Annotated in this window: 48 protein-coding genes, 1 tRNA gene and 1 other RNA gene (2 of these 50 only partly in view); 23 read left to right on the plus strand and 27 right to left on the minus strand. The window is 68.4% G+C overall.

What is annotated here, in order from left to right:
- From ITJ66_RS15655 to ITJ66_RS15680, 6 genes are all read left to right on the plus strand, one after another.
- On the plus strand, positions 1-392 hold the 3' portion of the coding sequence (locus ITJ66_RS15655) for a TetR/AcrR family transcriptional regulator (RefSeq protein WP_121293817.1). It extends 202 nt beyond the left edge of the window; 392 of the gene's 594 nt are visible here — the last part of the coding sequence; the start codon falls outside the window, past its left edge; its stop codon occupies positions 390-392.
- Between the two features lie 305 nt (positions 393-697).
- Positions 698-2059 (plus strand): MFS transporter, encoded by a 1362-nt coding sequence (locus tag ITJ66_RS15660; RefSeq protein WP_194645192.1) that lies wholly within the window; start codon positions 698-700, stop codon positions 2057-2059.
- Positions 2060-2146: 87 nt separating this feature from the next.
- Positions 2147-2989, plus strand: a complete 843-nt coding sequence (locus ITJ66_RS15665) for a sugar phosphate isomerase/epimerase (RefSeq protein ID WP_194645193.1) — start codon at positions 2147-2149, stop codon at positions 2987-2989.
- Complete coding sequence (locus ITJ66_RS15670; RefSeq protein WP_194645194.1) at positions 2989-4173, plus strand: Gfo/Idh/MocA family protein; 1185 nt, start codon at positions 2989-2991, stop codon at positions 4171-4173. Before ITJ66_RS15665 ends, ITJ66_RS15670 begins: the two co-directional genes overlap by 1 nt.
- Before the next feature lie 102 nt (positions 4174-4275).
- Positions 4276-5787, plus strand: a complete 1512-nt coding sequence (locus tag ITJ66_RS15675) for a cryptochrome/photolyase family protein (RefSeq protein WP_194645195.1) — start codon at positions 4276-4278, stop codon at positions 5785-5787.
- Positions 5788-5854: 67 nt separating this feature from the next.
- Positions 5855-7906, plus strand: a complete 2052-nt coding sequence (locus ITJ66_RS15680; RefSeq protein ID WP_194645196.1) for a helicase HerA-like domain-containing protein — start codon at positions 5855-5857, stop codon at positions 7904-7906.
- Between the two features lie 175 nt (positions 7907-8081).
- Here the strand turns inward: ITJ66_RS15680 and ITJ66_RS15685 are convergent, their stop codons facing one another.
- Entirely contained in the window at positions 8082-8957 is an 876-nt protein-coding gene (locus ITJ66_RS15685) for an aminoglycoside phosphotransferase family protein (protein WP_194645197.1), read from the minus strand.
- A gap of 395 nt (positions 8958-9352) precedes the next feature.
- Between ITJ66_RS15685 and ITJ66_RS15690 the strand changes: the two genes are divergently transcribed.
- Positions 9353-9955 (plus strand): GNAT family N-acetyltransferase, encoded by a 603-nt coding sequence (locus ITJ66_RS15690; protein ID WP_194645198.1) that lies wholly within the window; start codon positions 9353-9355, stop codon positions 9953-9955.
- Between the two features lie 102 nt (positions 9956-10057).
- On the opposite strand, the gene ITJ66_RS15695 is transcribed toward ITJ66_RS15690, so the two are convergent.
- The gene (locus ITJ66_RS15695; RefSeq protein WP_194645199.1) at positions 10058-10567 is read right to left on the minus strand and encodes a hypothetical protein; all 510 of its coding nucleotides are present in this window, start codon (positions 10565-10567) and stop codon (positions 10058-10060) included.
- A gap of 203 nt (positions 10568-10770) precedes the next feature.
- On the opposite strand from ITJ66_RS15695, the gene ITJ66_RS15700 reads away from it, so the two are divergent.
- From ITJ66_RS15700 to ITJ66_RS15720, 5 genes are all read left to right on the plus strand, one after another.
- Positions 10771-11439 (plus strand): GntR family transcriptional regulator, encoded by a 669-nt coding sequence (locus tag ITJ66_RS15700; RefSeq protein ID WP_194645200.1) that lies wholly within the window; start codon positions 10771-10773, stop codon positions 11437-11439.
- A 79-nt stretch (positions 11440-11518) separates the two neighbouring features.
- Positions 11519-12529 (plus strand): 1-aminocyclopropane-1-carboxylate deaminase, encoded by a 1011-nt coding sequence (locus tag ITJ66_RS15705; RefSeq protein WP_137243770.1) that lies wholly within the window; start codon positions 11519-11521, stop codon positions 12527-12529.
- A 328-nt stretch (positions 12530-12857) separates the two neighbouring features.
- Entirely contained in the window at positions 12858-13880 is a 1023-nt protein-coding gene (locus ITJ66_RS15710; protein WP_194645201.1) for an acyl-CoA dehydrogenase family protein, read from the plus strand.
- Positions 13880-15316: a bifunctional PIG-L family deacetylase/class I SAM-dependent methyltransferase gene (locus ITJ66_RS15715; protein WP_194645202.1), complete on the plus strand. Its 1437-nt coding sequence runs from the start codon at positions 13880-13882 to the stop codon at positions 15314-15316. Before ITJ66_RS15710 ends, ITJ66_RS15715 begins: the two co-directional genes overlap by 1 nt.
- Before the next feature lie 23 nt (positions 15317-15339).
- Entirely contained in the window at positions 15340-16044 is a 705-nt protein-coding gene (locus ITJ66_RS15720; protein WP_370582681.1) for a glycosyltransferase family 2 protein, read from the plus strand.
- On the opposite strand, the gene ITJ66_RS15725 is transcribed toward ITJ66_RS15720, so the two are convergent.
- Positions 16029-16793, minus strand: a complete 765-nt coding sequence (locus ITJ66_RS15725) for a DeoR/GlpR family DNA-binding transcription regulator (protein ID WP_194645204.1) — start codon at positions 16791-16793, stop codon at positions 16029-16031. The genes ITJ66_RS15720 and ITJ66_RS15725 overlap by 16 nt on opposite strands.
- A gap of 56 nt (positions 16794-16849) precedes the next feature.
- Between ITJ66_RS15725 and ITJ66_RS15730 the strand changes: the two genes are divergently transcribed.
- Positions 16850-17209 carry a DUF4406 domain-containing protein gene (locus ITJ66_RS15730; RefSeq protein WP_194645205.1) on the plus strand — a complete coding sequence of 120 codons (360 nt, stop codon included), beginning with the start codon at positions 16850-16852 and terminating at the stop codon, positions 17207-17209.
- 46 nt (positions 17210-17255) lie between these two features.
- The gene (locus ITJ66_RS15735; protein ID WP_194645206.1) at positions 17256-17756 is read left to right on the plus strand and encodes a GNAT family N-acetyltransferase; all 501 of its coding nucleotides are present in this window, start codon (positions 17256-17258) and stop codon (positions 17754-17756) included.
- 209 nt (positions 17757-17965) lie between these two features.
- On the opposite strand, the gene ITJ66_RS15740 is transcribed toward ITJ66_RS15735, so the two are convergent.
- From ITJ66_RS15740 to ITJ66_RS15775, 8 genes are all read right to left on the minus strand, one after another.
- Positions 17966-19462, minus strand: coding sequence for an MATE family efflux transporter (locus ITJ66_RS15740; protein WP_194645207.1), 1497 nt, complete (start codon positions 19460-19462; stop codon positions 17966-17968).
- A 235-nt stretch (positions 19463-19697) separates the two neighbouring features.
- Positions 19698-20141, minus strand: coding sequence for a MarR family winged helix-turn-helix transcriptional regulator (locus ITJ66_RS15745; RefSeq protein WP_138945078.1), 444 nt, complete (start codon positions 20139-20141; stop codon positions 19698-19700).
- 300 nt (positions 20142-20441) lie between these two features.
- Positions 20442-20529, minus strand: a tRNA-Ser gene (locus ITJ66_RS15750).
- Positions 20530-20672: 143 nt separating this feature from the next.
- The gene (locus tag ITJ66_RS15755; protein WP_194645208.1) at positions 20673-23210 is read right to left on the minus strand and encodes a DUF3488 and transglutaminase-like domain-containing protein; all 2538 of its coding nucleotides are present in this window, start codon (positions 23208-23210) and stop codon (positions 20673-20675) included.
- A complete protein-coding gene (locus ITJ66_RS15760; RefSeq protein ID WP_194645209.1) occupies positions 23197-24591 on the minus strand; it encodes a DUF58 domain-containing protein in 1395 nt (464 codons plus the stop codon). Before ITJ66_RS15760 ends, ITJ66_RS15755 begins: the two co-directional genes overlap by 14 nt.
- Positions 24592-24653: 62 nt before the next feature.
- Positions 24654-25697 (minus strand): MoxR family ATPase, encoded by a 1044-nt coding sequence (locus ITJ66_RS15765; protein ID WP_086475010.1) that lies wholly within the window; start codon positions 25695-25697, stop codon positions 24654-24656.
- On the minus strand, positions 25694-26323 hold the full coding sequence (locus ITJ66_RS15770) for a hypothetical protein (protein ID WP_194645210.1): 630 nt from the start codon (positions 26321-26323) through the stop codon (positions 25694-25696). Before ITJ66_RS15770 ends, ITJ66_RS15765 begins: the two co-directional genes overlap by 4 nt.
- Positions 26324-26949: 626 nt before the next feature.
- Positions 26950-27600, minus strand: a complete 651-nt coding sequence (locus ITJ66_RS15775) for an SDR family oxidoreductase (protein ID WP_191941690.1) — start codon at positions 27598-27600, stop codon at positions 26950-26952.
- A gap of 154 nt (positions 27601-27754) precedes the next feature.
- Here ITJ66_RS15775 and ffs point away from each other — a divergent pair.
- Positions 27755-27851, plus strand: an RNA gene (gene ffs, locus ITJ66_RS15780) — signal recognition particle sRNA small type.
- A gap of 197 nt (positions 27852-28048) precedes the next feature.
- Here ffs and ITJ66_RS15785 read toward each other — a convergent pair.
- The gene (locus tag ITJ66_RS15785; RefSeq protein ID WP_194645211.1) at positions 28049-29401 is read right to left on the minus strand and encodes an LPXTG cell wall anchor domain-containing protein; all 1353 of its coding nucleotides are present in this window, start codon (positions 29399-29401) and stop codon (positions 28049-28051) included.
- 219 nt (positions 29402-29620) lie between these two features.
- On the opposite strand from ITJ66_RS15785, the gene pta reads away from it, so the two are divergent.
- The 3 genes from pta to ITJ66_RS15800 all read left to right on the plus strand — a co-directional run bounded on the left by pta (position 29621) and on the right by ITJ66_RS15800 (position 34620).
- Positions 29621-31789 carry a phosphate acetyltransferase gene (gene pta / locus ITJ66_RS15790; protein ID WP_064296374.1) on the plus strand — a complete coding sequence of 723 codons (2169 nt, stop codon included), beginning with the start codon at positions 29621-29623 and terminating at the stop codon, positions 31787-31789.
- 12 nt (positions 31790-31801) lie between these two features.
- Positions 31802-33025, plus strand: a complete 1224-nt coding sequence (locus ITJ66_RS15795; RefSeq protein ID WP_079706815.1) for an acetate/propionate family kinase — start codon at positions 31802-31804, stop codon at positions 33023-33025.
- 485 nt (positions 33026-33510) lie between these two features.
- Positions 33511-34620 carry a hypothetical protein gene (locus ITJ66_RS15800; RefSeq protein ID WP_194645212.1) on the plus strand — a complete coding sequence of 370 codons (1110 nt, stop codon included), beginning with the start codon at positions 33511-33513 and terminating at the stop codon, positions 34618-34620.
- 524 nt (positions 34621-35144) lie between these two features.
- Here the strand turns inward: ITJ66_RS15800 and ITJ66_RS15805 are convergent.
- Positions 35145-36743: an HNH endonuclease signature motif containing protein gene (locus tag ITJ66_RS15805; protein WP_194645213.1), complete on the minus strand. Its 1599-nt coding sequence runs from the start codon at positions 36741-36743 to the stop codon at positions 35145-35147.
- Between the two features lie 152 nt (positions 36744-36895).
- Here ITJ66_RS15805 and ITJ66_RS15810 point away from each other — a divergent pair, with 152 nt between their 5' ends.
- Positions 36896-37249, plus strand: coding sequence for a hypothetical protein (locus tag ITJ66_RS15810; RefSeq protein WP_194645214.1), 354 nt, complete (start codon positions 36896-36898; stop codon positions 37247-37249).
- Between the two features lie 211 nt (positions 37250-37460).
- On the opposite strand, the gene ITJ66_RS15815 is transcribed toward ITJ66_RS15810, so the two are convergent.
- Complete coding sequence (locus ITJ66_RS15815; RefSeq protein WP_194645215.1) at positions 37461-39227, minus strand: alkaline phosphatase family protein; 1767 nt, start codon at positions 39225-39227, stop codon at positions 37461-37463.
- Positions 39228-39456: 229 nt separating this feature from the next.
- Between ITJ66_RS15815 and ITJ66_RS15820 the strand changes: the two genes are divergently transcribed.
- Entirely contained in the window at positions 39457-40779 is a 1323-nt protein-coding gene (locus ITJ66_RS15820) for a hypothetical protein (RefSeq protein ID WP_194645216.1), read from the plus strand.
- A gap of 37 nt (positions 40780-40816) precedes the next feature.
- Here ITJ66_RS15820 and ITJ66_RS15825 read toward each other — a convergent pair whose 3' ends face one another.
- The 9 genes from ITJ66_RS15825 to ITJ66_RS15865 form a co-directional block, all read right to left on the minus strand.
- A complete protein-coding gene (locus ITJ66_RS15825; protein WP_194645217.1) occupies positions 40817-41893 on the minus strand; it encodes a glycosyltransferase in 1077 nt (358 codons plus the stop codon).
- Entirely contained in the window at positions 41890-43032 is a 1143-nt protein-coding gene (locus ITJ66_RS15830; RefSeq protein WP_194645218.1) for a glycosyltransferase, read from the minus strand. Before ITJ66_RS15830 ends, ITJ66_RS15825 begins: the two co-directional genes overlap by 4 nt.
- Positions 43029-43925, minus strand: a complete 897-nt coding sequence (locus ITJ66_RS15835; protein ID WP_194645219.1) for a glycosyltransferase family 2 protein — start codon at positions 43923-43925, stop codon at positions 43029-43031. Before ITJ66_RS15835 ends, ITJ66_RS15830 begins: the two co-directional genes overlap by 4 nt.
- A complete protein-coding gene (locus ITJ66_RS15840; RefSeq protein ID WP_194645220.1) occupies positions 43925-44875 on the minus strand; it encodes a glycosyltransferase family 1 protein in 951 nt (316 codons plus the stop codon). Before ITJ66_RS15840 ends, ITJ66_RS15835 begins: the two co-directional genes overlap by 1 nt.
- Positions 44872-46017 (minus strand): glycosyltransferase, encoded by a 1146-nt coding sequence (locus ITJ66_RS15845; RefSeq protein WP_194645221.1) that lies wholly within the window; start codon positions 46015-46017, stop codon positions 44872-44874. Before ITJ66_RS15845 ends, ITJ66_RS15840 begins: the two co-directional genes overlap by 4 nt.
- Complete coding sequence (locus ITJ66_RS15850) at positions 46017-47453, minus strand: sugar transferase (protein ID WP_285026170.1); 1437 nt, start codon at positions 47451-47453, stop codon at positions 46017-46019. The genes ITJ66_RS15845 and ITJ66_RS15850 overlap by 1 nt, the downstream gene beginning before the upstream one ends.
- A gap of 241 nt (positions 47454-47694) precedes the next feature.
- The gene (locus ITJ66_RS15855) at positions 47695-48681 is read right to left on the minus strand and encodes a hypothetical protein (protein WP_194645223.1); all 987 of its coding nucleotides are present in this window, start codon (positions 48679-48681) and stop codon (positions 47695-47697) included.
- Complete coding sequence (locus tag ITJ66_RS15860; protein WP_194645224.1) at positions 48678-49277, minus strand: low molecular weight phosphatase family protein; 600 nt, start codon at positions 49275-49277, stop codon at positions 48678-48680. The genes ITJ66_RS15855 and ITJ66_RS15860 overlap by 4 nt, the downstream gene beginning before the upstream one ends.
- On the minus strand, positions 49274-50656 hold the full coding sequence (locus ITJ66_RS15865) for a polysaccharide biosynthesis tyrosine autokinase (protein ID WP_194645225.1): 1383 nt from the start codon (positions 50654-50656) through the stop codon (positions 49274-49276). The genes ITJ66_RS15860 and ITJ66_RS15865 overlap by 4 nt, the downstream gene beginning before the upstream one ends.
- A 148-nt stretch (positions 50657-50804) precedes the next feature.
- Here ITJ66_RS15865 and ITJ66_RS20220 point away from each other — a divergent pair, with 148 nt between their 5' ends.
- The 3 genes from ITJ66_RS20220 (at position 50805) to ITJ66_RS15880 (ending at position 54149) form a co-directional block, all read left to right on the plus strand.
- Positions 50805-51554: a type II CAAX endopeptidase family protein gene (locus tag ITJ66_RS20220; RefSeq protein WP_194645226.1), complete on the plus strand. Its 750-nt coding sequence runs from the start codon at positions 50805-50807 to the stop codon at positions 51552-51554.
- A gap of 191 nt (positions 51555-51745) precedes the next feature.
- Positions 51746-53464 (plus strand): DUF4012 domain-containing protein, encoded by a 1719-nt coding sequence (locus ITJ66_RS15875; protein WP_194645227.1) that lies wholly within the window; start codon positions 51746-51748, stop codon positions 53462-53464.
- Between the two features lie 142 nt (positions 53465-53606).
- A complete protein-coding gene (locus ITJ66_RS15880; RefSeq protein WP_194645228.1) occupies positions 53607-54149 on the plus strand; it encodes a hypothetical protein in 543 nt (180 codons plus the stop codon).
- A 205-nt stretch (positions 54150-54354) separates the two neighbouring features.
- Here the strand turns inward: ITJ66_RS15880 and ITJ66_RS15885 are convergent, their stop codons facing one another.
- From ITJ66_RS15885 to ITJ66_RS15900, 4 genes are all read right to left on the minus strand, one after another.
- Positions 54355-55170 (minus strand): polysaccharide pyruvyl transferase family protein, encoded by an 816-nt coding sequence (locus ITJ66_RS15885; RefSeq protein ID WP_194645229.1) that lies wholly within the window; start codon positions 55168-55170, stop codon positions 54355-54357.
- Between the two features lie 97 nt (positions 55171-55267).
- On the minus strand, positions 55268-56764 hold the full coding sequence (locus ITJ66_RS15890; protein WP_194645230.1) for a lipopolysaccharide biosynthesis protein: 1497 nt from the start codon (positions 56762-56764) through the stop codon (positions 55268-55270).
- Positions 56761-57630, minus strand: coding sequence for a glycosyltransferase family 2 protein (locus tag ITJ66_RS15895; protein WP_194645231.1), 870 nt, complete (start codon positions 57628-57630; stop codon positions 56761-56763). Before ITJ66_RS15895 ends, ITJ66_RS15890 begins: the two co-directional genes overlap by 4 nt.
- On the minus strand, positions 57630-57671 hold the 3' portion of the coding sequence (locus tag ITJ66_RS15900; protein WP_194645232.1) for a polysaccharide pyruvyl transferase family protein. Its footprint extends 1011 nt past the window's final position; the window shows 42 of its 1053 coding nt (coding positions 1012-1053); the start codon falls outside the window, past its right edge; its stop codon occupies positions 57630-57632. Before ITJ66_RS15900 ends, ITJ66_RS15895 begins: the two co-directional genes overlap by 1 nt.

Consider the following 57671-nt stretch of genomic DNA (forward strand, 5'->3'; position numbering starts at 1 on the left):
ACGCCGTCGACTACGAGGAGTTCGCCGCGGCCGGGTCGCAGGACGCGATCGAGGGTCTGGTCGCGGTCATGCGCCACAACAGCGACGTCCCGGGGCTCGTCGAGCTGTACCTGACGATGGCGGCCGCCGCCGGTGATGCGGAGCACCCGGTGCGCGGGTTCTTCGTCGATCACGTCACAGCGGTGCGCCGGAGCATCGCCGACGTCGTCCGGGATCGTCAGGCCTCCGGGCGGGTCGCCGCGGGCCTCGACCCCGATCACGTGGCGCGTGTCATGGTCGCCCTCGCCGACGGTCTGCAGGTGCAGTGGACGCTCGACCCCTCCGTCGACATGGCCGGTGACCTCGAGCGCGCCTGGGCTCTCCTCGTCGGCGACGCCGGCGCGGTGCGCTGACCCGAGCGCGGGTCTGTGGGGCCCGGCGCGGTGCGGTGACGCGAGCGCCGCGGAATCGGCGTGGGCGCGCCCCGGGCGCGTGAGCGCGACCCTCTGGAGACCCGCGCTCACGCGGCTGGGCCGCGCTCGCGTCAGCGCACCGCGCTGGCAGCAGCCCACACCGACGGGTTTCGTGAAAACCTATTGACCACTCGGGTTTCGCGCATATACTCAAAGCCGTGCAGTGATCGGTTTCCCGATCCTGTCAGGACAGCACCACCCGCGGGCCAGAGCCGGTCCGCAGCTCAGCGTTGAGAGGAACTCGGATGTCCAACCCGCCCCGCCGCCCCAAACCCACCGGCCAGCGTGCCTCGAGCGGCCCCTACGTCAGCCTCGTCACCGGTCCGTCGGGGCCCACGGAACGGGCGTCGAAATGGGTCGTCACCACCATGGCGCTCGCCCAGTTCGGTCTGTTCGTGGCCCTGCTCGCCCCGGTCACCGTGAGCCTGGCCCTCAAGACGCAGCAGCTCGTCCCGGGTGACCAGGCGGCGGTCGTCAACGGCAACGTCCTCTCCATCGCCGCCCTGTTCGCCCTCGTCGCGAACCCGGTGATCGGCCGTTTGTCCGACCTCACCCTCTCGCGGTTCGGTCGCCGTCGGCCGTGGATGTTCCTCGGCGCCATCGGCTTCGTCGCCTCGCTCACGATCGTCGCCCTCGCTCCGAACGTCCCGGTCCTCATCGCCGGGTGGTGCCTCGCGCAGCTGACCGGCAACGCCATCCTCGGCCCGCTGCTCGCGACGATCGCCGACCAGGTCCCGCCGGAACAGCGCGGGAGTGTCTCCGCGAACGTCGGGGTCATGCAGAACGTCGGCATCCTCGCGGCGGCCTTCGTGGCCAGTTGGTTCGTCACCGACATGCTGCTCCTCTTCGTCGCTCCGGCCGTCTTCGCGCTGATCACCGTGTGGCTGTACTGCTTCGTCCTGCCGGACCGCGCGATCACGACCCGACCGGACGTCGGCGGCTGGAAGGGCCTGCTCTTCACCTTCTGGGTGAACCCGCTCAAGCACCCGGACTTCGGCTGGGTCTGGCTGTCGCGGTTCCTCCTGACGCTCGCGTCGTTCCTCTTCGTCGCGTTCCGCCTGTTCTTCCTGCAGGAGGAGGTCGGGCTGTCGCAGCAGGGCGCGGTCGACACCCTGACCATGGGTGTGCTGATCTACACGATCGCGCTCGTCGTCACCGCGAAGCTCGGCGGTTGGCTGTCGGACCGGATGCTCAACCGCAAGGTGTTCGTCATCGGGTCGACGGCGGTCTTCGCGCTCGGGCTCGTGCTGCTCGCCCACACCACGACGGTGCCCATGTTCTACGTCGTCGAGGCGATCATGGGAGCGGCGTACGGCGTGTACGTCGCGGTCGACACCGCCCTCGTCGTGGACGTCCTCCCGAACCCCGACGACGCAGCGAAGGACCTCGGTGTCCTCAACATCGCGAACGCCCTGCCGCAGTCGCTCGCCGGCGCGGTGGGCGCGTTCCTCCTCGGACTCGGCGCGGTCGGCAACAACTACACGGCCCTGTTCTGGGGCGCCGGGGTGATCGCCGTGCTCGGCGCGCTGACGATTCTGCCGGTCCGACACCGCATGACCCGGAACGCCGACGGGACGATCACCGGATCGATCGCGACCCGTGGGTGACCCCGGTCGCGCCTCCCGCACTCCGATCACCAGCTCCATTCCATCACCAGCGACGCCAACGACGGCGTCAGAACGGACGGCAACACCATGACCGCACCAGCGCTCTCCGTGCAGCTCTACAGCATCAAGGAGCACCTCGACCAGGGACTCGACGACGCCCTCGCCCGGCTCGCCGGCATGGGCCTGCGCGAGGTCGAGGCCTTCGACTTCGTCTCCCGTGCGCCCGAGCTCCGTGAAGCCTTCGACCGCCACGGTCTCGCCGCCCGCACTGGGCACGCGACCCTCCTCTCCGACGAGATCCGCTTCGGCGACCAGGTCATGCCGGTCGCCCCACAGGATGAGGTCTTCGCGGCAGCGAAGACACTCGGCCTCGAGATCGTCATCGACTCCTTCGTCAGCCCCGACCGCTGGCTCGACGAAGCGGCCGTCGCCGACACCGCGTCCCGCCTGAACGCCGCAGCGGAGCGCGCCGCCGACCACGGCCTCCGCGTCGGGTACCACAACCACTCCCAGGAGTTCGTCGCATCGTTCGGCGGACGCAGCGCGTTCGAGGTCTTCGCCGACCAGCTGCGTGACGACGTCGCCCTCGAGGTCGACCTGTTCTGGGCGGCGACCGCCGGCCAGGACGTCCCCGCGCTGCTCGGCCGCCTCGGCGACCGCGTCCAGGCACTCCACGTCAAGGACGGCCTGCTGCCCGCCGACCCGTTCGCACCGGGAGCCGCGCCCTTCGTGCCGACGAGTCTCGACCAGCGACCGTTCGGGCAGGGCGAGGTCCCGCTGCGCGAGTCCATCGCGGCGGCCCCCTCGGCCCGGTTCGCGATCATCGAGTTCGACCACTACGGCGCCGGCGACATCTTCGACGGCATCCGGGCGAGCGTCGACGCGCTCGTCGCCGAACAGCTCGTCTCGACCGAAGCGGTGGTCCGCTGATGCCCGCGGCAGCAAACGACACGGCGGCCGCGGCAGCGCAGGGCACGGCACGCGCACCGCAGGGCAGCGGCCCGGTCGGCGTCGGGTTCATCGGCACCGGCATGATCAGTGACACCTACCTCGAGCACCTCACCTCGTTCCCCGACGTCCGCGTCGTGATCCTCGGCGACCTCGACGTCGACCGCGCGAAGGCCCAGGCCGAGAAGTGGAGCGTCGGCGAGTGGGGGACCGCCGACGACGTCCTCGCGCACCCGGACGTCGAGCTCGTCGTGAACCTCACGATCCCCGCCGTCCACGCGCAGGTCGCGTCGCAGGTGCTCGCCGCCGGGAAGCACGTGTGGACGGAGAAGCCGATCAGCGTCGACCGTGCGAGCGGGCTCGCGCTCCTCGAGCAGGCCGACGCCGCAGGACTCCTCGTCGGCATCGCGCCGGACACCGTGCTCGGCCCGGGCGTCCAGTCCGCGCGTCGCGCCATCGCCCGCGGTGACATCGGTCAGCCGCTCACCGCCCAGACCGTCATGCAGTACGCGGGGCCGGACATCTTCCACCCGAACCCGGAGTTCCTGTTCGCGAAGGGTGGCGGGCCGCTGTTCGACATGGGGCCGTACTACCTGACGACGCTCGTGCAGGTGTTCGGTTCGGTCGCCTCGGTGTCGGCGGCCGGCTCGCGTGGACGTGCGACCCGGACGATCCAGCAGGGCGACCGCGTCGGCACCGAGTTCACCGTCGAGGTGCCGACGCACGTCAGCGCGATCGCCCGCTTCGTGGACGGCGGCGTGAGCCAGAGCGTCTTCAGCTTCGAGTCGCCGCTCGCCAAGATGGGCGTCGTCGAGATCACCGGCACCGAGGGGACGCTCGTGATCCCCGACCCGAACATGTTCACGGGCGAGGTGCGGATCACCCGCGCGGCGCCCATCGAACGGATGCAGCAGGACCCGGAGTGGGAGGTCGTGCCGACCGAGGGTGTCCTCGCCGGACGCGGGACCGGGGTCCTCGACCTCGCCCGGGCGATCCGTTCCGGTGGCACACCGCTCGCCTCGGGCGCTCTCGGCTACCACGTGCTCGACACGCTCGTCTCGATCGACGAGTCCGTGGTGTCCGGCCAGACCGTCGACGTGGCGAGCCGGGTCACGCCGGTGCCGCTCGTCGCGGAGGACTGGGACCCGTTCGCCGCGACACTCTGAGCGTTGTGAGCCGAGCGGGGCACCGCAGTACAGAACCGAGCAGCATCGGAGCAGGCTGAGCAAGCCCCCGGTGGTGTCCGTCGCCCCACGTACGCTGAGGCGATGGACACCACCGGTCGGCGCGCCGCCGAGCACCCCGATGACGCGGCCCCTCGCCGGCGATGGATCCTCACCGGCCAGCTCGGCCCGGCGTTCGACGACGGCGGACCGATCCTGCTCATCGAATCGAAGTCCACCTTCACGAAGCGACCGATGCACCGGGCGAAGGCGCACCTCTTCCTCTCGGCCATCCGACATCGTGCGGCGGAACTCGGCGACCGGGCGGAGTTCCACCAGGTCGACCGCTACGAGGAGGTCGTCGAGGTCGGCGCCGACCTCGAGGTGATCGACCCACCCTCGTGGACGGCTCGGCGCTTCGTCCGTGAGCGCGGCCTCCGGGTGCCCCCGAGCCGCGGCTTCGTGACCTCGGAGCCCGACTTCGCGGCCTGGGCGTCGACGCGGGACGGCAAGCGGCTCCTCCTGGAGGACTTCTACCGCACGGTGCGGGAGCGGACCGGGATCCTCATGCGCGGCGACCAGCCGGAGGGCGGCCGCTGGAACTACGACCACGACAACCGCAACCCGCCGCCGAAGGGAGCCGCCCGGCTCGGTCTGCCCGAGCCGCTCTGGCCCGAGGAGGACGACATCGACGCGGAGGTCCGGGAGGACCTCGACCGGTGGCAGCGCGACGGACTGGTCCAGCTGGTCGGCGACGACGGGCCCCGGCGCTTCGCGGCCACGGCGGCCGAGGCGGAGGCGGCGCTCGCGGACTTCATCGAGACCAGGCTCGGCGACTTCGGCCCGTTCGAGGACGCCATGCTCGGCGGCGACTGGACGATGGCGCACTCCCTGCTGAGCGCGCCGCTCAACCTCGGCCTGCTCGACCCGCGCGACGCCGTCGAGACCGTGGTCGCCGAATTCCACGCCGGTCGTGCACCGCTGTCGAGTGTCGAGGGCTTCACCCGTCAGATCATCGGCTGGCGCGACTACGTCTGGCATCTCTACTGGCACCTCGGCGACCCCTACCGGACGAGTCACAACGCCCTCGGAGCACACGAGCCGCTCCCACGTCAGTTCCGCGAACTCGACGCCGCCGCCATCCAGTCCAACTGTCTCCGTGAGACGATCGACGGGATGCGTCGCCACGGGTGGGCGCATCACATCCAGCGGCTCATGGTGCTCGGCAACTGGGCCCTGCAGCACGGATACGACCCCGTCGCGCTCAACGACTGGTTCATCGACATGTTCGTCGACGGCACCCCCTGGGTGATGCCCGCGAACGTCATCGGCATGTCGCAGCACGCGGACGGCGGCATCGTCGCGACGAAGCCCTACGCCTCGGGCGGTGCGTACATCGACAAGATGTCCGACTACTGCGGTGGGTGCGTCTTCAATCCCAAGGTGCGGCTGGGCGAGGACGCCTGCCCCTTCACCGCCGGATACTGGGCCTTCCTCGACCGCGTGGAACCGCGCATCCGGCACAACACCCGCATGGCGCAACCGCTGGCCGGGATGCGACGACTGTCCGACCTGCGCGCCGTCGTCGACCAGGAGCGCACCCGCGAACAGTGGTGATCGGAGCAGTCGTCCAGCCCTCGCGCGACCCCTCGACCGGTGGGGAACGCCTCGCTAGGCTCGGCACATGACGCCCAGTGATGCAGCATCCGACCCGCAGATCGCCGCACTCCAGGCTGCCGCCGCCCAAGCCCAGGCCGAGCTCGAAGCCGCCCAGGCGCAGGCGGCGCTCGCCGCAGCGAAAGTGAAGGCGGCCGAGGCGGCAGCGGCGCTCGCCGGGGCCGGGATCACCGCGTCGGGCGGGGCCACCGGAGCGGCGTCACCGGTCGAGTCTGGGGACCCCGGTTCCGCGAGTGATGCGCCGGCCGCCGAGGCCCCATCCGACGTCCTAGCCGGCGTCCCAACCGACGAAGCGGTCGGTACCGACACCAGCACCGCCGGCACTGGCACTGCCGACACCAGCAGCACCGCCCCCAGCAGCAGCGGCGACGGCGCCAGCAGCACTGATGACCTCAGCGCCGACACCATCGGGCCGGGCCCGCTCGGCCTCGACGACGTGCTGAAGATCCGCGACGGCTACCTCGTGCACGGCCCGGCGCTCGAGATGGGGGCCCTGGTCAACGGGGAACCGGTGCCCGGGGTGCAGGTCCGCATCCCGCTCAGCGTCATGAACCGGCACGGGCTCGTCGCCGGCGCCACCGGAACCGGGAAGACCCGCACCCTCCAGGGCCTCGTCGAGCAGCTCTCGGCCGCCGGTGTCCCCGTGTTCGCCGCGGACATCAAGGGTGACCTCTCGGGCATCGCGACCCCGGGGGAGTCGAACGAGAAGCTCCTCGACCGCACCCGCGGCATCGGCCAGGACTGGACGCCGGCCGCCACCCCGACGGAGTACTTCGCGCTCGGCGGCGTCGGCAAGGGCGTCCCGATCCGCGCCACCATCGCCGCCTTCGGTCCGTTGCTGCTGAGCAAGGTCCTCGGCCTCAACGCAACGCAGGAGTCCAGCCTCGGTCTCGTCTTCCACTACGCCGACCAGGCGGGCCTGCCGCTCCTCGACCTGAGCGACCTGCGCGCGGTCCTCACCTACCTCGCGAGCGACGACGGCAAGGGCGAGCTGCAGGAGCTCGGCGGGCTGTCGGGCGCCACCGTCGGGGTGATCCTGCGGGAGCTCATCACCTTCGCCGACCAGGGCGCCGACGTCTTCTTCGGCGAACCCGAGATCGACACCGCCGACTTCATCCGCCTCGACCCGAGCGGCAAAGGCATCGTCAGCCTGCTCGAGGTGCCGGGCGTCCAGAACCAGCCGGCCCTCTACTCGACGTTCCTCATGTGGTTGCTCGCCGACCTCTTCAACACCCTCCCCGAGGTGGGCGACCCCGAGAAGCCGAAGCTCGTGTTCTTCTTCGACGAGGCGCACCTGCTGTTCCGCGACGCGTCGAAGGACTTCCTCGCGCAGATCACGCAGACGGTCCGGCTCATCCGGTCGAAGGGTGTCGGCATCTTCTTCGTCACGCAGACACCGAAGGACGTCCCGGGCGAGGTGCTCGCGCAGCTCGGGTCGCGCGTGCAGCACGCCCTCCGTGCCTTCACCCCGGACGACGCGAAGGCGCTCAAAGCGACCGTGTCGACCTACCCGACCTCCGGCTACGAGCTCGGCGAGGTCCTCACCTCGCTCGGCACCGGTGAGGCGGTCGTCACCGTGATGAACGAGAAGGGGGCGCCGTCGCCGGTCGCGTGGACGAGACTGCGGGCACCACAGGGACTCATGTCGCCGAGTCCCGACACGGCGATCGACGCGGCGATCGCGGCCTCACCGTTGCTCGCGCGGTACGGGACGCCCGTCGACCGTGAGTCGGCGAGGGAGATCCTGACGGCGAAGCTCGAGGAGGCGAACCAAGCAGCGCTCGCCGCCGAGGCCGAACTCGAGCGGCAGCGCATCGCGGCGGAACTCGCGAAGCAGCAGGCCGCCGCCGACAAGGCGCAGGCCGCGGCGCAGAAGAAGGCCGACGCCGAGTACGAACGGTTGCTCCGGAAGACCGCCGGCACGACCCGCCGAACGTCGACGCGGTCGTCGTCGACGTCGTCGAAGAGTCCGCTCGAAGAGATCCTCGGGTCGAAGGCGACGCGGTCGATCCTCACCGGCGTCGTCGAGGGCATCTTCGGGACGCGTCGCCGCCGCTGAGCTGCCGCGCCGGTCTTCAAGCGGTGTCCCGTCCCCTGAGCGGTTTCCCGTTCCCTGAGCGGTGTCCCGTTCCCCTGAGCGGTTCCCCGTTCCTCCGAGCGGTTTCCCGGTCCCTGAGCGGCTCCCGGTCCCTTGAGCGGTTTCCCGGTCCCTGAGCTTGTCGAAGGGCGCGAACCTACCGGAGGCCGTCTTCGGCGAGGCGACCGAGCTCGACGGTGGCCCGGGCGTCGTCGAGCACCCCGTCCTGCAGCGACCACACGGCGGACAGCGCGGAGCGCGCGACCACCCACTCGAGGAGGACGGTTCGCGACAGGCCGAGCGATCGACGCACCAGCTCGACGCGCTCGGCGAACAGCCGCGGGTTCCGCGCCGTCGCGGGATCGGGGTTGCTGAACATCGCGGTGGCGTCGAAGGCGCGGTGGCCGACGATGCCCTTGGGGTCGATCGCCCGCCAGTCGCCGGGTGCGAACTCGAGCACGTTCATGTGGTGGAGGTCGCCGTGGAGCACGACGACGTCGGCGGCGGTCGTGGTGTCGAGCAGTCGACCGGCGAGCTCCCGCCCACGTTGGAGGAACGCGGCGCTCGCCGGATCGCCGAGGAGGGTGCCGAGGGCTGAGGCGTCGTCGGCGAGCAGCTCGTGGAACCACCGGCGGAGCGTGGGGAGTTCGGCGATGACACCGTCGGCATCGGTCGGTGCCGGGGCGGGGATGGCCGTGTGCAGGGTGTCGAGCACGGAGCACAGGAGCGCGACGGCTCCGAGGTCGTCACCTGCTCGGGTCAGCGAGGAGAGATCACGGCCGCTCGTCGCGCGTTCCAGGACGATCGCGTGGTCATCGCCCGCGAACACCGCTGCACACCCGCCGCCGTCCCACGCCGCGAGCAGCTGACCGCCGAGCGCCTCCTCGTGGACGAGCGGCACCTTGAGCATCGCCGGTCGTCCGTGGTGCGTCACGGGAAGTAGCCGGCTCGACGGCGTCACGATGAGCTCGCCGTCGCGGACGAGCCGCCACTGCTCGACGGCCGCGTCGATGCTCCCTGGTCGCCATGTCACGGGACTCAGCCTAGGCAACCTGTTCGAACCGGTGCCTGGGTCGCGCCTCGGGCGGTCTCGTGATCGCGCCTCTGTCCTTGGGTCGCGCCTCGATCGCCGCCTCGATCGGACCCTTGGTCGCCCCCGGGCCGCACCTCGGTCGGTTCCTGAGCTTGTCGAAGGGCACACGGGCGAACATCGCCCTTCGACAAGCTCAGGGACCGGAGGGTGGTGGAAGGGCAGACGAAGGAACGCCGCCCTTCGACAGGCTCAGGGACCGGGAGGGTGGGGCTCAGGGACCGGGAGGGTGGGGCTCAGGGACCGGGGAGGGCGGGGCTCAGGGACCGGGAGGGTGGGCTTCAGGGACCGGCGAGGATGGGGCTCTGGGACCGGGGAACGCCGGTTAGGCTGGCGCGGTGACCGAGATCCGCGCGTACCGACCGACCGACCGCGCCGCCGTGGCGGCGATCTGCACCCGAACGGGCGACTCGGGCGCGGATGCGACCGGACAGTTCAGCACGGACGACCTCCTGCCCGACATCTATGCCTTGCCCTACGTCGAGCACGAGCCCGAGTTGGCGCTGCTCGTCGACGCCGGCTCGGGTCCGATCGGGTACATCCTGGGCACCGCGGACACGACCGCCTTCGACCGCTGGTTCGTCGAGCGCTGGTGGCCGACCGTCGAGGGCAAGTACGCGGCGGCCGCGGCCTCCGGAGCCGCCTCGGAGGGCGAACGCGGCATCGTCCGATCCGCGACCGATCGCGGCGGACTGGCCCCGGACCTCCTGGCGCAGTACCCGGCCCACCTGCACATCGACCTGCTGCCGGAGACGCAGGGGATGGGTGTCGGCAGACGGCTCATCGACGCGTTCTGCGAGCTCCTCGCGGAGCGCGGCGTCCCGGGCGTGCACCTCGGCGTCGGTGTCGCGAACACCGGGGCCCAGCAGTTCTACCAGCGGACGGGCTTCACGCGGGTCGACGGCGATCCCGGCGCCCACTGGTACGCGAAGGCGCTCTGACCCGGGCGGTATCCGCCTCGAGCCGGATCCCGCGGGGTGCGACGACGCCCTCGCGCTCCGTCGCGGTAGCCGGGGCAGGCCGACTCAGCGAGAGCAGTTCGGCTAGAGCAGTTCGGCGCGCGCCCAGCGCAGACGCTCGAGCGGGGTGAGCAGGTCGGGGTGGTCCTCGCGGAGGTCGTCGAGCGAGACCGGCTGGCGAGGTCGCTCCACCGGGCCGTCGTACGCCGCGACGACGGCCGCGATGCTGTCCGTGCTCCACCGGTTGCTGCGCATGCGGAGGAGCGGGCGGTTCTCGGCGTCGCAGACGAAGAACTGCGAGCTCGCATGCAGACCTCGACCCCGGAACTCGAAGAGCAGACTGCGGCCGATCGCCTCCCGTGGAACGAACCGCTGCCGCCCGACGATGGGCTGCTCGACGAACCCGTCATGCCGCACGACGATGCGTTGGCGACGGGAGAGGACGGCGACGCCGAGCAGGACGACCATGCCGATGACACCGAGCGTGATGACCCACGTGCGTTCGACACTCGGGGCCGGGCCGACGAGCCAGAGCGAGACGCCCCAGACGGGGAGGACGACGATGGCGGCGCTCAGGACGGCGCTCCAGAGCACGCGAGGATGCGGTCTGACCGTCACCGGTTCATCACCCCGTTGCACCACGCACTCACCCCCGCCGACCATCGTGGCCTGCTTTCAGTGGGTGGACAATCCGCCATCTGGGGGACAAGTAGGACGAATACCCCATTCTTCGAGCCGGTCCGCCCGGTTGCGCCGATGCGCTTGACTTCTCGGTCGTGCGATGTGCAATATATTGCATGCCCGCCCCCGCTCAAGCCAACCCGCATCGCCGCGCGCTCCTCCGCGACGACGTCTATCAGTCGCTCCGCAATGCGATCGTCGACGGCACCTTCACCCCGGGCGAGAAGCTCGTCGACACCGAACTCGAACGCTGGCTCGGCGTGAGTCGCACGCCCATCCGTGAGGCCGTCCTGCGCCTCGCCCGGAGCGGGCTCGTCATTGCGAAACCCGGACGGTCGACCGTCGTCGCCCCGCTCGACAGCCGGGCGACGTTGCAGGCACAGGCGGTCGCCGCCGCCATGCACGAACTCGCCATCCGTGAGGCGGTACCGCACCTGAGCGCGGCCGACCTCGACCGCATGCGCGCGGCGAACCGTGACTTCGCAGCCGCGCTCCAACGCGATGACGCCGACGCCGCGCTCGCAGCGGACGACGCCTTCCATGCCGTGGCCGTGGACGTCGCCGGGAACCCGTTCATCCGTGATGCGCTCGAGGCGGTCACCCCGTTGCTGCGCCGGATCGAACGGCTGCGGTTCTCCTCGGTCGCGGCACGCGGGTCGATCGCGCAGCACGATGCCGTCATCGAGCGCTGTGCGGAGGGGGACGTGGATGCGGCGGCCGCGCTCGTCCGGGGCAACTGGACGACCCTCGCCGACCTTGTCCTCGCCCACCTCGACGAGGACTGACCAGCTCGCGCCACCCGACCCGTTTCCCGGCACCGATCGCCACCACTCAGCCGCACCACCGAGACCCAGGAGCCACCACATGTCCCTCAGCGACTTCTCCCGTTACCCGCTCACCTTCGGACCGAGTCCCGTCCACGAACTCAACCGCCTCACCGCCCACCTCGGCGGCGCGACGATCTGGGCCAAGCGCGAGGACGTCAACAGCGGTCTCGCCTACGGCGGCAACAAGACCCGCAAGCTGGAGTACCTCATCCCCGACGCGATCGCGCAGGGTGCCGACACACTCGTGTCGATCGGTGGCTACCAGTCCAACCACACGCGGCAGGTCGCGGCGGTCGCGGCGAAGCTCGGGATGCAGGCGGTGCTCGTGCAGGAGAACTGGGTGGACTGGCCGGACGCGGTGAACGACCGGGTCGGCAACATCATGCTGTCGCGGATCATGGGTGCCGAGGTCCGTCTCGATCCCGCGGGCTTCGGCATCGGCTTCAAGTCGAGCTGGGAACGCGCCCTCGACGACGTGCGCGAACGCGGCGGCACCCCGTACGCGATCCCGGCCGGCGCGTCGGACCACCGGCTCGGTGGTCTGGGGTTCGCGAACTGGGCCGCGGAGGTCGAGCAGCAGGAGCGTGAACTCGGGGTGTTCTTCGACACGATCGTCGTCTGCAGCGTCACCGGGTCCACCCACGCCGGCATGATCGCCGGGTTCGCCGGGCAGGACCGACCGCGCCGGGTGATCGGCATCGACGCGTCGGCGAAGATCCAGGAGACCCGCGACCAGGTCGCACGCATCGCCCGCAACACGGCGGAGCTCATCGGCCTCGAACGCGAGCTCCGCGACGACGAGATCACGGTGTTGGAGGGGTGGGCCGGCGACCTCTACGGGATCCCGGTCGAGTCGACGATGGAGGCGATCCGCCTGACCGGTCGGCTCGAGGGTGTCATCATCGACCCGGTCTACGAGGGGAAGTCGATGGCAGGGCTCATCGACCTCGTGACGAGTGGTGACATCCCGGCGTCCAGCAACGTCCTCTACGCGCATCTCGGTGGGCAGCCGGCGATCAACGCCTACAGCGCCCTCTTCCGCGACTGAGCCCGTGCCCGGCACCTCGCCCGAGCGGGGTGCCGGCGCGGTGCGCTGAGCCGAGTCGCCGGAAACCGGTGCCAGCGCGGTGCGCTGACGCGAACCCGAGGGAACCGGCGTGAGCGCGGGTCAGGCGACCGAGCGCGCCCCTCTGAAGACCCGCGCCCACGTCCATGACCCGCGCTCGCGTCAGCGCACCGCGCTGACGCACTACCAGGGTCGATGGTCGCGGTCCAGGGGCGGGCGGCGGCGCGTGGCGGTGCGAGACTTGGACCTCCACGACGCGAGGAGGTCGCATGCGCGCACCGATGGAACCCCGACACCAGACGCGGATCGCATGATCCGTCTGCAGTCCACCGCCTGGCCCAACAGCGGCACCTCCCTCGACCTCGGTGCCCTGCACGACGCGGCGTCAGGTGCGTTGGCGAGTATCGAGTCGCATCTGGCGTTCACCTCCACAGCCGTGCGACTCGTCGGTCCGCTCGAGCAGCACACCGCCGGGCGGGTCTTCGCGGGACTCGGCGCGATCGCCGCGGTCGACGTCACACTCGCTCGGGTCGTCGAACCGCACCTCGACGCGCTCGCCATCCTGCATCAGGCCGACCTCGAACCGCCGGCCGTCTCCACCTGGGGGGTGTTCGCGGCCGAGGCACCCGGGCTGTGTCTCGACGCGACCCTGGTCGACGACGCCTGGCAGCTGACCGGCACCAAGCCGTGGTGCTCCCTCGCCTCCCGCCTGAGCGACGCCCTCGTCACCGCCCACACCGCGCCCGGGGAGCGGCGGCTGTTCGCCGTCGCGCTCACCGACCCAGGGGTCACGACCGACGACAGCGCGTGGCTCGCTCGAGGACTGCCGCTCGTCCCGAGTGGCCCGGTCGGCTTCGACGGGGTCCCCGCCTCCCCGGTCGGCGACGACGGGTGGTACCTGCGACGCCCCGGCTTCTCCTGGGGCGGGATCGGCGTCGCCGCCTGCTGGTGGGGCGGCGCGGTCACGCTCGTCGACCGTCTGCTCGCCGCCGCGCGCACGCGACCCGACGCCGACCTGCTCCTCCGCACGCTCGGTGCCGCGGCCATCGACCTCTCGATCGCCGAGCAGTCGATCGCCGACGCAGCCCAGGCCATCGAGCACGGCCACGCCGACGACACGGCCGGTCCGCGCCTCGCCCAGCGAGTGCGGTCGACGGTCCGCGGTCGGGTCGACGCCATCCGCGCCGGGGTGCTCGGAGCACTCGGCCCCGGCCCGCTCACTTCCGAGCCCGCCTACCTCGCGCGGATGTCCGACCTCGAGCTCTACATCCAGCAGGACCACGGCGACCGCGACCTCGCGCGCTACGGCCGCATGCTGGTGGAGGCCGACTGATGCCCGCCTTCGACCACCGCGACCCCGGCACGTCGGCAGCCGCCTGGGCGACCCGCTTGCATGAGCTCGACCTGCCCGTCTGGGACGGCTGGAGGCACGCCACGGGCGTCGTCGTCCTGTCACCGCACCCCGACGACGAGTCGCTCGGAGCCGGCGGGCTGATCGCGGCAGCTGCAGCCGCTGGGATCCCGGTCGAGGTCCTCCTCGTGACCCTCGGCGAGGGATCGCACCCCGACTCACCGACCACCACGCCCGAGGAACTCGCCCCGCGCCGGGAGGCCGAATTCATCGATGCTGTCGGTCGTCTCCACCCGACGGTCGGGTACGACGTCCTGCACATCCCGGACGGCGGTCTCGATGCCGAACGCGCGGGCATCGCGGAGCGACTGCGAGCAGCCGTCGCCACCGCCGGATCGCGACCGCTCATCGTCGCCCCCTGGCGCGGCGACGGACACCGTGACCACCGGATCGCGGCCGAACTCGCCACGGCCCTCGCGACCGAGCTCGACCTCGCGCTCGTGGAATTCCCCATCTGGCTCTGGCACTGGGCCGACACCGACGACGCGACCCTGCCGTGGGCCGAGGCGCGGATCGTCCCGCTCGACGCGGCGGCGCACGGGGCGAAGATCGCCGCGATGGACGCCTACCCCTCGCAGACGGAGCCGCTCTCGGACGCACCGGGCGACGAGGCGATCGTCGACCACCACCACCTGCAGCACTATGCGCGGCGGTTCGAGGTCCTGTTCCCGAACGGACGTGCGCTGGACCTCGCGCCGGGTACCGACGCGGATGCTCGTGCGGCGGACACCGACACCGCCAACGACACCGCGACGGCCGACGCTGCGTCACGGTCGAAGGAGTCCTTCGAGGACCACTATCGCGACCACCCCGGGGGCTGGGACTTCGGTTCCTGGTACGAGGAGCGCAAGCGCCGGGTCCTCCTCGCCGCCCTGCCGCGCCAGCGCTACGGCTCGGTACTCGAACTCGGTTGCGCGACGGGTGTCCTGACGGAGCGGCTCGCGGACCGCAGCGACGACGTGCTCGGTGTCGACATCGCCGAAGCACCCCTCGAGATCGCCCGTCGACGGGTGCCCGCCGCCCGGTTCGAACGCGGCACGCTCCCTCACGACTGGCCGAGTGGTGCCTTCGACCTCGTGGTGATGTCGGAGGTCGGCTACTACCTGTCGGCGACCGACCTCGACCGGGTGATCGACCACCTCCTCGGCTCACTCACGCCCGGCGGGAGCATCGTCGCATGTCACTGGCGGCACCCGGACGACCACGCCACGACCTCGGCCGAGTTCGTCCATCGCCGGTTGCTCGAACGCTGGCCCGGCCGTCGGTCGATCCAGCACGTCGAGGACGATTTCCTGCTCGACGTCCTCGTGCCTGCCGATGAGGCGAGCATCGCCGCGGTGGACGGTCTGACGGGCTGATGCTGCGACGGATCGATGCCGTCGTGCCCGCGCACGACGAGGAGGAGCTGATCGGGCCATGCCTCGACGCGCTGCTCGTCGCGCGTGCCGCCGCGCTGCGTCGTCGTCCCGAGCTGCAGGTGGGGATCGTCGTGGTGCTCGACGACTGTCGCGATGACACGGCGCGAATCGTCCGTGAGCGGTTGGCGGGATTCGGTCCTGAGGAGGCGGTCACCGTCGTCATCGACGAGCGCAGCGTCGGAGCGGCCCGTCGGGCCGGTGGCGCGGCCGCTGTGGGATCGGGTGCTGCGGGATCAGGCGCTGCCGACGTCTCCGAGCGGTGGATCGCCAACACCGACGCCGACTCGCGCGTTCCGGAGGACTGGTTCTCCGTGCATGCCGATGCCTTCGACGACGGTGTCGACGTCCTCCTGGGGACCGTCCGTCCCGACTTCACGGACTTCTCCGAGGACGATATCGAGCGCTGGATGGAGACCCATCCGCCCGGACATCTGCCGGGTAACGTGCACGGGGCCAATCTGGGTGTCCGGGCCGATCGGCTCGACGACCTCGGCGGCTTCCGTGAGCTGGCCGAGCATGAGGACGTCGATCTCGTCGAGCGCGCCCGGGCGGCGGGTCTCCGGGTCGTGCCGACGCTGGATGCGCCCGTCGAGACCTCGGGTCGGCGACGTGGTCGGACCCCGGGTGGCTACGCCGCGTTCCTCGCCGAGACCTACCCGCGATCCTGACGATCCCGCGCGTCTGAACCCCCGGCCCGCGTCGCCGGATCAGGTCCGTCCGACTGCGGGTCGACGATGACCTCGGTGACCTCGCCGAGGTCGAGCACCGGGTACCGGGAGACGGCTCCGACCTTCTCCTCGCTCGCCAGGATGTAGACGTCGGTGCTGCGCTCGGCGAGGGCGCGCTTCGTCGCGGCATCGTCGAGGTCGCCGGTGGTGAGGCCGTGTTCGGGATGGAAACCTGTGACGCCGAGGAAGCAGGCGTCGGCACTCAGGTGACGGATGGCTTCCGCGGCGAGGGCGCCGCCCGCGACCATGGAGTGACGTCCGAGTTCGCCGCCGATCATGATGACGCGTGCCGGCGAGTGCTCCGCCACGGCGAGTGCGACCGCCGGGCTCGGGGTGATGACGGTGAGGGTCGGGTCGTCCGGGAGGAGTCGCGCGAGCGCGAGCGCGGTGGTGCCGGCGTCGATGATGATGGTGCTGCCTGGTTGGATCCGCTCGGCGGCGATGCGGGCGACGCGCTCTTTGCTCTCCGCCCCGAGGGACAGTCGATCCCGGAACGGGCGATCGGCCGCGGCGACCGGGAGTGCGCCGCCGTAGACGCGGACGCAGAGACCGGCATCGGCCAGCTCGCGGAGGTCTCGTCGGATCGAGTCCTCCGAGAGCCCGAGCGCAGCGGCGGCGTCCTTCGCGACGATCCGCCCGTCGCGTTCGAGGAGATCGAGCAGGTGCGATCGGCGTTGGGCGCTCAACATGCGTGCTCCTTCATGGTGTTGCACGATCGTGCACGGTTAACGCTACAGTGCTGGACATGACAACGCCACTCCTCATCCTCATCGCCGGCCCCTACCGCTCCGGGACCGGCGGTGACCCGGACGCCATCGCCCGCAACCTGGAACGACTCGAAGCCGCTGCAGCGCCCATCTACGCGCTCGGTCACGTCCCGATGATCGGGGAGTGGGTCGCGCTGCCGATCCTGCGTGGGATCGACGCCGCGTCCGGCGACGGCGACGTGATGTACGAGACGGCGAGGCGGCTGCTCCAGCACTGCGACGCCGTGCTCCGGCTGCCGGGGGAGTCGTCCGGCGCCGACACCGACGTCGCCATCGCTCGTGAGCGCGGGATCCCCGTGTACACCGACCTCTCGGAGATCCCGGCCCTCGAGCGCTGAGGTCGCTTGCCCGCGGCGTCCCGGCACTCCGGCTAGGCTGACGCGCATGCTCGACGACCTCAGGATCCGCCGCTACCGCGACACCGATGCGCGGGCGACCAGGTCGATCTTCGAACGCGCGGTGCGGGTGACCGCTGCCGCCCACTACACGGCCGAGCAGCTCGCCGCATGGGTGCCGGACGAACCGGCAGGCGCCGTGTTGGACGACTGGGCCGACCGACGTGCCGCGGTGACGACGTGGGTGGCCGAGCTCGACGACTCGGTGGTCGGATTCACCGACCTGGACGTCAAGATCGGCTACCTCGACATGCTGTTCGTCGATCCGGACGCGGGACGACGCGGCGTCGGGTCCGCGCTCATCCGTCACGTGCTCGACGAAGCTCGGGCGGTGGGGCTCCGGGAGGTGACCGTGCAGGCGAGTCGGACGGCGCAGCCGGTGTTCGAGCGTCACGGCTTCGTCGTGGTCCGCGAGCAGCGGGTCGAGCGTCGCGGGGTGCTCATCGAGAACGCGGTGATGCGGATGCCCCTGGACGCCCCTGCGGGGTGATGCTCCCGGGATGTCCCGCGCGCCCGGCGGGGTGTCGCCAGCGCGGTGCGCTGACCCGAGCGCGGTGGTGTGGGTGCCGGCGCGGTGCGTCGACGTGAGATCGCTGCAATCGGCGTGAGCGCGGGTCGTGGCGGTGGGCGCGGCCCTCTGGAGACCCGCGCCCACGCGTGTGACCCGCGCTCACGCCAGCGCACCGCGCTGGCAGTCCGTCAGGCGTCGGCGAGTTGAGCGTCGGCACGCTCCGGGGAACCGGCTGCGAGCCCACGGCTGATGGCACGTCGCGAGCCGAGCCAGAGCAGGACACCGACGAGGAAGACGATGACCTCCGTCACGGTGAGCGACCAGACGATGCCACCGAGTCCGAACCACAGGTTGCCGAGGAGGACGATCGGGACGAACAGCACGCCCTGGGTGACGGCCATGACCGCTGCGGCGAGTGCTCGCCCGGTCGCTTGGAAGAGCGAGGTGATGAGCCCGGTGAACCCGTTGGCGATCATCGCGGTGAGCTGGGCGACGAGGATCGTGACGCCGAGACCGAGGACGGCGGGATCGGCGATGAACGCGGAGACGATCGGCTCACGCAGGACGAAGACGACGCCGGCGAAGAGGACCGAGATCCCACCGACCGTGAGTGCCGAGGCACGGAGAGCCGACCGGAGTCGCGCGCCGTCGCCCTTGCCGAACGCGTATGCGAGGAGGGGGAGCACGCCGAAGGTGACGCCCATGACCAGGAACTCGGGCACTTGGGCGATCCGGACCGCGACGCCCATGGCGGCGAGCGGGGCGTCTCCGTATGCTGCGGCCAGCGTGTTCAACACGAGTGCGGTGACGATGAGGAACCCCGACTGCAGGAGCGTGCTCACGCCGACACCGAGGACCGGCTTGAGGATCGTCGGCGACAGCGTGAACCAACGCGGAGCCAGACTGACGTGCTCGCTGTTGCGCTGCAACCACGCCACGAAGTAGACGAGGACACCGAGGTTCGCCAGGCCCATCGCGAGCGCTGCACCGGCGACGCCCCAGCCGAACCCGAGGATGAAGACGAGATCGAGGACGAGGTTCGCCACCGCCGACGCGATGAGGGCGATCATCACCTGACGGGCGGCACCCTCGGCCCGCACGAGCTGTTCCAGACAGAACGCGGTCGCCATGACGGGGACGAACGCGAGCATGACGCCGATGAACGCCGAAGTCGCCGGGGCGGTGACCGCGTCCGCCCCGAGCAGCGACACGAGTGGACCGAGGAACACGAGGCCGATCCCGCCCAGGACGGCGCCCGTCAGGAACGCGCCCCAGACCGAGAAGGAGGCGGCCCGTTTGATGTCCCCGGCCTGTGCCGGGTCGTGTTCGGAGGCGCCCAAGAGCCTGGAGATGAGCGCGCCGCCGCCGACGCCGAACAGGTCGCCGATGGCCATGATCAGTCCGAGGATCGGGGCTCCGAGCGTGATCGCGGCGAGCAGGGTGGTGTCGTGCAGTGAGCCGACGACGCCCGCGTTGATGAGGTTGTAGACGGCGCTGACGACCAGCGCCGCCGCCATCGGGACGCACAGATGGATCAGCGCCCGGATGATCGGGGCGGTCGACAGGTACCAGCGGTTGCTCCCGACCGTGTCGGCTGCGGTCGAGGGCGCGGTGGCCGTCGACGGTGCGGTGCTGCTGGGGACGGGTGTTCCGGCGGTGGGATCGGTGTGGTGTTCGGGGTGCATGGCAGGCTCCGTTTCGGGCAGGTTCCGGGCGCGACGATGAGCGCCGGCGCGGCGAGGGTTCGGTGATGGGGGTGGTCGTCCGGCGCGCGCTGGGCGGACGGGCTCAGCGCGCGTCCGGGCGCGACGGACAGCGCCGTCGTGGCGTTCGCGGTCGCCATCGTGTGCGGCGGTCGGTGGAGGACGCGGCGAGTGGTCTCGTCGCGTGGTCAGGGTGCTCGGGTTCCCCGAGCGGTGATCAGCGGGTCGGCTGCGGCAGGTGCGCCGTGAGCTTCGTGAGCAGAGCGTGCAGGGTGTCGCGTTCGCTCTGGTCCAACGGGGTCAGGATGATGTCGTCGGCCTCGGCCATCGCGGTCTCGAACCCGGCGATGAGGTCGGTGCCGAGCGGGGTGGCGTAGACGCGCTTGGTGCGTGCGTTTCCGTCTTCCGTGCGGCGTTCGACGAGGTCCCGACGTTCGAGTCCCTGCAGGAGGCTCGAGACGCTGGCGGCGCTCGTCCGGCTCACCTCGGCGATGTCGCGTTGGCTCGATCCTGGATGCCGGACGAGGTGGCCGAGGACGAAGGCCTGTTCGTGGCTGAGCTCGCGGGCTCGGATCCAGTCCTCGCCGGCTTTGCGCTGTGCCCACCCGATCCAGCGGACCAGTTCGAGTGTGCTGCTGAGGGTGGGTGTCTCGTCGTCCATGGTTAGAACGCTAACGCTTAGAGTTCTAACTGTCAACCCTCGAATGATCGATTCGCTCAGCGCGGTGCGCTGACGTGAGATGTGCGGACTCGGTGCCAGCGCGGTGCGCTGGCACGAAACCGACGAGTTCGGCGTGGGCGCGGGTCGTAGCCCTGAGCGCGCCCCTCCGGAGACCCGCGCTCACGCGTGTGACCCGCGCTCACGTCAGCGCACCGCGCTGGCAACCCGAGAGCACCGCCGCCGGGGTGCTCCGGAAACGCAGAACGCCCCTCGCGGTGGGCGAAGGGCGTTCTGTCAAGCTGGCGGAGAATGGGGGATTCGAACCCCCGAGGGCGTTAACCCAACACGCTTTCCAAGCGTGCGCCATAGGCCACTAGGCGAATTCTCCATGGCTGTTTGTGAAAAACGGCCAGATAGCAGCATACCTGGTTCCCGGACCGCCGCGCGCCACCCGGCCCCGCCGCCGCGCTCCGAGGCCGGCCGAGCAGGAAGGCCCGGAGTCGGAGACACCGGCACGGAGCGCCACTCGCGTCAGCTCGCAGCAGGCGGTCGCCAATCCACCCGTTGGTCGCGCCGCAGCACGAGCGACCGGGGGAGGACGGCCGCGAGCACGCGTTCGAGCGGCTGACTCGCCGACCGCAGGGCCGCCTTCGCCTCAGCCAACACCGCGTCGACCGAACCGGCGCTCGCCGTACCACCAGCCGAGGAACGGCTCCGGGGATCGCCCCCGATGTCGCGTCGCTCCACAGCGCTCGGCGCATAGCTCTCCCGCTCGACCGCCGACACGAGCCGGTCGACGGCCGGTGACTCGATCCGGAACTGCCCGCGCAGCCTCGACGCGAACCCGCGTGGTGACTCCGCCGACGTCACGGGGAAGCCGAGGTCGCGGGCGGTGTCGAGGAACTCCGCCCAAGCCCAGCCCGCCGAGGTCCCCTCGGTCAGCGCACGCCGACGCCCGGCCGCTCGCCGGAGACCCCGGGCGATCGACGGGGTGGCGAGCAGCACGAGCACGCCGAGCAGGATCGCGAGCGGGACGAGGGCGGCGGTGAACGCCCCGCCGGACTGGGTCGAGGTCGGTCCGCCGAGCGCGTCCGCGGTGGGGGTGGGCGTCGACGCCGCGGTCGGAGTCGGACGGCTGTCGGGACTCACCGATCCACTGCCGGGCGTCGCCGTGCTCGCGTCGCTGAACTGCGTCACGACCCCACGGCTGGCCGTCGGCTCGAACGGCACCCAGCCCACACCCTCGAAGTACAGCTCCGGCCAGGCGTGCAATTGGTCCGAGGTGACGATGTAGGTGTCGCGGTTCGCCGGGGTGTTGTCGATCGTCGTGCCCGGCAGGTACCCGATGGCGATGCGCGCGGGGATGCCGAGGACGCGTGACATCACGGCCATCGCGGACGAGAAGTGGATGCAGTAGCCGGCCTTGCGCTCCAGGAACGTCGCGATGACCTCAGCCCCGCTGCCATCGAAGCCCTCCTCGACCGGCGCCGACTCCGAGTACTCGAAGGTGCTGCGGAAGTAGCGCTGCAGGGCGATCGCGCGGTCGTAGTCGGTGGAGGCGGTCGCCGTGACGTCCGCAGCGGTGTCACGGATGATCTGCGGCAGGTCGTCGGGCAGCTCGAGATACGGGGCGGCTGACGCCGGGTCGGCGACCGGCGGGACATCGCGCATCTGCTGTGCGGTCGGCAGGATCGCCGTGCTCGTCGCCGTGTACGTCTGCCCGCGGGTGGATCCACGCTCCGCCATCGCCGTCAGCCCGGCGGCCTCGAACCGCCAGTCACCGCGGAGCCCGTCGACCTTCTGCGTCGGATACGGCAACGGCAGCCATGGGCTCGACAGCGAGTCCACCGTGACCGTCGTCTCGAAGGCCTCCACCGGGATCGCCTCGCTGAGCCCGGCCGGCGCGGGGAAGGCGTCGAGCGTGTTGCCGTCGTTGTAGCCCGAATTGTCCGGTCCCCAGACCGTACCCGTGAAGTCGCTGAGGTCGGTGACCTTGAGGTAGGGGGCGTCGTCGGCGGTGGTCGTGTACTCGAGCGCGGTCGTGTTCGCGGGGCGCCGCAGACTCTGGCCGAGCGAGATGAGCGGGTTGATGCCGTTCACGAACGGACCGCTGCCACGGGCGCCGGCGGTCACGTCCCGGACGGCGAGGTCGGGCAGCACCGCCGGCGTGAGGAGGGCGACCACCACCGCGACGGCACTGACGAGGACGGCCGGACCGAGACCTCCGAAGCGGCCGACACCGGTCATCGCCGACGGTCCGGCGCCGCGTCCATCGCCGGCAGCCCGGGCCGAGGCGAGCGCTCGCAGTAACTCGCGGCGTCGGACGTCCTCGCGGAGCAGCCAGAGGAAGGAGAGGGCGACGAACGCGAACACCCACGGATCGAGGGGGAACGACACGGCGACGGTCGGCCCGGCGTAGACGGCGAAGACGAGGACGGCCGCGAGCACCGGCGCGTGCCGGCCGAGCACGAGCCAGGCGACCGCCAGCGCGACGATGCCGCCGCCCGCGGCCATGACGAAGACCACGCCGGCGTCGGTGTCGAGTGGGGCCGAGCCGTCGTGGAAGGTCTGGAACCCGGCGTCACGCAACCGTTCGAAGGCACCGAGCGTCGTCGGGGTCGGGACGATGCCGATGATCGCCGTCTCACTGGCGAAGAACAGCGTGATCGTCAGCAGCCATGCGACGCCGGCGCCCAGCCACACGAACACCGCCGGCAGTCTCGTGCGCCGGAGGAGGATCGCCGTGGCGAGGACGATCGCGATGACGAGGTTCGTGACGAACCACCAGTCGAGCGCGTCGAGCACCCGTCCGAACCCGAGGCCACCCGTCGCGAGGAGCAGGAAGGCGGCGAGGCCGAGACGCAGGTCGCCGACGTTCGCGGTGTCGCGTGGGTCGTCCCGGCGTCCGCCGGCGCTTCCCGACCATGACCCGCCACTGGTTCCGCCACGGGACGGGTGTCGAGGGTTCGGCGAGCCGGCACCAGGACGGACACCCGATGGCGCGCCTCCGCGAGACGACACTCGGCCACGGGCGGCCGCCGCCGCACGGCGTTCCTCAGCGACGGACATACGCACCTCCGGCACCCCGGCGGCCGCCCTGGCCGCCCCGACCACCACGGCCGGCCGACTGCGGAGCCAGCGTGGTGGTCGCCGGACCGCTCGTGCCGGACCACAGCGCCTGGAACGATGCGCCGCGCTCGCCGACGTGGCAGCGCCACCCCGCGGACTCCAGGAGCTCGATGCTCCGACGCCGAGCGCCGGCCGGGAGGAGTGCGACGGGGAGCGGCGAGAGATGCGCGACCGCGGTCAGTTCACCGAGATCGCCCTCCTCGACGTCGCCGAGGATCGCGATGACCGGTTGCGACCGGCGCGCGGCGATGACGGGTGAGAGGTCGAGGAACCGATTGGGCTGCACCGATGGTCGCAGGAGGGCCAGGTCGAGCAAGGCGGCGTCGAGGTCGTCCTCCTCGAGATGCTGCCCGCCGCGGGCGAGCGCGTCGCCCATGTCGCCCACCGGACTGGAACGCAGTCCACCGGACGCGGATCTCGCACTGATCTCGCGGGAGAGCTCCTCGGTGCCGGCACCGACGAGGTTGACGCGGTAGTCGGCGTCGACGAGGTGGGCGGTGATCGAGGCAGCGAGCGACACGGCCTGCTCGAACGCCGGCAGGTACGACGGATCGTCGTCGGGCCAGGCCCAGTGGGCTGCGGCGGTGTCGAGGAGGACGGTCGCCTCGGGGTCGTTGCGCTGCTCCTCCTGCCGCACCATCAGCTCACCGTGGTGCGCGCTCGCCCGCCAGTGCAGTCGGCGGATCGCGTCACCCGGCAGGTAGGGGCGGGCGATGATGTCGTCCTCGCCCGCACCGACGTGCAGCGATGACGGGCGCGTGGAACCGTCGCGGCTGGCGGTGAGTGCGGGGATCTCCGGCAGGACGACGACTTCCGGCAGGACGACGACCGCATGCGTCCCTCCGACGTCACGACGACGGACGACGAGTCCGAACGGGTCGCTCACGGTCAGCCCGAGCGGGCCGAGGTCGTGTTCCCCGCGACGCAGCGCCGTCACGGTGTACTCAGCGGTCCGACGGCGCGAACCGATTCCGGCGACGCCGGTACTCGGAAGGGTCCCCTCGGCGCTGCCGGTGAGTCCGGCCGGCACGCGGTCCTTCCACTCCGTGTGGACGTGGGGGAGTGCGCTCGTCTCGGCGATCGTGACCTCGACGGAGATCCGACCGCCGACCGCGACGAGGTCTGGCCGGGTGGTGCGGTCGACCCGGAGCGACGGCCGCTCGAGGTAGACCGCGCCGAAGCTGGCGGCGACGAGCGCGACGAGCAGGCCGGCCGCTGCGAGCAACTCCGGCGAGCCGATCCCGCGCGCGAAGATCAGGCACACGCCGGCCGCGATGAGCACGCCGACCGCGCGTCTCGTCAACGGCACGCGACGCTTCATGGGCTCAGGACCTCCGGTGCCGGATCACGGCGATCCGGCGGTCGCGGTGCGGGGCCATCGGATCAGGACCTCAGCTCGGTACGCCCGGAGTGCGGCACGGGCGTCCGCTCCAACAACTCGACGAGCACTTCGGAGACCGCCTGGACGCCCGAGCGGTCGTGGGCGCTCACCGCTCGGCGGGTGGGGATGAGCCGGTGGGCGAGGACCGGTGCCAGCAGCTGATCGATGTCGTCGGGCAGGACGAACTCGCGACCGTCGAGCGCCGCGAGCACCTTGGCCGCGCGGACGAGCTGCAGGGTGGCGCGCGGGCTCGCGCCGAGCCGGAGTTCGGGGTGCACGCGGGTCGCCTGCACGAGCGAGACGCAGTACTGCTCGACGATCGGCGACACGAAGACACCGCGGGCCCAGGCGATGAGGCGCTCGACGTCGCCGCGTGAGGCGACCGGTCCGATGGTGTCGAGCGGGTTGACCGTGTCACGCTGGCGGAGCATCGCGAGCTCCGCGGAAGCGTCGGGGTATCCCATCGAGATACGCGCCATGAAGCGGTCGCGCTGGGCCTCCGGCAGAGCGTAGGTGCCCTCCATCTCGAGCGGGTTCTGCGTGGCGACGACCGTGAACGGCGACGGCAGGGCGTGCGTCTCACCGTCGACCGTGACCTGCCGCTCCTCCATCGACTCGAGCAACGCCGACTGGGTCTTCGGCGAGGAGCGGTTGATCTCGTCGGCGATGACGATGTTCGCGAACACCGCTCCGGGCTTGAACTCGAACTCGCGGTCGACCTGGTTGAAGATCGAGACGCCGGTGACGTCGGACGGGAGCAGGTCGGGCGTGAACTGGATGCGGCGGACGGTGCTGCCGACGGACGCGGCGAGGGCCTTCGCAAGGACGGTCTTGCCGACGCCGGGGACGTCCTCGATGAGCAGGTGACCCTCGGCGAGCATCACGATGAGCGCCATCCGCGCGGCGAACGGCTTGCCGTCGAGGACGCGCTCGACGTTGTCGAGGATGCGTTCGGCCAGCACCTGGAACTCCTCGGCGTTCAGTGCCGGCTTCAGTTCGGCGACGGTGTCCCGCGGGGCGCGGCTGGTGTTGCTCTGCTCGGTCATGGTCGGCTCCTGCGGTCGTGGTCGAGCATGCGCTTGAACAACAGCGCGACGATGGTGGCGAGGCCGATCGTGATGAGGGTCGGGGCGAGTGCTCCGAGGAACTGCATCCAGAGGTAGTTGTCGGTCGGGCCGCTGTCGCCGACGAACCCGCGGTAGAGCAGGGTGAACGACTGCCACAGCCCCACGCCGCCGCCGAGCGTGAAGACGACACCGACGATCCAGAGGACCCGTTCCCAGACGACGGCGCGGACGCGATGGGCGTCGACGGCGTCGAGGTACTCCTCGTACCGCTGCTGGTCGAGCTGGGTCTGCTGCGCGGCGGGACCTGCCGCCGCAGGCTGATCCGCGACCACGGCGGTGTAGCCGGTCCGGGCTTCGAACGGGTGGGCGCGACGGTCGGTCTGTGAGGGCATGCCGCGGGACGGCTGGGCGCGCGGGCCGTCGTCGAACCGGTCGTCGGTCGGCGGGCGGACGGGGCGACCGTCGGTGGGCGGCTGGATGAGCTGCGGGGCGATCTCCTCGAGCGAGGCGAGGTGGCTGCGGCGGCCGCTGTCACCGACGTTCGGGCGCGTGCGCTCGTCGGTGTGTCCGCGTTGGAACGCGGGGTCGTAGCGTTGGTCCATCATCGGCCTCCGTCGCGCTGCGTACATCGTCCGGGCCGGAACCCGTTGCCCGATCCTAGGACTGATAACGAACAGGTAACACCCCTGGACGTGTCGCCCACAGGAACTCCATATGTGCCCCAGGTTGCGCGCACACGGTGCCGGTGCGGGTCAGGGAACTCTTCGGAGCCCGCACCCGCATCGGTTGTGTGGGCCCGAGCACTGAGCACGTACCCGGTCGGTGAGACGTCTTCCGGTCCCGGAAACCCTTTCCGGTCCCTGAAACCCTGTCCGGTCCCTGAAACCCTCTCCGGTCCCTGAGCTTGTCGAAGGGCAGGGCGTCCCGTGTGCACTTCGACAGGCTCAGTGACCGGTGTCCGTTGCCCGTCCCCGTTCCGGTCCCTGAGGCCCTCCACGGTCCCTGAGCTCGTCGAAGGGCGGGGTGTGGCGTGTGCACTTCGACTGGCTCAGTGACCGGTGTTCGTTGCCCGGCTCCGTTCCGGTCCCTGAAACCCTTTCCGGTCCCTGAGCTTGTCGAAGGGCGGGGTGTCCCGTGTGCACTTCGACAGGCTCAGGGATCGGGTCTGACGGAGACGACGACAGGCCCGGGAACGGGGATCCGTTCACCGAGCCTGTCGAGGTGCAGGGACCTACAGCGACGCGAGCGCCTCGCGGATCGGGGTCTCGCCGCCGATGACCTCGAACTGCGTGCGGGACGCCGAGCCCGACTCGATGAGCGCGAACAGCACGGCGGCGACGTCGGCGCGCGGGATCGAGCCGCGGTCGGTGGTCGTCGCGGCGGTGATCGTGCCGGTCGGGGCGTCGTCGGTCAGACCGCCCGGACGGACGATCGTCCAGTCGAGGTCGCGCCCGCGGAGGTCGGCGTCGGCCTCGGACTTCGCCCGCAGGTAGACCTGGAACACGTCGTCCGACTCCGGGTCGAAGTCGTCGGTGCTCATCGCGGACACCATGATGTAGCGCGGGACCTTGGCGAGCTCGGCGGCCTCGGCGAGGAGGATGGCGCCGTCGCGGTCGAGGGTGAGCTTGCGGTCGGCGCCGCTGTTCGGGCCGGCTCCCGCCGCGAACACGACGACGTCGGCTCCGGCGAGTTCGTCGGCGAGTTCGGCTGCCGAGGAGTGCTCGAGGTCGAGGACGATGGCGCGGGAGCCGATGCCCTGGAGTTCGCCCACCTGCTCGGGGTTGCGGATGATGCCGGCGGGGGAGTGTCCTGCTTCGGCGAGCAGTCGCTGCAGGTGCAGGGCGATCTGTCCGTGTCCTCCGGCGATGACGACGTCGGTCATGTGAGTCCTCTCGTTCGATGCGGTCCCGGTCGGTGCGCCGCCCGTTCGTGGGGACGGCGGTCGATCGGTGGTCTGGGGCCAGTGGTCCCAGATCCGCCAGTCAACGCCTCAACCGGGGCGTACGCAACCCGGTCGCGGCTCGGGTACACTAGGTGACGGCTCCCCGCGTGGCGCCATCCAGGCCAACTCCCCCAGGGCGGAAACGCAGCAAGGGTAACCGGGCTCTGGCGGGTGCGCGGGGAGTCTTTTCGTGCCCGCGGTGCCCTGCTCCCGCACCCTGGCCGCTGGCGCCGCAGCAGGACATCCGCCCGGCACCAGGACATCCGGCGCTGCTTTCTCCTGCTCCCGCGCCGATCTCCTGCTCCAGCGCCGTTCTCCCGTCGCCCGCCGACGACGAAGCCCCGAAGTCCTGCGGTGGCAGGACTCCGGGGCTTGCGAGCACGTCAGGTCAGCTGAGCTGGGCGCGACGCTTCCGGACGGCGACCAGCGCGAGGCCGCCGAGGAGCAGCATCGCAGCGAGTCCGAGCGGCGCCGCGGTGTCGGCACCGGTCACCGCGAGGGTCGGGCCGTGACCGGACGCTGCGGGTGCCGCTGCGGCGGCGAGCGTGAACTGCACCGGAGCCGACGGTGCCGAGGTGGGCACCGGGACGGCTTCGCTCGGGTCGGCGATCAGCGTCGCGACAGCGGTGTAGTCACCGGGTGCCACGGCCACCGTGACCGACCAGTGGCCGTTGTCGTCGACGAGGATCGGGGCGCGTGGGTCGGCCGGAGCGGCGTCCTGGCCCTCGGGCAGGGCCACACGGGCGTTCGCGTCGGCACCGTTCGCCACGTCTTCGAGTTCCTCCTTGAGCGCGTTGTAGAACGCGGTCGGCAGGAGGGCGATACCGAGGTAGGTACCCGGTGTCGCGGTTCCCGAGAATGTCACGACATCACCCGTGAGGGCCTGGCCCTGCGTCGGCGTCTCGATCACCGGTGACGGCAGCAGCGGGGGCGCCGGAAGGGTGAAGGGGACGCTGTCGAAAGCGACCCGACGACCATCCGTCGCGACGATGGGCTGGCTCACGAGAGCGCGCGTCCCAGTGCCGTAGGTCGCGGTGATGCTCCAGGTCCCGTCGACCACGGTCGTCTCGAGTCGTCCGCCCTCGGAGATGTTGAGGTAGACGTTCAGCCCGTCCCGCCCGGTTCCCGAGAAGGTGACGGTGCGATCGGTGAATACCTGGCCGGCGGTCGGCGACAGGATCTCGAAGTTCCACACCTCGGCTTGGCTCGGGAAGACGACCTGTCGCTCGATCGACTCGTTGGAGCCGTCGACCTGCTGGGTGGACATCGCGACGATCGTGACGGAATCGACCATGGGGATCGTGATGGTCGTGGTCCAGGCCTCATCGACGACCGGGACGTCGTCGGCGTACACCGTCAGGAACCCGTCGCCCTGGTCTGCGGCGATGTCGACGACCGTGCCGGACTCTCCCACGCCAGAGAACGTGACGGTCTGGCTCGTCAGGATCTCACCCGCTGTGGGCGTCAACATGTCGAATTTTGGAGCTGCCGCGCGGGCGGCCGCGTCCTCGGAAGGTACCTCGTCCGCGGGTGCCGGCGACTCCTCGGGAGCGGGGGATTCGGTCGGCGCGGTCGACTCGGCGGGTGCGGGCGATTCGGTCGGCGCGGCGGTCTCGGAGACCGACGGGACCGGCTCGGTCGCAGCGGACGCGGGCCCGGCGGTGAGCAGCGCGCCGCCGAGGGCGAGTGAGATGACGACGGGCAGCGAAAGCGCTTTCCGCCAGGACGAGGTGCGTGGCAAGGTGTTCCCCCCAGAGAAAGTCCTGCCGCGGCACGGAGGCCGAAGCAGGACGGATGTGACAGCTGTTGTTCCTGAACCTAGCAGTTTCCTGTGAGCTGGCATTGGGGTTTGCCCTATGGTCTGGAGACCTTCGCGCAGGTCGACCGATCATCGCCCTGCGACCTCGACATTGTGCGCTTACCCAGCCCCGGCAGAGCCCGCCCCCGTAGGCTGGAAACCGTGGCGCGAAGCATTTACATCATCTCTGCCGAAGGACACTCCGGGAAGTCGACGGTGGCCCTCGGGGTCCTCGACACCCTGAGCCATCAGATCGAGCGGATCGGGGTGTTCCGCCCCATCGCACGGTCCACCACGAAACCCGACTACGTGCTCCAGCTGCTGCTCGAGCACGACGGCGTCGACCTCGCCTACGAAGACTGCATCGGCGTCAGCTACGACGACGTGCACACCGATCCCGAGGCGGCGCTCTCGCGCATCGTCCAGCGGTACAAGCACATCGAGGCGCAGTGCGACGCGGTCGTGATCCTCGGCTCCGACTACACCGACGTCGGTAGCCCGACGGAGCTCGGCTACAACGCCCGGATCGCCACCAACCTCGGTGCGCCCGTCCTCCTCGTGCTCGGCGGTCGCGCCGGTCAGGGTGCGGGGGAGCAGCTCGGCCAGTCCGTCGCCCGCACACCCGACGACATGCGCAACATCGCCGAACTCGCCCTGGGCGAGCTCGCCGACGCGCACGCCCAGTTGCTCGCCGTCGTCGCGAACCGCGCCGATCCCGACAAGCTCCTCGAGATCACCGCCGCGATCAGCGACGCCATCCACCCGAACGGTTCCGCGAACGGTTCCGTCGTCGCCCCGGCCGGTCATGCCGCCGGTGCCGCGATGGTCCCCGTCTGGGCGATCCCCGAAGACACCTTCCTCATCGCGCCGACCATGGACAGCATCCTCGAAGCCGTCGACGGCACCCTCGTGAAGGGCAGCGAGGAGCTGCTCACCCGCGAGGCGCTCGGCGTCGTCGTGGCGGGCATGTCCATGGTGAACGTGCTCCCGCGCATCACCGAGGGATCCGTCATCGTGATCCCCGCAGACCGCACGGAGGTGCTGCTCGCCGCACTCATGGCCAACGCCTCCGGCACGTTCCCGTCCATCGCGGGCATCGTGCTCAACGGCGGGTTCCCGTTGCCCGAGGTCGTGGAGGAACTCATCTCCGGTCTCGGCGAGATCCCGCCGATCGTCAGCACCGACCTCGGCACCTACGACACCGCGGTCCGCGTCATGAACACCCGTGGCCGTCTCGCCGCCGACTCGCAGCGCAAGTACGACACCGCGCTCGCGCTGTTCGAGCAGAACGTCGACGCACCGCTCCTGCTCGAGCTGCTCAACGTCGCGCGCGCCGACGTCGTGACGCCCCTCATGTTCGAATACGGGCTGCTGGAGCGTGCTCGGTCGAACCGCAAGCACATCGTGCTGCCGGAGGGCGACGACGACCGCATCCTCCGCGCGGCCGGCACCCTGCTCGCCCGTGAGGTCGCCGACCTCACCATCCTCGGTGAGGAGATCGAGGTGCGGTCGCGGGCCATCGAGCTGGGCATCGACCTCAGCAAGGCGACCATCGTCAGCCCCTTCGACGCGGTCCTGCGCCTCAAGTTCGCCGAGGAGTACGCCCGGTTGCGGGCCCACAAGGGCGTCACGATCGACATGGCGAGCGACGCCGTCACCGACGTCTCCTACTTCGGCACGATGATGGTGCACCTCGGGCTCGCCGACGGCATGGTCTCGGGCGCCGCCCACACGACGGCGCACACCATCCGGCCGTCGTTCGAGATCATCAAGACGAAGCCCGGCGTCTCCGTGGTGTCGAGCGTCTTCCTCATGGCGCTCGCCGACCGCGTGCTCGTCTACGGCGACTGCGCGGTGAACCCCGACCCGACCGACGCCCAGCTCGCCGACATCGCGATCTCCTCGGCCGAGACGGCGGAGCAGTTCGGGATCGAGCAGCGCATCGCGATGCTGTCGTACTCCACCGGTGACTCCGGTGCGGGCGCCGACGTCGAGAAGGTCCGCTCAGCGACCCGGCAGGTGCGCGAGCGTCGGCCAGACCTCCTCGTCGAGGGCCCGATCCAGTACGACGCCGCTGCCGATGCCGCGGTGGCCGCGACGAAGATGCCCGACTCGCAGGTCGCCGGCCGCGCGACGGTGTTCATCTTCCCCGACCTCAACACCGGCAACAACACGTACAAGGCGGTGCAGCGTTCCGCTGGCGCCGTCGCGATCGGTCCGGTGCTGCAGGGCCTCAACAAGCCGATCAACGACCTGTCGCGCGGTGCGCTCGTGCAGGACATCGTCAACACCGTCGCGATCACCGCCATCCAGGCGCAGGAACAGGAATAGGTCCAGACACACATGCCCACCGTCCTCGTGGTGAACTCCGGTTCCTCGTCGTTCAAGTACCAGCTCATCGATGTCGAGACGGAGCGGACGCTCGCCAGCGGACTCGTCGAACGCATCGGCGACGCGACGGGTGCCGCCGAGCACCGGTCCTACCTCCCGGATGCGGCCGGCGCGACGACGCCGCCCATCGAGGAGCGTTGGGTCATCGAGCGCGAGATCCCCGATCACACGGCCGGGTTCCGGGTCATGCTCGACGCGTTCGCCGAGCACGGGCCGTCACTCGACGAGCATGCGCCGATCGCGGTCGGCCACCGGGTGGTGCACGGTGGGAAACGCTTCTTCGAGCCGACGGTCGTGACGGACCTCGTGAAGATCAACATCGAGGACATCTCCGAGCTGGCGCCGCTGCACAACCCGGCGAACCTGCAGGGCATCAACGCGGCGCAGGTCGCGTTCCCCGACGTCCCGCACGTGGCGGTCTTCGACACGGCGTTCCACCAGACCATCCCGGCAGCGGCGTACACGTACGCGATCGACGCTGAGCTCGCCGCGAAGCACCGCGTGCGTCGGTACGGCTTCCATGGCACGTCGCACAAGTTCGTGTCGGAGGCGGCTGCGGCGTTCCTCGACCGTCCGCTCGGTGAGCTGAAGCAGATCGTCTTCCACCTCGGCAACGGTGCGTCGGCGTGCGCGATCGACGGTGGCCGCTCGGTCGACACCTCGATGGGCATGACGCCCCTCGAAGGACTCGTCATGGGCACGCGCTCCGGCGACCTCGACCCCGCGGTGCTGTTCCACCTGCATCGCAAGGCGGGGCTCGGGTTCGACGAGCTCGACACGCTGCTCAACCGCCGCAGTGGTCTGCTGGGGCTGTCGGGCACCGGCGACATGCGCGACGTCACCGAGTCGGCGTCGAAGGGCGACGAAGCGGCGCAGCTCGCGCTCGACGTGACCGTCCACCGCTTGCGGCACTACCTCGGCGCGTACCTCGCGGTCCTCGGTGGGCTCGACGTGGTGGTGTTCACTGCCGGTGTCGGTGAGAACGCACCGTTGATCCGCGCGGGTGCGGTGCAGGGGCTCGAGGGGCTCGGCATCATCCTCGACGAGGACCGCAACGCTGAGCGTGCGCGTGGCATCCGGGTGATCTCGACGGACGACTCCCCGGTGACCGTCCTCGTCGTCCCCACGAACGAGGAACTCGAGATCGCCCGCCAGACGGTCGCCGCCCTGGCGTAGTCCCGGCGCTTCGACTCGTCTCGTCGCTGAGTCCCGCCTCCGGTCCCTGAGCGACCCCGCTGGTCCCTGAGCGACCCCGCTGGTCCCTGAGCTTGTCGAAGGGCCCACGGGCGACCTGTTCGATCGGCGGACTTCCGCGCGCGCACTTCGACAGGCTCAGTGACCGAAGCTGTTCCCTGGGTCCTTCCGCCGGTCCCTGAGCCACCCTCGCCGGTCCCTGAGCTTGTCGAAGGGAGGGTCTCTCGTGTGCACTTCGACAGGCTCAGTGACCGGTGTTCGTCGCCCGCTCCTGTTCCGCGAGTCCCTCTCCCGGTCCCTGAGCTTGTCGAAGGGCGCACGGGCGACCCTCGCTCTCATGTCCCCCGAGCGGAGGACAGAAGAATGAGTGGTTCCCCCTATTAACTTTCCCTGAGAATCCACTTAGTCTCAGAAAACCAACAGGTACGTCGCGCCTGTCGGACCCCTATACGAAAGTACTCACCTCAGTGAATTTGAAGACGTCACGCCGCGCTGCGGCTCTCGCCACCGGCCTCGCAGTTGTCGCCGGATCCACCCTCCTGCTCGCCGGACCCGCGTCCGCAGCTGAGATCCAGGTCACCGATGACCAGGTCGCTGCCAACGAGACGGTGTACACCGGCTGGCACGAAGGCTACGGCCTTCCCGGCTCGACCACCCCGCCCGGCGCTGACGCAGTCGTCACCGAGGCCGGGCTCGACATGACCGGTCCGTCACAGATCATCAACGGCCTCGCAGCTCCGCTGGCCGTCAACGGGACGACCGCCACCTTCGCGACGATCGCGGCGACGGCTGGAGTCGTGTCGACGAACAACCTGGCCTACTTCCAGATCCCGGTCTACGCCGAGACCGGTGTGACCACGAGCTTCACCACGCTTCGTCCCGAGAACCCGGGCGCAGCGGGTCTCACCGGCAACTGGGTCGCGAGCAGCGATGACATTGCGGGGATCGCCGCGAACACGCCGACGTCCATCGCTGACCTGAGCACGGCGCTCGGCAGCTTCGACCTGCTCGCCTTCGGTGTGCTCGTCATCGCCGGTGGCGACGACGTCGTCCAGACGATCTCCTTCAACGGCGACAACTACAACTTCGCCGCTCCGGTCGTCGCTCCGGTCTTCGACCCCCTGGTGGTCGTCGACCCCGACACGATCTACTTCTCCGACGTCCGTCCCGGTGGTGCAGGCTTCAAGGTGACCGTCACGGGCTTCACCCCGGGTGACACCCTGACGATCGCCGTCATCGACCCCAACGGCGAGGTCTTCGGCTCCGCTGACGGTGGCGACACGGTCATCGCCGACGCAGACGGTGGCTTTGCCGCTGAGAACCTCACCTTCGTGGGCGAGGGCATCCAGGTCGGTACGTACACCTTCCGCGTAACTGACAGCGCGGGTGTCTTCGCCGAGGACGCGATCGCCGTCATCGCTGACCCGGTCGCCGCTGGCGCTCCGGTCCCGACGCTGGCTGACACGGGCTCGGACTCGGGTGTCCTCGTCGGTGGCGCTGCCGCGCTGCTGCTCCTCGGTGCTGCCGGCATGCTGTTCGCAGCTGCTCGCCGCAAGGGCGCGCAGGTCACGGCCTAGTCTCACCCTGCGAAGCCCCGTCCTCGACTCCGGTCGAGGGCGGGGCTTCGTGCTGCCGCCGGGTGCCCTGACACGCCTGAGCTTGTCGAAGAGTCTTCCGGGTGACTGGTCCGATCAGGAAGGTCGTCCGTGGTGCATTTCGACAAACTCAATGACCGGTCTTCGTTCCGGAACGCTTCCCCCGGTCCCTGAGCGCTTCCCCGGTCCCTGAGCTTGTCGAAGGGCAAGGTTTCTCGTGTGCACTTCGACAGGCTCAGTGACCGATACCGCCCCGCCGGTCCCTGAGCTTGTCGAAGGGCATACGGGAGAGTTCTTGCTTCGAGCCCAGCGGGGGAGGAAGGCGGAGCGGCAGCTCCATTGCTGCACTCCGCCCGGTCGCACGTGCCGGGACCGCTTGGCCCAGGCCATGCGCGCCGGCCATTTGCGCGTTCGGGTAACGAAAATGACCGGAAACAGTGCTTCGGAGCGTCCGGCCGCGTGGATTGGGTTGACGTCAAGATAATCGTCCGGTCGGGCTGAGCACGTCACGCAGCGCGCAGCCTCGGCTTGCCGCCGCGCCGTGGAATGCGATGCGGGTCGATATGCGCGGGCGGGATGAACCAGGGCACGTGGTCGCGCACGATGACCTCCCATCCGTCGTTGTGGATGCGATGGTGATGGAAGCCGCACAACAAGATGCCGTTGGACAGGTCGGTCGGTCCGCCTCGCGACCACCAGACGAGGTGATGAGCCTCGGTATAGGACGGTGGATGGGTACAGCCGGTCCAGGCGCAGCCGCCATCACGCTCGGCGAGGGCCATCTTCTGCCCTTTGGTGAACAACCGTGTGCCAACTCCGAGGTCGAGTACCTGGGACGGCCCGCCGAGCACCATCGGGATGACCCGGCCATCGGCCGCCATGCACCGTGCGGTGCCGGCGGAGATCGGTTCGGAGACGCCGTCGATGTAGGCCTTGCCGTCGGACCACTGGCCGTCGTCGGCCAGATCGGGTTCGTCCATGCGGATGATGAGGGAGACGGGCGCCAGTTCCATGACCGCCGACTCGCAACCCGCGGCGTGACGGAAGACCCCGACGAGGGCTTCCACGCGACGCTCGTCCATCGTGCGGGTGTCGGGCATCTCTGCGGCCGGAACGTAGGCGTCGTCGAGGGGATCCGCGGAGGGCAGCTCGCTGCTGTTCGCTGCCGCCGCGGCCGTTTCATCGGAGGGATCGACGAACCGGACCTGCCGCAGTTGCTTGCCGACGACGGCGTCCATCGTCGCGCGGACCCATCCCGCCGCCTCGGGCGCGAGGAAGGCGCGGAGCTCGGTCATGCCGTCGGGGAGTTCGCGGAGGGTGCAGCGCTGCTGCTTCCGGAGCGCGATCTCGCGCGGCACGGGGCCGTCTTGGTCGAGGCTGGTGCGGACGAGCTTCGAGAGACTGGTGACCTCGGCGAGTGGCGCGCCGTCGCAGTGCTCGATGCCGGCGCTGACGGCTCGGTGGATGCGTTCGTCGTCGACACCGGAGCCCACCAGTCGCAGTTCGCGCAGCAGGATGCCCGCACCCTCGACGCTGAGGGCGGACCGGACGAAGCCGGATGGGGTGGTCGCCTCGTCGTGGTCGATCGTGCACGTCGGGTTGTCGCCTTCGGACAGCGGCAGGCACGGGGCGTCGGCGGCTGGCCGGGGTTCGATGGCCGCGGCGATCTCGGGGCGGTCGCATTCGATGACGTCGCCGGTGAGGGCGCGCTTGGGGGTGATCGCCTGGGCGACCGAGGCGATTGTGGCGGCGCGTCCGCGAGGCATGCGCCACCGCTCCGAGAGCATGACGGCCGGCGTCGCGTACCCGTGGCTGCGGGCCAACGGGTCGTGGCCGACGATGCCGCTGCGGGAGCGCTCGGACACCGAGCCCATGACACGTGCTGCCAGGACCTCGACCACGTGCTGCACCGCACCCAGTTGGTCGAGGACGCGGACCACGCCCGCGTCGTTCATGCCGGCGAGCTGCTCGATGGCGTCGTCGCCCGGTCGGATCGGGTCGAGGGCGCCCGACCACGTGCGGAGGAACTCGGACACCGTCTCGCCCAGCGTGCCCAAGGGGTCGGTGGAGACCGGACCGAGGGGAACGCGTGGGCTGCTGGACATGGGACCATCCAAACATGAGCCACTGACATTCGAACGCGGACCGATTATCCCCCTGATCTGGGGTATTTAGCCAACAGATGTTGCGCGTAGGTGCCTCGTTGGGGTCGGCGAGCGGGGAGGGGCTTCTCGCGCGGCCCGCGTACACTCGCCACATGCGCCCCCTGTCCGCTCGCGAGCGCGACCTCATGGTCGCCCTGATCGCCCGCGGAACCGATCACGGTGCGGACCGGGCCGTCACCGCCTCCGATCGAGAACGATGGGCGGGACTACTCGCAGACACCTCGGTGCACGGGATGTGCGGCTGCGGCAGCTGTCCCTCGATCGACCTTGTCCCTGAGAGCGACGACCGGCCCTCCACGGCGCGACAGACCGTCCTCGAAGCGAGTACCTCGACCGCGAGCCTGCTCCTCTGTATCGAGGGTGACCGTCCGACGTACCTGGAACTCGCACCGTGGGGCGATGAGCCGATCACCGAGTTCCCGTTGGTGGCAGACGTCGAGTTCTGAGGTCGCACCTCGACGGAGGTTGCCACCCTTCGACAAGCTCAGGGACCGGGAAAGGTACTCAGAGACCGGGTGGGGTGCGCAGGGATCGGGAGGGGTGCTCGGGGACCGGGGAGGCGCTCGGGGACGGGAGTGGTGCGCAGAGAACCGGAGCGTTCGCATCCGTCTCGATCCGGTTCGGTCCCTGAGCTTGTCGAAGGGCACCACCGCCCGCTCAGTCCCGCGTGCCGAACAGCCCTTCGCCGTGCTTCGTCAGCACCTCGTACGCGTCGGCGTAGTTGTCCGGCAGCGGCGCTCCTGGTTCGTACTTCGCGAGGAGGATCCCGATGAGTCCGAGGGCCGGCGGCGTGAGCGGTCGCTTGCGGTCCTTGTCCTTGTCGGCGCGGGCGTTCGCCTCGGGGTTCGGCGGCACGTAGGCGGGCGTCACCGTCGGCCACAGCACCGGCTGCCTCGGTGAGGTGAGGTTCACGGCGTTGAAGATGCTCGTGGCGGTGCGGTCGCGTTCGGTCAGCGGGTCGAGCCCGTGCAGTTCGGCGAGGGTCTTCATGAGTGAGCCGTGATGCATCTCCTCGTTGATGACGCTGCCGGCCTTCGTGTACGCGGAGATGACGATGGTCGGCACCCGCAGGCCGAGGCGGTCGAAGGTGAAGCCCATCTCGCCCGCCTCCGGTTCACCTGACGGCGGGGTCGCCTTGGGCGGTGCGACGTGGTCGTAGATGCCGCCGTGTTCGTCGAAGGTGACGAGCATGACCGTGTTCATCGCGTTCGAGCCGGTGGTCGACGCCCCGTGTTTGATCGCCGTGTAGACCTCGCCGAGCAGTTGCTCGCCGGCGCGCATGTCGGAGTAGGCGGAGTCGAGCTCCGGGTCGACGTCGTCGCGGCTCGGGTTGTCGGGACGGACGACCGGCGGGTGCATGTCGTTGTGGTCGAACACCATGCGTGGTTCGACGAAGGCGTAGTCGGGCAGGTTTCCGTTCGCCGCGTCCTCGTGGAACTGCTCCATGCTGCGGAAGTTGCTCTTCCAGTACTGCTCGATCGACGGTGCGCTCAGGAGGCCGGTGAGGGAGACGACCTGTTGGGCGTCGTAGTAGACGCGCCAGGTCTTGCCGGCCTCCTCGAGGCGGTTGAACACGGTGGGGACGGCCGGGGCGCTCAGCCACTTGCCGATGCCGTCGCCTTCGATGTTGGTGACGTACCCGTGGGAGGTGCTCGCGTGGAAGAAGGAGCGGTTGCAGAAGGTCTGGGAGGGGACCGCCGCGTACCAGTGGTCGTAGACGCCGAAGTTCTTGGCGAGTGTTGACAGCACCGGCAGCATCTCGGGGGAGAAGCCGCCCATCACGGTGGAGTACTCCTCGGGTGTCGGCTTGCGGCCGCGGGCGAGCGTCGAGTTGACGATGTAGTCCTTGACGAAGCCGTCGTTCTTGGGGGAGGAGGTGTCGGCGGGGAGGTTCCACGGCGGCTGCAGCGGATTGCGGAGGTCGCCGTTGCTCTCGGGGTCGATGGTGCCGAAGAGCTGCGTATTGACGTGTGGGTAGAACTCGCCGGGGTCCGGGTCGGGCTGGGCCATGATCTGGTCGGTGGGACCTGTGTAGACGTGGGCGGGGACGGCCTCGCCGGACTCGCCGGGGTTGCTGTAGTCGCCCTGGGCGAGGCCGTCGAAGGTCTGGCCGGCCGGCTCGCCTCCGGCGGGGTAGAGCCATCCGAGCATGTGGTCGAATGAGCGGTTCTCGAACATCACGACGACGACGTGGTCGAACCCCGGTTCGCTGCGCTTGGGGAGCGGCGTGAAGCCGTAGTCCTCCTGCGGGTTGGACGCGGTGGCGGCTGCGATCCCGCCGGCGACCGCACCGCCTGCTGCCAGCCCGGCGACGCCGAAGCCCGCGGCGCGGAAGAAGTCGCGGCGGGAGGTGGGGCGTTTCGGGTGCGGAGCGAGTGCCGGAGTGCCGTCGCGTGCGGTAGCAGGATCATCATCGTGCGCCAATCGTGCCTCCCGTAGATCGGCAGAGCCGCCGGGGGCGGGCCCTGCTGTATTGATCAGCGTAGGCCGAGACGGTCAGCGGTGCAGAAGTGTTGGGGATGTTTGCGACCGAGCATCGTGCTTGATCGACGCACCCGGCCCCGGTGGCAGTGGTCTTTCCCTCGCTTGCTTGGGGTGAACCCAATGCAGCACTCAACCCGGTCACGCGCCACATGTGGGACATACTGGAGTAGTGAATCGACAAGGCGTCTCCTGGGCGGTCGGCGGCTCTGTCGTCACCGCGGCACTGGTCTTCGCCTGCCTTCAATTCTTGTCACCGATCCTGACTCTGCTCATCGTAGCTGCGGGTCTCTTGGTCGTATGGGCGATCTTCAAGCCATTGCAAGCCGCTTGTGTGCTCGTCTTCCTCACAGCGGCATTTCCGAAAGCTGGGATCAAGGTCGACGGCTTCCCCTTCCCCGTCTTCCTGTTCGGATTGATCATCGCCGTCGTTCTAGCTGCTGCTGCTCTCGGCTGGGGTCGGCGCGACACAGTCATGGATCTTCTGCTGATGACCTATCTCGTGTGGGTCCTATGTCGAGTCGTGGCCGTGGGCCTGCCCGCGGGATTCTCAGCAGCATTCCAGTTCCTGGCATGGGCGGCCATCCCAGTCGTCATCCTCGTTGTCACCACACATTTCAAACATGACGGTACGGCCATACGTAAGAGCCTCGAGCGTGGGTTTCTCCTCGCTTGTGCCTACGCTCTTGTGCAATTCGTCGGCGGCGTTGAAGAGACGGCGATCCCGGGATTGTCCTATGCTCTGGGCGATGACATCACCCAGAAGAACAACGTCATCTACTCCAGCTCTGTCGCCGACTTCTCGAAGATTCCATCGACCTACCAGAACGGCAACATTTTTGGCTTGGCTGCGACGGTCTTTTTCTCCGCGGCTCTCCTCCGCATTGCGAAGCGTCAGTCAAGCCGTCAGGACGTCGTCGTCCTACTTGGCGCTCTTGCAGCTATTGCCCTCTCAGGATCGCGGACGGCCATTCTCGCTGCGGTCGTCGTAACTCTCGTCGTCTTCCTCCGCGGCGGCAGTCTGAGCCGAAAACTTGGAATCACGGCGGTGGCGGTCGGTGTCGTCATGACGGTCATCACTGTCCAGCCAGGATTCATCGAACGCTATTCGCTTGACAACATCGTCGAATCGGGAGGTGCTGGCCGGAGCGACGTTTGGAGGTCCATCCTGTCTCAGCTGACCCCGCTGGAGTACTTCTTCGGTATGGCGAAGTGGCGAACGCCCGCAGAGGGTGTCGTCGGCATGATGATGCAGCTCGGGATATTCGGCATGTTGTTACTCTTCGCAGTCATTGCCCGCTCCGTCGTTAGACGAAGCGGGATGTGGGTGATCGTCCTGACACTCGGAATCGGCGCGGTTGTCGACTCTAGCTACATGCTCTTCCCAACCTGGTTCATCCCGGCGATGCTCGCTGCGGGTGCTGTGACCGGCGTGATCCGCAGCCCCCAGGAGTCATCAAACCCCCACGTTCCGATCCTCGTTCACACTCGCTGATCCGGACTGAGCTATCGCTCGCGGCACACTCGACTAGTCACTGCTGCAGGCCGAGCGCCGCCCGGTACACCTCGCGGTGATCGGTTGCCGTTCCCGCCCAAGCACGGCCGGAGAGATCCGCGGTTCCTGAGCGGCCGGATGCCGATGCAATCGCGTACGCGCGCTCAAGGTCGTGGGCCTCGAGGTCACCCTCATAGGTGATGATCCACTCGTAGCCGAATTCGTCCCGCAGATCTCGGGTGACCGCGTTGTCGGGCACGAGGACGGGGGTGCTGCACGATAGAGCAAGCAGGATCGCCCCTGAGTTGTGAAGCTTGCGATAGGGCAGGACGATGAGTTCAGCATTGCTAATGGCTTCGATGAGCTGGTCGTCAGGGATGTGCCGTAGGTCGGCTGAGATGCGTTCATGAGCAGAGATCGCACGTAGGAGTGATTGATCCTGATCCGACTGGCCTGGATCACCAAGTATCGCCAGCCTCATTTCGCTCGATGCCGGTACCTCGGAGAACGCGCGAACCAGGACATCAACCCCCTTGTACGACCTGATCAGCCCAAAATATAGGACGGTTTTTGAGCTCAGAGACGACACGTTGTCGGGAATGGTGTACCAGTCGCGGTAGTGCCCATGTGGGATCAGGGCCTGTCGCGCGTCGATGGGAACATTCGAGTGTCGGTTGAGCGTGATCCACCAGTCCGTGGTGACGTCGAGCTGGTGCAGGAGTTTCGTCTCCAGCCATGTACCCGGCTCATGAGGATGCAGATTGTGGACCGTGCGAACGATCACCGGATCATGCTTGCTCCGTCGCTTGAGTCGAAGGCGGATGAGGAGCGCCGTGGTGAGCAGCTGGGCCACAGCGCTTCGAGTCCTCGTTCGAGCCCGAACGATCGCCTCCGGCCACTGGACGTGAAAGACGTCGTATCGTCCGAACAGGGCCTCGCGCCATGAGAAGAAGTTGACATCCACGCCGTCGAGTGCGTTGAGGCTTCTGAACAGGAGCGTTGCATATGGATTGTCACGTGGTCCAGGGGGCTTCACCGAGAGGAGGACCCGGATAGAGTCCGCTGATTTTGGGGGTGTCATACCTGCGGTCGGGTCTTGAGTCGCCTTAGTCATGTCGTCAGTCTTTTCGAGGGGAGGTTCGACTGGTCCGAGATACCGTCGGTGAGCAACCAACGGTCAGCTGCAAGTCGGCCATCCATTTTGGGGAGAACAGTAAGCACCTTCGAGCGCGCGCGACGCGTGCGGAGAGCATCACTAATTGCGTCTGCGAACGTTGCCCGGGTTGCATCCGGTGTTAGCGCGCGATGTCCCTGCTCGATCAGCCATCCCGCGATGCCTGTCTCCGTGCTCGCGACGATCTCAGTGCCGACGCTGAGGCCCTCGACGATCGGGAGACCGATCTGCTCTTTCCAGTTGGTGAAGGGTTGCGATAGCAGGACGGCGACGTCAGCATGGCGCTGTGCCTCGAAGATGACGTCACGGGTGGGGTCGATGATGACCGTCGTGCGCGGAGCAGTCTCCGCCCAGTTGAGCACCTCCGCCTCGAGCGGCCCCTTGCCGAGGATCTGCAGTTCGGCGTTCGGCGAGGACGCCAACACGTCCGACCAGCTGTCCATGAGCTGCCGGATGCCCTTCCGCTCGTCGAGTGCACCCACGAACAGCACTTTCGAGGCCGGCTCGTCGCTGTCGACGGTGAGCGCGGACGGGTGGGCCGTCGGCAGGCCCCAGATCAAGGTCGTCTCCGGTGGACGACGCTTCATCCGAGCGCCGAGCAAGGCTTCGTAGTTCGTCTCCGCGTCGGCGGTGCCGAAGACGACGCGAGTCAGCGATCGGTAGCAGAATCCAACCGTCAGACGCAGCAGGGCCCGGGTGACGGCGACTGGCAGATGTGTGCTCGCGGCGACCTTCCGCGGCAGGTCTGCGTTCTCGATCGCGTAGGTCACGAGCTGGGTCGGCTGCCGATGAAGCAGTCGGCCGACGCGCGCCGCCGCCGCGAGAACCAGGTTCTGCGGCAGTGCGCTGGGAGCGTACGGTTCGACGATCTCCAACCTCGAGTAGGTGCCCTTGAGGACCAATGCCGCGATGTGCACGAAGGACGTCTGTTCGACCCGGACACCTGCAGGAGCTCGCGTCACATCGAAGTCGTACATCGGCTTCTGATAGAAGAAGTCGCCCGGGGCGCTGTCGTGCAGCCGCTCGAGGTGCGTCGTTCGCGCGCCGCGGTAATACCGGGCGATGGGTTTCTGGGTCATCGAGGCCAAGCGTCCTTCGTCACACGTTCGAAAGCAGGCTGTTCCGTCTGGCGCAGACCGTCTCGATACGCCGACCAGAGGTCACCAGCGAAGCGGAATCGGCCTGCGGCGACGCGTTTGCCCACACGTAGCGTCGCGCGGATGACGGAGGCAATGAGGAAGTGCCGCTGACGCGCAGCGACACGGCCGAGTCCATACGCCGAGTAGAGCTGGACCCGGTCGCCGGCGATGCTGTGCGACGACGAGACCGCATGAGCGACGGTCGCCTCGGGCGCGATCGCAACCTTGAAACCCGCGGAACGGGCGCGGTAGCTGAACTCCACGTCCTCCCAGTACATGAAAAAGGTCTCGTCCAGCAGGCCGACGGTCTCCAGAAGTCGTCGGGAGACTAGGACGCACGCCCAGGTCACGAAGTCGGGGCTCGTCGACCCCGCTGTCTCGTCGATCCTCAGGGGGAAACCGATGGCCGGGCCGAGCGCCTGGAGCGAGCCGTCCTCATTGAGGATCGCCGGACCGACGATCCCCACATTCACATCGCGTTCGAACGCCGCCAGCATCACGGACAACGCTCCCTCGTGCAGCCGAGCGTCGTTGTTGATGACGAGCACGAAGTCCGCGCCGGCCTCGAGGGCGTAGCGCAAACCGACATTGACTCCAGCGGAGAAGCCGCCGTTCTCCGACCGTTCGAGCAGGACGTGCACGGGAGTGTCCGACGTGTCGAGCGCTTGCCGAAGCGTGCCGTCAGCCTCGTTGTCGACGATGATGATCTGGTTCAGACCGCCGTCCTGTGCGAGCGAGGCTATGCAAGCGGTCGTGTTCGCGGCGTCGCGCCAGTTCAGGACGACCGCGGCAATCGAAGGTTGGGGCGAGGAGACCGCTTCAGGACGATCCATCAACGCTCTCGCAACACGTTCGAGACGATCTCGGCGGTCCGGTCCCAGCTGTACGTCGCCGCCGGCGCTGTGGCATGGGGTCGGTCAGCCAGGGCCGTACGCATCGCGTCGGCCCAGGCCAGGTCGTCGTGTGCGTCACCGACCGGGAACCCCTGGCCGCTCGAAATCTCGGCGATCGACTCGCAGCCCTCCCAGAAGATCACCGGGGTTCCGCACGCGATGCTCTCGACCGCAGGAAGGCCGAACCCTTCGACCAACGACGGGAAGACGGTGGCGACCGCGCCGTGGTAGAGCTCAGCGAGCTCCGGATCGGAGAGTCCGCTCCGCACTTCGACGCGATCGGCGACACCGAGTTCCGCTGCACGACGCTCGGCGCCCTCACGGTCGTTCATGACGACGATGAGCTTCGCTTCGGGAACTCGAGCCAAGGCGCGGAACACCACATCGACGTTCTTGTGCGCCCGCAGGTTGCCGACATAGAGGAAATAGGGAGCGGAGTCTTGAGCAGCTGATGAATCGTCCGGGTGGAACGCCTCCGACAGTCCGTTGCCGGCGTTGACCACTCGGACGCGATCGTCGTCGACCCACTCCTCGATCGCGCGCTTCGACGTCTCCGACACGGTCAGCACCAGTCGGTTCCTACGGATGATCGGGCGCAGGACAGCCGAATAGTGCGCGAGGTACACGGCACGACGATTGGTCGTCGGGTGCAGATGGATCAGGTCGTGGACGGTCACCACCTGTGATGAGCGTGCGAGGAAGCCGTTGTACCCGGGGGAGTAGATCGTCTCGCCGCCGGGTGTCCGGCGCACGCGGAGGAAGTCCTGCGGATCGGACGGCTTGCCGCCGACCTCGAGCGCCGACCACTCGACGCTCAACCGCGGGAGCACTTCGGACGCATAACGACCGATGCCGTGGACGCCGCTCCACCTGGTGTCGGCAAGGATCATGAGGCGAGGGTCCGATCGGTTCCGTCTGCGCGGGCGGATCGACCGACCCAGCCGGTGAGCTTGGTGGCGAAGGCGGCTGAACCGAACAGGGCGTTGACGCGCTCCTGTGCCGGAGCCATGTCGACGAGGAGGGCGCGCTCGACCGCCTCGCGAAGCGTCGCATCATCGAGCGCATCGACGACGACACCGCCGTCGATAGCGAGCACGCTCTCGGACGCGCCACCTTCGGACAACACGAGCGCGGGCGTACCGAGTGCCATCGCCTCGACGGGCATGATGCCGAAGTCCTCGACAGCCGCGAACACGAGGAGCGATGCTGCCTGGTAGAGCGCGAAGAGCAGCTCGTCGCTCGGCCTCGTCATGATGATGACCGGCACCGTCGCTGCGTCTGCGAGTGCTTGCAGCTCGGCGTGCTGCGGCCCAGCGCCCGCGAGCACGACCGGCAGACCGGCGAGTTCGCCGGCGCGGATGGCGACGTCGAGTCGTTTGTAGTCGACGAAGCGTGAGGCGCCGAGGATGTACTCGGATGGCAGCGTCGAGAACAGGTAGGCGTCCTCGGCGCTCAGGCGTTCGGCCCAGGACGGCACGCTCTGGAGGTACTCGACGCGCACCGGCGGATGGATGACCTCGGCTTCGACGCCCCACGAACGTTCCATCCGCTGGCGGATGTAGTCGCTGTTGGCGGCGAACGTCGCGCCGTCCTGCGCGCGCTTGCGGTCGACTCGACGGAGTGCGGGCGCGAGTGCGCGGGCAGCGACGTTACCGCCACGGACGTCCAGCTCGGGGGCCCAGAGGTATCGGGCAGGCGTGTGGACGTACACGAACCGCTGCGGTCCGTCGGCCGGCTGTCGCCCGCCGGCGTGATGCGCGAAGGCGTGCGAGCTGATGAGGACGAAGTCGGCGGCGGAGACGTCGGTCCTGGCCCAGGTGGTCGGCATGAACGGCAGCGCGGCCGCTTTGCTCTTCCGCAGAGGCGTTCGGGCGATCCAGGATTCGCTCACGGTGTGGCCGGGGAAGCGGTCGGGCGCGTTGCTCCACAGGCAGTGGATGTCGGCGTCGGGATAGGCGGCGGCCATCGCATCGACGACGTTCTCGGAGCCGCCGTGCCGCTCGATCCACTCGTGGATGATGAGCCCCGGCATCAGTGCGCTTCCTTGCCCGGAGCCACGACGGCCCGGATCGTCCGCCAGAGGATGATGACGTCACCGGTCAGCGACCAGTTCTCGACGTAGTACAGGTCCAGTCGGATCGCGTCCTCCCAGCTGAGCGCCGAGCGACCGCTGACCTGCCAGAGGCCCGTCATGCCGGGCTGCACGATGAGGCGCCGCTTGGCGGCGGAGTCGTAGAGTGCGACCTCGCCCTCGCGCTGTGGACGCGGGCCGACCAGGCTCATGTCACCGCGGAAGACGTTGATGAGCTGGGGGAACTCGTCGAGCGAGAACTTCCGGAGCGTGGCGCCGACTCGGGTCAAACGTGGGTCGTTCTGCACCTTGAACAACGGGCGGTCGCTGGTGCCCTGCTCTGCGAGCAGCGCGGCGAGCTCGGCGTCGGCGTTCACCCGCATCGAGCGGAACTTCAGCATGTTGAAGGGCTCGCCGTTCAGGCCGATGCGTTCCTGGCGATACAGGACCGGACCGGGGCTGGTGAACTTCACCAGGAGGGCGACCACCAGCAGGATGGGGGAGGCGACGAGCAGGATGAGGCCGGAACCGAGGATGTCGAAGGCGCGCTTGGAGAAGCGCTTGCGACCCTCGTAGCGAGGGGTCTCCACGTGGATGAGTGGAAGGCCGGCTACTGGGCGGGTGTGAATGCGCGGGCCGCCGACGTCGGTGAGGCTCGGCGCGACGATGAGATGCTGGCGCCCCGGTTCGAGACTCCAGCTCAACTCGCGGACACGCACCGGCGTCAACTCGTCCGAGCTGGTGATGATGACCGTATCTGCGCGTGTCACTGCGAGGGCGTCGAGAACTGTGTCAACGGTGCCGGAGACCGGGATACCGGTGTCACCGAGGGTTCCGCCGACCTTGCCCGTCGGAACGCAGGCGCCGACCACTCGATAGCCGGCGTCCGTGTTGCGGGTGAGTTCCTTGGCGATGTGTTCGGCCGAATCAGCCGATCCTACGAGCAGCACCAGCGACGCGTAGCGACCGTGGGCACGCTGCACGGACAGCCACTGGCGCCACATCCACCGTGACAGCAGCAGGACGAGGATCCCAAGGGGGAAGGCCAGCAAGAAGTATCCGCGCGCGAGATCGAGCTTCACGAGGAAGGCGATGATCGCGATGATGCCGAACAGGCGGATACTCGCGTCGGCGATGAGTCGGTACTCCGCATTCCCGCTTCCGACCACTCGGTACTCCCGGGTGCCGAAGATGCGAAGCGTCACGAGCCAGGCGACGATGAGGGTGATCGAGATGACGGTGTAGTTCACGACAACGCGTGTCATGTCGAATCCGACCGAGGTCGTCTCCTGGTCGAAATCGAACCAGAACAGTTGGGTGCCGAAGACGATCCAGATGAGGACGATCGCGTCGGTAACTGCGAGGCGCCGAGCGTAGACCCGGCGCCAATCGCGCACGACAGCGCGAGCTGGGTCGGGGGGAGTGCTCGCAGGCGTCGTTGGCAGCGGCACGGAAGGCTGCGACAGCATGCGGTCTCCGTGGTGGAACACGTAATTACTACGGGTGACGAGGGAAGAGCTTGGTGGTTCGATACGCGGATGTATCGGGACTGCTGCTGAGACTATCGGTGAAGATGCGCAACATCTGTCCTCCTTTTTGCGGGTGACCCCCGGATTGGTGACAAATGTAGGGATAACCCTAGCCCCAGGTGACGCCGCCGTCGCCCGAACGGAGAACGGTGTCGCCGACCCACAACCAGGCTCCAGTCCCGGCGATTGCAAGTGCGGCGGGCGCTGTGACGTCGGCGCCTTCGGCACAACCGACCAGTGATGCGTTCGCGAAGGGAGCAGGGATGCCCGTCGTCGCAAGTGCTCCAAGGCCGTTGCAGCCGGGCACGCCTCTGGCGACGAACATCAGTCGATCTCCTTCGGTGGCGAGGCCATGCACTCCGGCATACGGCGTCGCACCCCACGTTCCCGCGGCGGGATTCCACTCGGCGAGGACGGCGGCGCAGGCGGCCACGGTCCGTGTAGACGTCGAGCTGAGCACGTCCACTGCCGGGCAGGGCAGGCCGACACCCTGACCCGAGACGACGGCTGCGCTATCGTCCGGCGTCAGGTAGCCGACCTCGCCCGGCAACGCGGCATCAGGCGCCCAGGTGTCGCCGGCGTCCTCTGAGGAGAAGCCACCGACCGCGCAAGCGTCGCCGGTGGCTCCGATGATCTCGAGCTCCCCATCCTCGCCGGTCGTGAGGGCGAGCACCTGACGAAGGTCGAACGCGTTCGTCGCCAGTGGAGCCCAGGTTACCCCGGCGTCGACACTCCGCTCGACGACAGCCGACGTGGACGCGCACGCGCCGGCTGTGGCGCGCCATAGCGTCTGGCCATCGATGGTGGTGATGAAACGCTTGCCGTCGACCGCCGTGGCGTCCGTCGGCTCGGCAGAGGCCGCAGGTGACGGCGCCGGCTGGGGCGTCGAGTTGAAGGTGACGAGGGGGCGCGGCGTGCCATCGGCCGTCGGCGCCCGGTTGGCCGTGAGAGCGAGCCCGACGAGGATCACGTCGACGATGAGGAAGAGCGCGAGTCCGACGAGGACGAGGACCCGCTGACTGGAACTCAGCGAGTCCCGCCACCGTGGGCGAGCCGGTGCCGACCGATAGGTGGAACGACCGCGCTTGGTGCTCATCGGCGGTCACCGGACCGCGCCAGGTGCGTGACGATGACCTCGATGAGCGCGTCGATCTGCGTCCCGACCCGTTCGTAGGTTTCGGCGCTGCGCCGGTAGGGGTCCTCGATGTCGTCGTCGTCGGCGTTCGCGGGCGGTGGGACGAGACCGCGTTCCGCGGCCACCTCGGCGACGAACTCCCAGAGATCGGCGGCGGGCTCGGTCTCCGCGACCAGGCGAGCGAACTGCGGAACAGTGAACGTCACTCGTGAGGCGCGGGGGAGGAGACGGGCGACATCACTCCGGTGCTCCCGCGTCGCAGTGAGGATGAGATCCGCGTCCGCGACGATGTCCCGATCCAGCTGCCGTGCGACGTGGCGGCTCGGATCTCCGCCGAAGCGACGGGACTGTTCGACGACCTCTGGCGGCATGGTCAGCCCAGCTTGCATTCCCGTACCCGCGCTCGCCACACGGATGAGGTGGCCACCCGCGGTGACGCCGGCAGCATCGAGCCGTGCCTTCAGGAGCTGTGCACCGAGCGCCGACCGGCAGATGTTCCCGGTGCAGACGAAGAGCACGGAGAACGGACGGGTGACCGCCGTCGTGGCGTCGGTCACGCCTTCACGTCCTCGGTGTACCCGTAACCGGCACCGTAGCCGTAACGTGCGTATCCGTAGGCGTCCGGGCCCTTGGTCGGGACCATCGTCATGACCAGACCGGCGACCGAGGCGTTCACATGGACGAGCGCCTCAAGCGCACCCTTCAGCTGGTTCTTATGGGTCCGGCCGGCAGCGACGACCACCAATGCGCCGCCGGTGTGGCGAGCCAGCAGGGCACCATCCGTGACGGGCAGGAGCGGCGGCGCGTCGATGAGCACGTAGTCGAACTGCTTCTCGAGACCGGAGATGAGCTTCTGCATGACGCTCGAGCCGAGGAGCTCGCTCGGGTTCGGCGGGATCGCGCCGGCAGGGAGGACGGTGAGCGCACCGCGACCCCAGGGCTGCATCGTGTCCTCGAGGGTCGCGCGCCGGATCAGGACATCGCTGAGGCCGACGGCCCCTTCAAGATCGAAGTAGGTGGCGAGTTTCGGTCGACGGAGGTCGGCGTCGATGATGATGACGCGGTGGCCGGCGTCCGACAGGGCAATCGCGAGGTTCGCCGCCGTCGTGCTCTTGCCCTCGCTCTGGATCGATGAGGTGACGACGTAGCTGCGCGGCTGGTCGGTCACATCGAGGAACTGGAGGTTGGTCCGCAGGCTGCGGAAGGATTCGGCGCGCGGGCTCTTCGGATCGGCTTGGACGATCAGTGGGCGCTGCTTCGCCTTCGGGTCGAACGCTATGCCGCCCATGATGGGAATCTCGGTGAGGCCCTCGATGTCGCGCTCGTTGCGGATGCGAGTGTCGAGCGTCTCGCGAAGCACCGCGAAAGCAATGCCGAGAGCAAGCCCGATCAGAACGCCGAGAGCCAGGTTGAGCGGAACGTTCGGGCTGCCCGGTTTGGTCGGTACGTTCGCTTCCTGTACGCGGGTCAGTTTGACGGGACTCGACGCGCCGTCGTCCGTGCTCTCGATCTTCGCGACGACGCCAGTCAGGCTTTCAGCCGTCGTATTGGCGAGTTCAGCAGCAAGGACCGGGTCCTCGCTCGTGGCCGTGATCTGAATGATGGTGGTGTCCGGAGTCGCGACGGCTGAGATCTGGCCTCCTAGCTGGCCAGAGGTCATGTCCAGCTCAAGAGCGGCGATGACGGGCTGCAGCACGATCGGCGTACTCACGAGGTTCACGTAGGTCTTCACCCGCTGCTGCGAGTAGCTGTTGCCCTGAGCCAGTTCGGAGACGCTGTCACTGGACTGCGTCGACACGAACACCTTTGCTGAGGAGCTGTATTCGGGAGTTTTCGCAAGGGAGTACGCGGCTGCAGCGGCGACACCAACCAGTGCGAGCGCGACGATGAGCACCCAGTACTTGCGAAGGACACGGAGATAGTCGGTGAGCTCCACGCGGTGGCTTCCGTTCGATGAGGAGAGCGGTTCACCCTGCTGCCAAGGCGTGCCCCGAACAGGGCGTTGGGAGCCATGCTGCCACAAACCGACGCCTGTTCCCGAGCGACCGTGTCATGTGCGCGGCCGATTGCCGTAGTTTGCTCTCGTGACGATCCCAGACGAGACCACGCCGCACGACGATCAACAGACGGCGCGGACGCGTCTCGTCATCGCAACGATCGGATTCGTCGCGACCGTCGTGATCGCACTGGGGTTCCCAGGTGGTGTGCGGATCGTCGGACCGTTCTCGCCGCTCGGTGGCTACCTGCTCGTGTGGCTTCCACTGGGGTTCGCGCTCCTCATCGTCCTGCTGGTTCCCAGCCTGCGCCCGACGGTTCCGACGGCAGTGCGCTGGAGCATCCGCCCCATCGACCTCCTCTGGGGTGCTGCGGCGGGCCTCCTTCTGCGGATCGTCGTGAGCTCACTCGAGGTCCTCTGTTACGGCGGGCTTCCCGCCACCGCCGGGAACGCCGTCTCGCTCGCGAACACGGACGAGGTGGTGCACGTCGTCGTCGCGTTGCTTTCGGTGATCCTCATCGCGCCGGTAGTCGAGGAGACCTTCTTCCGGGGGCTCGTCCTCCCGTCGACTATCGGGATGCTCCGTGGCGGGCGATGGATAGCGGTCGCGATCAGTGCGTTGCTCTTCGCCGTCCTGCATCTCCTCGCCGTCACCACCGTCGCCCAGGCGATCGTCGTCGGGGTCGGAACCCTGCTCGTCGGGCTGGGCGCGGGAAGCCTCGCGGTCCTGACCGGTCGGCTCGGGCCCGCGATCGTGGCGCATGTCGTGTTCAATGCGTCGATCCTGGCGCTCGGTCTGTCCGCCGTAACCGGCGGCACCGGCGTCGTGATTGAATAACCCCCATGCCGGCACCCGAATCCGACAATCGTCGCTCGCCTTCCTCAAGCCCGTCGCGAACCTCCTCCAGGGGGTCCGGAGGCCGGCGGAGCACGACCGCGCGCTCCCGTGCCCGACGACGGGAGAACGCGGATCCCGAGCGACTGCGTGCTCGACGCCGGAGGACCGCACTCATCGTCTCCGGCGTTCTCGTGCTGTTGTTGGCGGCCGTCGCGTGGATCGGTATACGCGCGTTCCTCGCCAAGGGAGAGCTGGAAGCGGCAGTGCCCCTTGCTCAGCAGGTCCGCGAGCAAGTGCTCGGCGGAGACGCAGCTGCTGCCGGCAAGACCGCTCGTGAGCTCGCATCCCACGCCCGCGAGGCTGCTGCGCTGACGAGTGACCCGATCTGGCGAGCGGCCGAAATCGTGCCGTGGATCGGGCCGAACCTCGCAGCCGTCCGGAACTTGGCGGGTGCGACCGATGAGGTCGCGGTCGGAGCGATCGCCCCGCTCGTGAACCTGTCCGGGTCGCTTCGCCCAGACCTATTCAAGCCCGTTGACGGTGCGGTGCCGTTGCAGCCGATGGTCGATGCTCAGCAGGACGTCCGCTCGGCCGACGATGCTCTCGAGGGCGCGGCCAAGCGCGTCCGAGGGATCGACCAGACCAACCTCATCAGCCAGGTGTCGTCGGCAGTCGACCAGCTCGGACCGGTCCTCACCGAGACCGCCGATACGGTTGATGCGGCGCGACGCGCGATCGACCTGCTGCCGACGATGCTCGGCGCGGACGGTCCGCGCAACTACCTGATCATGTTCCAGAACCCGGCCGAGCCGCGTGCGAGCGGCGGAAATCCGGGTGCTCTGGCCCTGATCGGCACGGACGGGGGCCGCATCTCGCTCCTGCAGCAGGCGACATCAGGCGACTTCCCGCGGTTCCCGGAGCCGGTCTTGCCGCTGTCGACGGAGACCGCAGGGATCTACGGCAACATCACCGGCCGCTTCATCCAGGACGTCACGCTGACACCTCGGTTCGACGTGTCCGCCGAGCTTGCGGCGGAGATGTGGTCCCAACGCTTCGGGACCCGCGTCGATGGCGTGCTCAGCATCGACCCGGTCGCCCTGGGATACCTGCTCGCGGCGACGGGACCGATCGACCTTCCCTCGGGTGATCAGCTCACGACCGAAAATGCGGCCGATTTGCTGCTCAATCAGGTCTATCAGCGTTATCCCGCAGGCGGAGAGCAGGACGCGTTCTTTGCATCAGCGTCGGCTGCGGTCTTCGACCGCATCTCGACCGGCAACTTCGACGCCACGAAGCTGGTGGCGGCACTCGCGAAGTCAGGCGACGAGCGACGCGTTCTGGTGTGGAATGCAGCTGACGCGGAGCAGGTGCTCTTGGCCGGCACCACGTTGACCGACATGCTCCCGACCGAGGAACAGCGGGCCGACGCCTTCGGCGTGTACATCAACGACACGACCGGCAGCAAGATGGGCTACTACCTCGATGTGGAGACTCAGAGCGGTATAGCACAGTGCGGTGCCGGAGGACAGGTCTTGGGTTTGCGTCTGAAGATTACGAACACGGCTCCCGCCGACGCCGCAACCTCGCTGAGTGACTACATCACCGGTGCCGGCATCTATGGCGTCACGCCCGGCAACTTCAACTTCAAGGTCGCGGTCTACTCTCCTCCAGGGGCGTATACCGAGGGAATCCAGCGCGATGGCGCGGATCTCCCGGTGCAGCCTGCACTAGACGGCGACTTCCCGCTCTCTCAGTTCCGGCTCGAGCTGGCGCCCGGTGAAAGCACGACGATCGACGTGGCGGTGTCGACATCCGGCGTGTCGAAACAACCTTTTGTCGTCTCGACCCCCAAACTTCATCTTTCTGAAACACAACAACTGGCGGTTACCTGCAAATTTGCCGTACAGTAATGCGTGTTGTCGGGTTTGAGCCGTTTTCGGGGGGTATCAGCGCCGGCGCAATATTCTTCGTCGCAACACCGCTGGTTGCGACGGTAGCTACAGCTATGCCAGTACTGCACTGATCAACGACCAGTCTCCAAGGGGAACCCACATGCTCAAGAAAATCACCGCGGTCTTCGCGCTGGCCCTCGCTGGCCTGTTCATCGCTCCGGTCGCAGCGAACGCTTCGTACGTTCCCGGCGCCGACATCGTCGTCACCGGCGACGTCACCCCCGGCGGCACCTTCGTCGTGACCTTCACGGACGGCGCGTTCCAGCCGAACGAGGACGTCTCGCTCGCCCTGACCGGTGAGAACGCGACCGGCGCCACGCTCGCAGCCGTCGACACCAAGACGCTCGTCAAGACCGCCTCGGCCACCGGCTCGGTCTCCCTGACCGTCACGCTTCCCACCAACGCGACCGGCACCTACACGGTCACCGGTACCGGTCTCTCCTCGCAGATCATCGGCACCACCACCGTCACGGTGAAGGCTGCTGCTGCAGGTGGTGGCTCCGGCAACGGCGGCCTCGCCGACACCGGTTTCAACACCCCGGCCTTCCTCGTGTGGGGTGCTGCCGGCGCAGTCGTCCTTGGCGCAGCGCTCATCGCGGTCTTCGTGATGATCCGCCGCCAGCGCGCAAGCGTCGCAGCGTAACAAGCTTCTTTGGTCCAAGGACCAATACAGAACGGCCGGTGCACACGTGCACCGGCCGTTCTGTATTGTGGTGTGCCCCACAGAGACATCCGATTCTGCGTGTCCGAGAAAGGTGCCAGAGTCCAACACTGCTTAGGGACGGACCGGTGCTCTCATGCACGATTGGCGCTTGCGGAACATGGTTGCCCTCGCCCGGAAGTCGTGTCTACCCCGCCCTCCAGAGGTCGGACGGGAACGCCCCAAGCAGTCTGTCGCCAGACCAGGTGGTGATCGGATCCCCCGCAGTCGCGAGGGCCTCACTCAGGCTGTCCGCGACGGGGAAGCGGTCTCGGCCCGTCCCGCGGTAGTAGTCCTCGTATTTGAAGAGCGGCTCCGTGCTTGGCTTGATCAGGGTCGCGGGGATGCCAAGGCTTTCTGCGACGATGATGCCGTGGAGCGAAGAGCCGATGACGCGCTCACTGCGAGCGATCCGCTCGAGCACAGTCAGGAGCGGTGCGGTCGGGTCGACCGCATCGGGATGCCGGCGCCACGACGGGAAGTCGTGCAGATTAGGCACAATCGATAGCCCATGCTTCTTGGCTTGCGCCCATTCTCCGACCTCGCCGAACACCTCCGGCGTCAGCAGGCCGGGGTCACCGAATACCTCCGGTACGTCGATGCCACGTTCGATCAGCGCCTTACGCGTCAGCGGGCCGCGAACCGCCCGGACGTCGAGGGACCGAAAGTGGTATTCATCGGCTGTGATCTTGCCGTTCATCCCGCTGCCCCAGACGATGTCCCCATCAGCTGCGAAGTGGAGGATCGATCCGATAGCTACGAGCCGCTTCCCACTTGAGAGCTTCTCGGCTTCTGACAGTCCTCGCTGAGAGATCAAGCGGGACACGATCGCCGGTCCAAGCAGATCTCCGAAATTATTGCGGCGCGGTCCAAACGGAAGACGGTTTCCAAGGCGCCCTCGTATGAGTGGGCTTCGAGGATTCCAATGGACGACCTCGACGCCGCTGATGTTCTCGATTGTCATGTTGTACAGCCTCGGCTATTCGGGAGGGAGGATCCCGCAAGATCAACGATCGACTTGACGGGCTGGTTATACGGTGTCGAATTCTTGCTTCCGGTCGTCAGGTTGCGGGCCGCAGTCGGTGCAGAATCCGCTTCATGATCGGACCGAAGATCTGCCGCAGAACGGTTCGGTTCTCCGGACCGGCGAACCACCAGACGAGCACGGCGTAGATCAGCGACCCAAGCAGACCCAGCGGCACTGCAAAAGCCCAGAAAGCATGGTCGGTCCGCGCCCACGCAGTCTGCTGGAGGAGCGTTACGGCGATGACGACGGGCACCATGGCGGCGACGCACCGGAACACCTGAGCGAGGTATTTCCCCACCGGCAGTCCGATGAGCCGATGGAGGACCCGAATCCGCACGGGCCACGTCACGATCCGCGACCAGCGGGACAACGCTACGCCGACGATCCCGAGGGGGAGGAGCGCGAAGACGAGTGCAACGCCAACGATGTTCTGGAGAATTGCGACCCATAGGGCCACGTCAGCTCTGCCGATGGATAGGAAGGCGCTCCGGTCGAAGTACATCACGGCTCCGAACGCCCATCCGCAAGCGAGAATCCACATGAGTGGCGCTGTGTCCTCCCAACCCGGACCGAACGCGAAGGGAACGATCTGCACAGCGAAGACGGCCACGAGGCCGAAAATTGGCACTCCGATCGCCGCCGACGCGAAGGTCATTTGTAAGAAGATCCGGTTCAGCCGAGGGAGGTCGTCCTGGACTTTCGAGAATGTCGTAAGGGTGACGCGGGACATGACGGTTGTGACGAGCTCGATCAAGATAGTGCCGATGCGCTGCGCAAGGTAGTAGTACCCGAGCACCTCAGTGCTGAAGAACGCCCCAACGATCAGCTTGTCGATGTTCTGCTGAACGGCGTCGAGCAGGCCGATGCCGATGATTCGCAGTCCCATTGACCACATAGAACGGAGGGACGAAAATGAGAACTCGAGACTGGGCCGCCAGGGGGTCGCGGTCCATAGGATCACAACGGAGGCAGCGCTGGTGACCAGGGTCTGAGCGACGAGGGCCCATACGCCGCCTCCGCTGAAAGCGATGACGACTGCGACCGCGGCACCGCACAACGCTCCGCCGACCTGTCGGATCGCGAGCGACTTGAAACCGAACGAGCGCTCGAGCAAGGCAGCTGGCACTTGGGCAAGAGAAGAGACTGGGAGGCTGAGACCGAGTACTCGCAACACATCCACCAGCTGGGGTTCACCGAAGAGACCAGCGAGGAGGGGCGCGGTAAAGAACAGTGCCACGTACAGGATGATGCTGAGTGTGACCGACGTCCAGAACGCCGTTGACGTGTCCTTCTCCCCGAGCTCCTTCTTCTGCACCAGGACGGTGACGAATCCCGATTCCACGAAGACCTGCAGGATGGCAATGACCACCGTGGCCATGGACACTAGGCCGAAGTCAGCAGGTGATAGGAGTCGGGTCAGAACGGCGATGACGGTCAGCGTCAGAACGCGCGAACTCCATCGTTCCAAGATGATCCAGCCGATGGACTGCGTGGCCTTCTTGCGAAGACCGTCGCTCTCACCTTGAGTCATCGCTTCAGGGCGCGGGTGAACCGGCGGACGACGCGGCTCCCCAGTCGTCTGACCTCGTCGAACACTGCGATCGGCCCGAACGCGGACCACAACGTCGACGCCCGACCGCGCGACGGTGCGATGGCGAAGTCCCGCTCCATGCGTGTGTCGAGCGGGCGGGCGAAGCCAGTAAGCGACTTGCCTGAGTGGTTCTCGCCCGTGTCGACGTGGTAAACGGCGCCGGGATAGGAAAGGGGCTCAAGTGCGCGACCATGCTCCCGGTACCAGGATTCGGCGTTCCGGTGAGCTCCCATGATCTGCGAGAGTCGCTCGCCGTAGGCTTCGGCAATGTCTTGCTGGGATGCCTCTTCAGTCAGGTGCTCCGGGACACCATAAGCTTCGAATGGCACGATGAAACATGTGCCGCAGGTGCGGTTGAAGTCGGGCTGTCGGATGTACGCGTTCCGGGCTTGCGAGTACATCCAGCCGTCGCGAATCACCCAGCCGGGGTGGTTGAGGTGTTCGGACACCATCGCTGCCAGATCGCGGTGGACGAAATCGTCAGCGTCGAAGATCATCACGTGTGATGGGTCAAAGGGCATCGCGGCGATCAGCCCCACGCCCAGCTTGGTGCCTTTGTCCCACACGAAGGGCGCTCGAGCGGTCTGGGCACCAGTCGGGGGCGCGGGCGCCGGGAAATCGACCAGTACGAACTTCGTCCGGGCGGGGAGGTCAAAACTGGGGCGCTGGTTGCCCACGATGATAACAACGTAATCCTCTACGGTCTGTTGTGTGACGGACCGCAATGTATCCTGCAGAAGTTGCTCGACCCGCCCATAGTCGACAGAGTTCTGCGGGTGCCGCAGCGTCGTGATGAAAGCCAGCATCAGCGGCCCGTCAACGTCGCGACGAGCGCGCGCGCGACGAG

Origin of the sequence: Plantibacter sp. VKM Ac-2885 (assembly GCF_015351205.1) — a bacterium.
In the GTDB taxonomy this organism is placed as follows: Bacteria; Actinomycetota; Actinomycetes; order Actinomycetales; family Microbacteriaceae; genus Plantibacter; species Plantibacter auratus.

Coding starts and splice junctions, on each gene's coding strand:
- ITJ66_RS15660 (WP_194645192.1), top strand. CDS start 698: ATGTCCAACCCGCCCCGCCGCCCCAAACCCACCGGCCAGCGTGCCTCG.
- ITJ66_RS15665 (WP_194645193.1), top strand. CDS start 2,147: ATGACCGCACCAGCGCTCTCCGTGCAGCTCTACAGCATCAAGGAGCAC.
- ITJ66_RS15670 (WP_194645194.1), top strand. CDS start 2,989: ATGCCCGCGGCAGCAAACGACACGGCGGCCGCGGCAGCGCAGGGCACG.
- ITJ66_RS15675 (WP_194645195.1), top strand. CDS start 4,276: ATGGACACCACCGGTCGGCGCGCCGCCGAGCACCCCGATGACGCGGCC.
- ITJ66_RS15680 (WP_194645196.1), top strand. CDS start 5,855: ATGACGCCCAGTGATGCAGCATCCGACCCGCAGATCGCCGCACTCCAG.
- ITJ66_RS15700 (WP_194645200.1), top strand. CDS start 10,771: ATGCCCGCCCCCGCTCAAGCCAACCCGCATCGCCGCGCGCTCCTCCGC.
- ITJ66_RS15705 (WP_137243770.1), top strand. CDS start 11,519: ATGTCCCTCAGCGACTTCTCCCGTTACCCGCTCACCTTCGGACCGAGT.
- ITJ66_RS15710 (WP_194645201.1), top strand. CDS start 12,858: ATGATCCGTCTGCAGTCCACCGCCTGGCCCAACAGCGGCACCTCCCTC.
- ITJ66_RS15715 (WP_194645202.1), top strand. CDS start 13,880: ATGCCCGCCTTCGACCACCGCGACCCCGGCACGTCGGCAGCCGCCTGG.
- ITJ66_RS15725 (WP_194645204.1), bottom strand. CDS start 16,793: ATGTTGAGCGCCCAACGCCGATCGCACCTGCTCGATCTCCTCGAACGC.
- ITJ66_RS15730 (WP_194645205.1), top strand. CDS start 16,850: ATGACAACGCCACTCCTCATCCTCATCGCCGGCCCCTACCGCTCCGGG.
- ITJ66_RS15735 (WP_194645206.1), top strand. CDS start 17,256: ATGCTCGACGACCTCAGGATCCGCCGCTACCGCGACACCGATGCGCGG.
- ITJ66_RS15740 (WP_194645207.1), bottom strand. CDS start 19,462: ATGCACCCCGAACACCACACCGATCCCACCGCCGGAACACCCGTCCCC.
- ITJ66_RS15745 (WP_138945078.1), bottom strand. CDS start 20,141: ATGGACGACGAGACACCCACCCTCAGCAGCACACTCGAACTGGTCCGC.
- ITJ66_RS15755 (WP_194645208.1), bottom strand. CDS start 23,210: ATGTCCGTCGCTGAGGAACGCCGTGCGGCGGCGGCCGCCCGTGGCCGA.
- ITJ66_RS15760 (WP_194645209.1), bottom strand. CDS start 24,591: ATGAAGCGTCGCGTGCCGTTGACGAGACGCGCGGTCGGCGTGCTCATC.
- ITJ66_RS15765 (WP_086475010.1), bottom strand. CDS start 25,697: ATGACCGAGCAGAGCAACACCAGCCGCGCCCCGCGGGACACCGTCGCC.
- ITJ66_RS15770 (WP_194645210.1), bottom strand. CDS start 26,323: ATGATGGACCAACGCTACGACCCCGCGTTCCAACGCGGACACACCGAC.
- ITJ66_RS15775 (WP_191941690.1), bottom strand. CDS start 27,600: ATGACCGACGTCGTCATCGCCGGAGGACACGGACAGATCGCCCTGCAC.
- ITJ66_RS15795 (WP_079706815.1), top strand. CDS start 31,802: ATGCCCACCGTCCTCGTGGTGAACTCCGGTTCCTCGTCGTTCAAGTAC.
- ITJ66_RS15805 (WP_194645213.1), bottom strand. CDS start 36,743: ATGTCCAGCAGCCCACGCGTTCCCCTCGGTCCGGTCTCCACCGACCCC.
- ITJ66_RS15810 (WP_194645214.1), top strand. CDS start 36,896: ATGCGCCCCCTGTCCGCTCGCGAGCGCGACCTCATGGTCGCCCTGATC.
- ITJ66_RS15825 (WP_194645217.1), bottom strand. CDS start 41,893: ATGACTAAGGCGACTCAAGACCCGACCGCAGGTATGACACCCCCAAAA.
- ITJ66_RS15830 (WP_194645218.1), bottom strand. CDS start 43,032: ATGACCCAGAAACCCATCGCCCGGTATTACCGCGGCGCGCGAACGACG.
- ITJ66_RS15835 (WP_194645219.1), bottom strand. CDS start 43,925: ATGGATCGTCCTGAAGCGGTCTCCTCGCCCCAACCTTCGATTGCCGCG.
- ITJ66_RS15840 (WP_194645220.1), bottom strand. CDS start 44,875: ATGATCCTTGCCGACACCAGGTGGAGCGGCGTCCACGGCATCGGTCGT.
- ITJ66_RS15845 (WP_194645221.1), bottom strand. CDS start 46,017: ATGCCGGGGCTCATCATCCACGAGTGGATCGAGCGGCACGGCGGCTCC.
- ITJ66_RS15855 (WP_194645223.1), bottom strand. CDS start 48,681: ATGAGCACCAAGCGCGGTCGTTCCACCTATCGGTCGGCACCGGCTCGC.
- ITJ66_RS15880 (WP_194645228.1), top strand. CDS start 53,607: ATGCTCAAGAAAATCACCGCGGTCTTCGCGCTGGCCCTCGCTGGCCTG.
- ITJ66_RS15885 (WP_194645229.1), bottom strand. CDS start 55,170: ATGACAATCGAGAACATCAGCGGCGTCGAGGTCGTCCATTGGAATCCT.
- ITJ66_RS15890 (WP_194645230.1), bottom strand. CDS start 56,764: ATGACTCAAGGTGAGAGCGACGGTCTTCGCAAGAAGGCCACGCAGTCC.
- ITJ66_RS15895 (WP_194645231.1), bottom strand. CDS start 57,630: ATGCTGGCTTTCATCACGACGCTGCGGCACCCGCAGAACTCTGTCGAC.